At 59.5% G+C, this 50,060-nt stretch carries 40 protein-coding genes, 1 tRNA gene and 1 pseudogene; 22 read left to right on the top strand and 20 right to left on the bottom strand.

Annotated features, from left to right (window positions below):
* Nucleotides 1-76: 76 nt before the first annotated feature.
* Both pgl and zwf read right to left on the bottom strand, forming a co-directional pair.
* Nucleotides 77-790, bottom strand: coding sequence for a 6-phosphogluconolactonase (gene pgl / locus ACIOMO_RS16105; protein WP_159812809.1), 714 nt, complete (start codon nucleotides 788-790; stop codon nucleotides 77-79).
* A complete protein-coding gene (zwf, locus tag ACIOMO_RS16100; protein WP_053123011.1) occupies nucleotides 777-2,243 on the bottom strand; it encodes a glucose-6-phosphate dehydrogenase in 1,467 nt (488 codons plus the stop codon). Before zwf ends, pgl begins: the two co-directional genes overlap by 14 nt.
* Before the next feature lie 226 nt (nucleotides 2,244-2,469).
* On the opposite strand from zwf, the gene ACIOMO_RS16095 reads away from it, so the two are divergent.
* On the top strand, nucleotides 2,470-3,330 hold the full coding sequence (locus tag ACIOMO_RS16095; RefSeq protein ID WP_171057240.1) for a MurR/RpiR family transcriptional regulator: 861 nt from the start codon (nucleotides 2,470-2,472) through the stop codon (nucleotides 3,328-3,330).
* A 151-nt stretch (nucleotides 3,331-3,481) separates the two neighbouring features.
* Here ACIOMO_RS16095 and ACIOMO_RS16090 read toward each other — a convergent pair whose 3' ends face one another.
* The 11 genes from ACIOMO_RS16090 to edd form a co-directional block, all read right to left on the bottom strand.
* Nucleotides 3,482-4,336 carry a D-hexose-6-phosphate mutarotase gene (locus tag ACIOMO_RS16090; protein ID WP_400649627.1) on the bottom strand — a complete coding sequence of 285 codons (855 nt, stop codon included), beginning with the start codon at nucleotides 4,334-4,336 and terminating at the stop codon, nucleotides 3,482-3,484.
* A gap of 328 nt (nucleotides 4,337-4,664) precedes the next feature.
* On the bottom strand, nucleotides 4,665-6,014 hold the full coding sequence (locus ACIOMO_RS16085; RefSeq protein WP_053123015.1) for a carbohydrate porin: 1,350 nt from the start codon (nucleotides 6,012-6,014) through the stop codon (nucleotides 4,665-4,667).
* Nucleotides 6,015-6,243: 229 nt separating this feature from the next.
* Entirely contained in the window at nucleotides 6,244-7,404 is a 1,161-nt protein-coding gene (locus ACIOMO_RS16080; RefSeq protein WP_053123017.1) for an ABC transporter ATP-binding protein, read from the bottom strand.
* A 2-nt stretch (nucleotides 7,405-7,406) separates the two neighbouring features.
* Nucleotides 7,407-8,252 carry a carbohydrate ABC transporter permease gene (locus tag ACIOMO_RS16075; RefSeq protein WP_007917872.1) on the bottom strand — a complete coding sequence of 282 codons (846 nt, stop codon included), beginning with the start codon at nucleotides 8,250-8,252 and terminating at the stop codon, nucleotides 7,407-7,409.
* Nucleotides 8,245-9,153, bottom strand: a complete 909-nt coding sequence (locus tag ACIOMO_RS16070; protein ID WP_008082808.1) for a carbohydrate ABC transporter permease — start codon at nucleotides 9,151-9,153, stop codon at nucleotides 8,245-8,247. The genes ACIOMO_RS16075 and ACIOMO_RS16070 overlap by 8 nt, the downstream gene beginning before the upstream one ends.
* 150 nt (nucleotides 9,154-9,303) lie before the next feature.
* Nucleotides 9,304-10,605 (bottom strand): ABC transporter substrate-binding protein, encoded by a 1,302-nt coding sequence (locus tag ACIOMO_RS16065; RefSeq protein ID WP_053123019.1) that lies wholly within the window; start codon nucleotides 10,603-10,605, stop codon nucleotides 9,304-9,306.
* Nucleotides 10,606-10,723: 118 nt separating this feature from the next.
* Nucleotides 10,724-11,983: an AGE family epimerase/isomerase gene (locus ACIOMO_RS16060; protein ID WP_401241969.1), complete on the bottom strand. Its 1,260-nt coding sequence runs from the start codon at nucleotides 11,981-11,983 to the stop codon at nucleotides 10,724-10,726.
* A 223-nt stretch (nucleotides 11,984-12,206) separates the two neighbouring features.
* Complete coding sequence (locus tag ACIOMO_RS16055) at nucleotides 12,207-13,676, bottom strand: ATP-binding protein (protein WP_212548882.1); 1,470 nt, start codon at nucleotides 13,674-13,676, stop codon at nucleotides 12,207-12,209.
* Nucleotides 13,666-14,397, bottom strand: a complete 732-nt coding sequence (locus ACIOMO_RS16050; RefSeq protein ID WP_008082801.1) for a response regulator — start codon at nucleotides 14,395-14,397, stop codon at nucleotides 13,666-13,668. Before ACIOMO_RS16050 ends, ACIOMO_RS16055 begins: the two co-directional genes overlap by 11 nt.
* Nucleotides 14,398-14,632: 235 nt before the next feature.
* Complete coding sequence (locus ACIOMO_RS16045) at nucleotides 14,633-15,592, bottom strand: glucokinase (protein WP_401241965.1); 960 nt, start codon at nucleotides 15,590-15,592, stop codon at nucleotides 14,633-14,635.
* Entirely contained in the window at nucleotides 15,589-17,415 is a 1,827-nt protein-coding gene (edd, locus tag ACIOMO_RS16040; protein WP_053123026.1) for a phosphogluconate dehydratase, read from the bottom strand. Before edd ends, ACIOMO_RS16045 begins: the two co-directional genes overlap by 4 nt.
* Before the next feature lie 220 nt (nucleotides 17,416-17,635).
* Here edd and gap point away from each other — a divergent pair, with 220 nt between their 5' ends.
* The 9 genes and pseudogenes from gap (at nucleotide 17,636) to ACIOMO_RS15995 (ending at nucleotide 28,420) form a co-directional block, all read left to right on the top strand.
* Entirely contained in the window at nucleotides 17,636-18,637 is a 1,002-nt protein-coding gene (gene gap / locus ACIOMO_RS16035; RefSeq protein ID WP_053123028.1) for a type I glyceraldehyde-3-phosphate dehydrogenase, read from the top strand.
* A gap of 192 nt (nucleotides 18,638-18,829) precedes the next feature.
* Nucleotides 18,830-19,357: an RNA polymerase sigma factor gene (locus ACIOMO_RS16030; protein WP_401241962.1), complete on the top strand. Its 528-nt coding sequence runs from the start codon at nucleotides 18,830-18,832 to the stop codon at nucleotides 19,355-19,357.
* 107 nt (nucleotides 19,358-19,464) lie between these two features.
* Nucleotides 19,465-20,430 carry a FecR family protein gene (locus tag ACIOMO_RS16025; RefSeq protein ID WP_401241959.1) on the top strand — a complete coding sequence of 322 codons (966 nt, stop codon included), beginning with the start codon at nucleotides 19,465-19,467 and terminating at the stop codon, nucleotides 20,428-20,430.
* A gap of 120 nt (nucleotides 20,431-20,550) precedes the next feature.
* Complete coding sequence (locus ACIOMO_RS16020) at nucleotides 20,551-23,106, top strand: TonB-dependent receptor (protein WP_401241956.1); 2,556 nt, start codon at nucleotides 20,551-20,553, stop codon at nucleotides 23,104-23,106.
* 112 nt (nucleotides 23,107-23,218) lie between these two features.
* A complete protein-coding gene (locus ACIOMO_RS16015; protein ID WP_282355403.1) occupies nucleotides 23,219-23,827 on the top strand; it encodes a biliverdin-producing heme oxygenase in 609 nt (202 codons plus the stop codon).
* 154 nt (nucleotides 23,828-23,981) lie between these two features.
* Nucleotides 23,982-24,371 carry a YbaN family protein gene (locus ACIOMO_RS16010; RefSeq protein WP_159812519.1) on the top strand — a complete coding sequence of 130 codons (390 nt, stop codon included), beginning with the start codon at nucleotides 23,982-23,984 and terminating at the stop codon, nucleotides 24,369-24,371.
* A 389-nt stretch (nucleotides 24,372-24,760) separates the two neighbouring features.
* Nucleotides 24,761-25,993 (top strand): annotated as a pseudogene (locus ACIOMO_RS16005) (cache domain-containing protein); the annotation flags it as partial.
* Between the two features lie 150 nt (nucleotides 25,994-26,143).
* A complete protein-coding gene (locus ACIOMO_RS16000) occupies nucleotides 26,144-26,899 on the top strand; it encodes a methyl-accepting chemotaxis protein (protein ID WP_401242094.1) in 756 nt (251 codons plus the stop codon).
* A 174-nt stretch (nucleotides 26,900-27,073) separates the two neighbouring features.
* Nucleotides 27,074-28,420, top strand: coding sequence for a CoA transferase (locus ACIOMO_RS15995; protein WP_401241952.1), 1,347 nt, complete (start codon nucleotides 27,074-27,076; stop codon nucleotides 28,418-28,420).
* A gap of 126 nt (nucleotides 28,421-28,546) precedes the next feature.
* Here ACIOMO_RS15995 and ACIOMO_RS15990 read toward each other — a convergent pair whose 3' ends face one another.
* Nucleotides 28,547-29,410 (bottom strand): DNA-3-methyladenine glycosylase, encoded by an 864-nt coding sequence (locus tag ACIOMO_RS15990; protein ID WP_053123045.1) that lies wholly within the window; start codon nucleotides 29,408-29,410, stop codon nucleotides 28,547-28,549.
* A complete protein-coding gene (gene arcD / locus ACIOMO_RS15985; RefSeq protein ID WP_053123047.1) occupies nucleotides 29,407-30,834 on the bottom strand; it encodes an arginine-ornithine antiporter in 1,428 nt (475 codons plus the stop codon). Before arcD (ACIOMO_RS15985) ends, ACIOMO_RS15990 begins: the two co-directional genes overlap by 4 nt.
* A 495-nt stretch (nucleotides 30,835-31,329) precedes the next feature.
* Between arcD (ACIOMO_RS15985) and arcD (ACIOMO_RS15980) the strand changes: the two genes are divergently transcribed.
* The 12 genes from arcD (ACIOMO_RS15980) to ACIOMO_RS15925 all read left to right on the top strand — a co-directional run bounded on the left by arcD (ACIOMO_RS15980) (nucleotide 31,330) and on the right by ACIOMO_RS15925 (nucleotide 46,247).
* Nucleotides 31,330-32,757 (top strand): arginine-ornithine antiporter, encoded by a 1,428-nt coding sequence (gene arcD, locus ACIOMO_RS15980; protein ID WP_053123050.1) that lies wholly within the window; start codon nucleotides 31,330-31,332, stop codon nucleotides 32,755-32,757.
* Between the two features lie 35 nt (nucleotides 32,758-32,792).
* Nucleotides 32,793-34,049: an arginine deiminase gene (gene arcA / locus ACIOMO_RS15975; RefSeq protein ID WP_053123052.1), complete on the top strand. Its 1,257-nt coding sequence runs from the start codon at nucleotides 32,793-32,795 to the stop codon at nucleotides 34,047-34,049.
* Nucleotides 34,050-34,118: 69 nt separating this feature from the next.
* A complete protein-coding gene (locus ACIOMO_RS15970; RefSeq protein WP_008086805.1) occupies nucleotides 34,119-35,129 on the top strand; it encodes an ornithine carbamoyltransferase in 1,011 nt (336 codons plus the stop codon).
* A gap of 150 nt (nucleotides 35,130-35,279) precedes the next feature.
* Nucleotides 35,280-36,209, top strand: coding sequence for a carbamate kinase (gene arcC, locus ACIOMO_RS15965; RefSeq protein ID WP_401241947.1), 930 nt, complete (start codon nucleotides 35,280-35,282; stop codon nucleotides 36,207-36,209).
* A gap of 62 nt (nucleotides 36,210-36,271) precedes the next feature.
* Nucleotides 36,272-36,634, top strand: coding sequence for a DUF5064 family protein (locus tag ACIOMO_RS15960; RefSeq protein ID WP_401241944.1), 363 nt, complete (start codon nucleotides 36,272-36,274; stop codon nucleotides 36,632-36,634).
* 245 nt (nucleotides 36,635-36,879) lie between these two features.
* Nucleotides 36,880-38,388, top strand: coding sequence for a sigma-54-dependent transcriptional regulator (locus ACIOMO_RS15955; protein ID WP_212543892.1), 1,509 nt, complete (start codon nucleotides 36,880-36,882; stop codon nucleotides 38,386-38,388).
* A 554-nt stretch (nucleotides 38,389-38,942) separates the two neighbouring features.
* Nucleotides 38,943-39,326 carry a glycine cleavage system protein GcvH gene (gene gcvH / locus ACIOMO_RS15950; RefSeq protein WP_401241941.1) on the top strand — a complete coding sequence of 128 codons (384 nt, stop codon included), beginning with the start codon at nucleotides 38,943-38,945 and terminating at the stop codon, nucleotides 39,324-39,326.
* Between the two features lie 11 nt (nucleotides 39,327-39,337).
* Nucleotides 39,338-42,190: an aminomethyl-transferring glycine dehydrogenase gene (gene gcvP, locus ACIOMO_RS15945; RefSeq protein ID WP_401241939.1), complete on the top strand. Its 2,853-nt coding sequence runs from the start codon at nucleotides 39,338-39,340 to the stop codon at nucleotides 42,188-42,190.
* Between the two features lie 186 nt (nucleotides 42,191-42,376).
* Nucleotides 42,377-43,753, top strand: coding sequence for an L-serine ammonia-lyase (locus ACIOMO_RS15940; protein ID WP_401241936.1), 1,377 nt, complete (start codon nucleotides 42,377-42,379; stop codon nucleotides 43,751-43,753).
* A gap of 166 nt (nucleotides 43,754-43,919) precedes the next feature.
* Complete coding sequence (gene gcvT, locus ACIOMO_RS15935; protein ID WP_401241933.1) at nucleotides 43,920-45,044, top strand: glycine cleavage system aminomethyltransferase GcvT; 1,125 nt, start codon at nucleotides 43,920-43,922, stop codon at nucleotides 45,042-45,044.
* A 404-nt stretch (nucleotides 45,045-45,448) separates the two neighbouring features.
* Complete coding sequence (locus ACIOMO_RS15930; RefSeq protein WP_003227496.1) at nucleotides 45,449-45,661, top strand: cold-shock protein; 213 nt, start codon at nucleotides 45,449-45,451, stop codon at nucleotides 45,659-45,661.
* A 97-nt stretch (nucleotides 45,662-45,758) separates the two neighbouring features.
* Nucleotides 45,759-46,247, top strand: a complete 489-nt coding sequence (locus ACIOMO_RS15925; RefSeq protein ID WP_053123069.1) for an RDD family protein — start codon at nucleotides 45,759-45,761, stop codon at nucleotides 46,245-46,247.
* Nucleotides 46,248-46,329: 82 nt separating this feature from the next.
* Here the strand turns inward: ACIOMO_RS15925 and nadA are convergent, their stop codons facing one another.
* The 5 genes from nadA to ybgF all read right to left on the bottom strand — a co-directional run.
* Nucleotides 46,330-47,388: a quinolinate synthase NadA gene (gene nadA, locus ACIOMO_RS15920; protein WP_008080237.1), complete on the bottom strand. Its 1,059-nt coding sequence runs from the start codon at nucleotides 47,386-47,388 to the stop codon at nucleotides 46,330-46,332.
* 271 nt (nucleotides 47,389-47,659) lie between these two features.
* Nucleotides 47,660-47,735: transfer RNA gene (locus ACIOMO_RS15915), tRNA-Lys, on the bottom strand.
* 62 nt (nucleotides 47,736-47,797) lie between these two features.
* The gene (gene queC / locus ACIOMO_RS15910; RefSeq protein ID WP_401241928.1) at nucleotides 47,798-48,490 is read right to left on the bottom strand and encodes a 7-cyano-7-deazaguanine synthase QueC; all 693 of its coding nucleotides are present in this window, start codon (nucleotides 48,488-48,490) and stop codon (nucleotides 47,798-47,800) included.
* A gap of 1 nt (nucleotide 48,491) precedes the next feature.
* Complete coding sequence (gene queE / locus ACIOMO_RS15905) at nucleotides 48,492-49,139, bottom strand: 7-carboxy-7-deazaguanine synthase QueE (protein WP_159812532.1); 648 nt, start codon at nucleotides 49,137-49,139, stop codon at nucleotides 48,492-48,494.
* Between the two features lie 166 nt (nucleotides 49,140-49,305).
* Nucleotides 49,306-50,060 (bottom strand): tol-pal system protein YbgF (gene ybgF, locus ACIOMO_RS15900; protein WP_401241925.1); only part of this gene is annotated, 755 nt, incomplete at its 5' end.

Below are 50,060 nucleotides of genomic sequence, written 5' to 3'. Positions count from 1 at the left end.
AGGCTGTCGATCAGGGCAACTTTGTCCGCCTTGGAAAGGGTCGGGGATGGGGTTGTCATAGCGGCTGTTCCTTGGCTCATGGGCACCAGTAAATCTCTAACGTAGGTTGCAGAAACGCGCGCACCGGCATGGCGGCGACGTCATCGGATGCCAGCGCGGCATTCAGGGTGGTCAGTTTCGACTGACCGGAAATCGACAGAATCTTGTGTTTCGCCGAAGCCAGCAGCGCACGGCTCATGGTCAAGCGCTGACGCGGCACGCTTGGCGCCAGCATCGGCCAGCAACGGCGAGTGCCATCGGCTTGCAGCGCTTCGGCCAGGTTCGGGCTGTTGGGGAACAACGACGCGGTGTGACCGTCATCGCCCATGCCCAACACCAGCACGTCAATCGGCGGCAGTTCAGCGAGCAAGCGATCAGCCTGTTCGGCCGCCTGCTCGACGTTCGCCGCAGCGCTATAAAGGCTGAGGAACTGCGCTTTCGCCGCTGGGCCTTTGAGCAGGTACTGCTTGAGCAGACCGGCATTGCTGTCGGCATGTTCAACCGGTACCCAGCGCTCGTCGGCGAGGGTCACGATGACCTTCGACCAGTCCAGTTCCTGTTTGGCCAGGTGCTGGAAAAACGCCACCGGGCTGCGACCGCCCGACACCACCAGCACCGCGTTGCCGCGTGCCGCAATGGCCTCGCTCAATTGCTTGGCGACATTCAGCGCCAGACCTTCAGCCAACAGCACCGGGCTCTTGAATTCGTGAGCGTTTACGCCCGCAGGCAGTTGCACATTAGATATCGCCATACCACGACCTCCCGTCCCGCGTGATCAATGCAATGGAGCTCATCGGCCCCCACGACCCGGCCGCGTACGGCTTGGGCGCGTCACCGGATTTTTTCCACCCGGCGATCAACTGGTCACACCATTTCCACGCGGCTTCGATTTCATCTTTACGGACAAACAGGTTCTGATTGCCGTTCATCACTTCCAGCAACAACCGCTCATAGGCATCGGGGATCCGCGCGCTACGCCAGGTGTCGGAGAAATTCAATTGCAGCGGCCCGCTGCGCAGTTGCATGCCTTTGTCCAGGCCCTGCTCTTTGGTCATCACGCGCAAGGAAATGCCTTCGTCCGGTTGCAGGCGGATGATCAGTTTGTTGCTGATCTGCAAGCGCTGCTCGGGGGCGAAAATGTAGTGCGACGGTTCCTTGAAGTGGATAACGATCTGCGACAACTTCTGCGGCATACGCTTGCCGGTGCGCAGGTAGAACGGCACGCCGGCCCAGCGCCAGTTGCGGATGTCGGCACGCAAAGCGACGAAGGTTTCGGTGTCGCTCTGGGTGTTGGAATTCGGTTCTTCGAGGTAACCCGGGACGGATTTGCCTTCGCTATGGCCGGCGATGTACTGGCCGCGCACTACTTGCGTGGTCAGACCTTCCGGACTGATCGGCGCCAGCGCCTTGAGCACTTTTACTTTTTCGTCACGGATGCTGTCGGCAGACAGGTCAGCCGGTGGATCCATGGCGATCAGGCAGAGCAGCTGCAACAGGTGATTCTGGATCATGTCGCGCAGTTGGCCGGCCTTGTCGAAGTAGCCCCAACGGCCTTCGATGCCAACCTTCTCGGCCACGGTGATTTCCACGTGGGAGATGTAATTCTGGTTCCACTGGGTTTCGAACAGGCTGTTGGCGAAACGCAGGGCGATCAGGTTCTGAACGGTTTCTTTGCCCAGATAGTGGTCGATACGGTAAGTGCGGTTCTCCGGGAAGAACTGAGCCACGGCATCGTTAACCTTGCGCGACGATTCGAGGTCGGAGCCGATCGGTTTTTCCAGCACCACGCGGGTGTTTTCTGCCAGACCGACGCTCGCCAGGTTCTCGCAGATCGCGCCGTACACCGCTGCCGGTGTGGCGAAGTAAGCAATCATGCGTTGCGTGCTGCCGGCCTGCTCGGCCAGCGCGACATAGTCTTCAGCCTTGAGGAAGTCGACGTGCAGGTAGCTCAGGCGCGCAAGAAAGCGCTCGGCCACGGCTTCGTCCAGCTCTTTGCCGACATAGCGACGCAGTTCGGCGGCGATGAACGCCAGGTGCTGCTGCTCGGTGCCGTCTTCACGGGCCAACGCGATGATGCGCGTGTCCTCGTGCAACAGATCGGCGCCATCGAGGTGATACAGGGCAGGAAACAGCTTGCGCAGGGCCAGATCGCCGAGAGCGCCGAACAAGGCAAAGGTGCACGGTTCAACCGTAATCGAAGGCATGATGTTTGTTCTTTTATCAAGTTAAGCTACAAATACCTTTTTTCAAGGCATCACTCAAGGGAAAATGTAGTAATAACCACAACATTTTCGCAAAATACAGATTCCGAGTGGTGGTCGGTCGGAGCCATCAGTAGGATAGGCCACCGTGACGGGCCACATCAAAGGCCCAATTTGCATAGATCAGCGCACCTTTGCGCTGGTGAATTAGGAATTCCATATGGACCGCGTGCGAAATTTACTGGAACAGATCCAGAGTCGCCTTGAAGACCTGAACAAGGCCGAACGCAAAGTCGCCGAGGTGATCCTGCTCAACCCACAGCAGGCCACCCGCTTCAGCATCGCCGCCCTCGCCCAGGCCGCGTCGGTGAGCGAACCGACGGTCAACCGTTTCTGCCGTTCGTTCGGCGTCAGCGGCTACCCGGAACTCAAGCTGCAATTGGCGCAGAGCCTGGCCAGTGGCGCGGCGTACGTCAGCCGCGCGGTCGAGGCCGATGACAATCCCGAGGCCTACACGCAAAAGATTTTCGGCAGCGCCATCGCCTCGCTGGACAGCGCTTGTCAGGCGCTGGATCCGAACCTGATCAGCCGCGCCGTTGACCTGTTGATTCAGGCACGGCAGATCCACTTCTTTGGTCTCGGCGCTTCGGCACCGGTGGCGCTGGATGCGCAGCACAAGTTTTTCCGTTTCAACCTGGCCGTTACCGCGCATGCTGATGTACTGATGCAGCGGATGATTGCTTCGGTGGCGCACACCGGTGAGCTGTTCGTGATCATTTCCTACACCGGGCGTACCCGTGAACTGGTGGAAGTGGCGCGCATTGCTCGCGAGAACGGGGCTTCGGTGTTGGGTTTGACGGCGGAGAATTCGCCACTGGCCAAGGCCAGTACGTTGAGCCTGAACATTCCGCTGCCGGAAGACACCGACATCTATATGCCGATGACTTCGCGGATCATTCAGTTGACCGTGCTGGATGTGTTGGCGACCGGGATGACCTTGCGGCGCGGGGTGGATTTCCAGCCGCATTTGCGCAAGATCAAAGAGAGCTTGAATGCCAGCCGGTATCCGGTTGGGGATGAATTTAATTAGGACGCTTCGCGTAAAAGATCGCAGCCTTCGGCAGCTCCTACAGGGGTTGATCGTTCCCACGCTCTGCGTGGGAATGCAGCCCGGGACGCTCCGCGTCACTGGACGCGGAGCGTCCCTTGAGGCATTCCCACGCAGAGCGTGGGAACGATCATCAAGCCGCCGCCCACGCCTGCAAACTCAAATGCGCCTTCTCCCCCGGCGCCAGGTGCAAGCTGTCCGTCCCGCCCGCCGCCGCTTCCACACAGACAAACTCCGAAATCTCATCCCACGTCACGCCCAACAACGGCCGCGCCCCGGGATGCCAGACCACTGTGTCGGCACTGTCGCCGGTATCGATGCACAACTCGCGCTGCCAGGCGTGATCCTTGAGCTGTAATTCGCCGTCATGCTGGAACACGCGCTGACACCCGCCATCCACGCGCAACTCGCCTTCCTGCTGACAGGTCTGGCGGCTCAACTGATCGTAACCCTGCGCCCCTTCGAGTCCAGACAGCGCTATCTCACCAACATCGCCAATACGCCAGTAAGCGTGCAAAGCCTGGCTCAACTGGCACGGCATATCATCCTGATGCTCGGTGCTCAGGCGCAGATCCATGCGTTCGCCAAGGTGCGCGTGCAGGTCAACCTGCCAGTCGCACAGTTGCAATTGCCAGTGCAGACGCACGCCGTCATCGCAGGTGCTGCTGTCGATCAACTTCCAGTCGAGCAGGCGCGCCCAACCATGCGACGGCCATGCGTTCTCACTCGGATGACGGCCATACCACGGCCAGCAAACCGGCACACCGCCACGGATCGCCCCGACATGCGGCCACTTTGCCGCACACCACAACCACGGTTTTTGCCCGCGCGGCTGAAAGTGCAGCAACTGCGCGCCCTGACGACTGAACACCGCCTGACACAGCGGGTGATCGATCACCAACACGTCGCGCATCTGATAGCGCTCCCAGGCGAATATCGGCTGTTCGCGCAGGGATTTGAAGAAGCGTTGTAGCGGATGCTCATGCATGGGCCACGGTCCTGAAAATCATGGGGGTACTTATCAATCCAAAAGCCTTGCACAGCACTTTGTGGCGAGGGGATTTATCCCCGATTGGCTGCGCAGCAGTCATGAAACCAGCGGATGCAGTCTGTCAGTGATATCGCGATTGCAGTGTTTGGGGCCGCTTCGCAGCCCATCGGGGCGGTGCGACGTTTCGCTAAATCCCCTCACCACAAAAAACTCTCCAGCCACAAAAATCATCAAGCAACACATCAAACCTATGTCACAAAAAAAAGCGGACAGCCTTGGCTGTCCGCAAATATGCGCACATAGAGAGGAGCTTATCGCAGACGCGTTAGAACGTAGACTGAATTTTCAGGCCAGCGACCAATGCGTTGTCCACATCATCCACACCGCCCGGGTGAGTGATGTACTGCAGGTTAGGACGTACGGTCAGCCAGTTTGTTACGTGGAAGCCGTAGTTGATTTCGTAGTTGTATTCGGTTTCACGAATCGGCGAGAACACCGGATTGTCGTAATCCGACACACCGTTGGAAACGTTCAGCAGCTCGGCGTTTTTCTTCACGTCATCGTTGACGTGGATACGTGCCGCGCCGATACCGACGTCATCCTTCGGACGCGCGTCGAACGGGCCTTTGTAGACAAACATCACCGACTGGTAGTTGTCGATGAAGTTGGTGTCTTTGTCGTGGAACGTGGCGTTGGCCGCGATGTTCAGACCGCGAGAAGCATCACCGTTGTGGCTGGTGAGTTGCTGTTGCGCCACAAACCAGTAGCCGCTTTTGCTGCTGTGGGTTTTGTAAGCGTCGCCCGTGGTAGCAGCGTCGAAACCGTTGACGTCTTCACGAACGTCGTCGGCATCGGCCGTGCTCTTGTAGTAACCGACGCGGTATTCGCCCGGCAGGCTGTTGACCTTCGGCGACCAGACCAATTCAACCGGCAGCACAGTCCCTTTGGTACCACTGCCGCTGAGTTTGAAGCCGTTGCCGTGTTCCAGCTGCGACGGGTTCTGGTTGTAAGCACCGATTTGCGCGTAGAGCTCGTCGTTGATGTTGTACTTCACGCGGATCGCGGCCTGGCTGACGGGCCAGTTGTACCAGATGTTGGTGGCCCAGTTACCCACTTGGGAACCGCAGAACGCCAGGTTCTGGAAGTCGCACGGGAAGGTGTTGAAGTCTTCGCCTTCACCGAAGTAACCGGCCTTGACGTCGAGTTTGTTGTCGAAGAACTGGTGCTGAATCCACAACTGGGTCAGACGCACCATGTGGCCACGACCATAAACTTCCTGCGAGGAGCTCAGGGTGCCGGCACGCGGATCGCCAACGCGGTCGTTGGAGATGTTGTAACCGTTACGGTTGGTCAGCTGGATCTTGGCCTGAGTGTTGTCCCAGCCCCACAGCTTTTGCAGATCGAGTGCCACGCCCAGACCGAACTGGTCAGCGTAACGCGCAGTCTTGTCGTCGTTGTAGCCACCGTTCAGGTTGCCACCGACTTCCCCAACGTAGTCAGCCTTGATGTCGATACCCTGCTCGATCAGCTTGGTACGCTCGCCACCCCAGTCGCCCGTCATCCATTTCGAATCGGAGCTGAAGGCATCCGCCGCCATGGCGTTACCGGCCAGCACCAATGCCGCCGCAGCTGATACTTGGCAGATCAACCGGGCATTGACGTGTTTCTTTTTCATCCCTACATCCTCGTCTTTATTGTTATTAACTGTTTTTATCTAACGCGGTTTACTTAAATTGCGATGGATTACAGGCAATCCGCCGCGTGCTCCTTTGTAGGAGTGAGCCCTGTGGCGAGGGGATTTATCCCCGTTGGGCTGCGTAGCAGACCCCGCTTTTATGGGGCCGCTGCGCGACCCAACGGGGATAAATCCCCTCGCCACAAAAGCCCGTTCCCACATTTGATCTTCAGCGGCCTTTGAATTGGGCCACGTTCGCAGACCGCGCATCGGTCTGTGGTTGACCGGCAGTGCCGAGGCGCTCGCCGGTGTTGGCATCGAACAACAACACTTTCGACGGATCGAATTGCAGCGTCAGGCTTTCGCCCACCTGCGGTGCCACGTCCGGCGCCAGACGGCAGCAGACTTTGGTTTCATTCAAATTGACGAATACCAGCGTGTCCGGACCGGTCGGCTCGGTGACCTGCACTTCGGCACGAATGCTGGGCAGGCCATTGCCCTCGCCGTTCGACAGAACGATCTGTTCCGGGCGCAGGCCGAGGATCACTTCGCGATCTTCAAGACCAGCATCCTGCATGCTCATCGGCAGTTCGCAACGGGCCTGGCCGCTGTCGAGCAGCGCCAGCAGACGACCGTCCTTGCGTTGCAGGCGCAGCGGAATGAAGTTCATCGGCGGCGAACCGATGAAGCTCGCGACGAACAGGTTGGCCGGGTCGTTGTAGATCTCTTTCGGCGTACCGAACTGCTGAATGATGCCGTCCTTCATCACCGCCACTTTGTCGCCCAGGGTCATTGCTTCGATCTGGTCGTGGGTCACGTAGACCGTGGTGGTTTTCAGACGCTGGTGCATCAGTTTCATTTCGGTGCGCATCTCGACGCGCAGCTTGGCGTCGAGGTTGGACAACGGTTCGTCGAACAGATAAATCTTCGGACGACGCGCCAGTGCACGGCCCATCGCCACACGCTGTTGCTGACCACCGGAGAGCTGACCCGGTTTACGGTTCAGCAAATGTTCGATCTGCAGCAGCTTGGCGACGCGAGCGACTTCTTCATCAATCGCCGCCTGAGGCATCTTGCGAATTTTCAGGCCGAATTCGATGTTCTCGCGCACGCTCATGGTCGGGTACAGCGCGTAGGACTGGAACACCATGGCGATGTCGCGATCCTTCGGGCTCATGCCACTGACGTCTTGATCACCGATCATGATCGCGCCGCCGGTGATGGTTTCCAGACCGGCGATGCAGTTCATCAACGTCGATTTGCCGCAGCCCGACGGGCCGACGAGGATCAGGAATTCGCCTTCCTTGATCGACAGTTCGATGTTCTTCAGGGTGTCCGGCAGGCCGGCACCGTAGGTCTTGTTTACGTTGCGAAGTTCGAGCGTTGCCATGATTACCCCTTGACTGCGCCGGCCGTCAGCCCGCGCACGAAATACTTGCCTGCGACCACATAGACCAGCAGGGTCGGCAGGCCGGCGATCATCGCCGCTGCCATATCAACGTTGTATTCCTTGGCGCCGGTGCTGGTGTTGACCAGGTTGTTCAGCGCCACCGTGATCGGTTGCGAATCACCGCTGGAGAACACCACACCGAACAGGAAGTCGTTCCAGATCTGGGTGAATTGCCAGATCAGGCAGACCATGATGATCGGCGTCGACATCGGCAGAATGATGCGGCGGAAAATCGTGAAGAAACCCGCGCCATCCAGACGTGCGGCTTTCACCAGCGCATCCGGAATGCTCACGTAGTAGTTACGGAAGAACAGCGTAGTAAACGCCAGACCGTAAACCACGTGGATAAACACCAGGCCGGTAGTGGTGCTCGCCAGGCCCATTTTGCCGAGGGTGAACGAGGCCGGCAGCAGCACGGTCTGGAACGGCAGGAAGCAACCGAACAACAGCAGACCGAAGAACAACTGCGAACCACGGAAGCGCCAGAACGACAGCACATAACCGTTCAACGCACCGATGGCGGTGGAGATGATCACGGCCGGAACGGTGATCTTGATCGAGTTCCAGAAGTAACCGTCAACCGTGGCCCAGGCCTTGACCCAGCCGATGCCGCTGACCACGGTCGGCCAGCTCAACAGGTTGCCGGTGCTGATGTCTTCCGGGGTCTTGAAGCTGGTCAGCAACATCACCACCAGCGGCACCAGATAAAGCAGGACAGCGAGAATCAGCACCGCGTAGATCGCGATGCGACTCAGGCTGATAGCAGGTTTGGCAGCGAGACTAGTCATTGCGCTTGGTCCTCAGCTCGGAATACAGGTAAGGCACGATGATCGCGAGGATCGCACCGAGCATCAGAATCGCACTGGCCGAGCCCATGCCCATCTGGCCGCGACTGAAGGTGAAGGAATACATGAACATCGCGGGCAGGTCGGAGGAGTAACCCGGACCACCAGCGGTCATTGCCGCGACCAGGTCGAAGCTCTTGATCGCGATGTGCGCCAGAATCATCACGGCACTGAAGAACACCGGACGCAGACTTGGCAGTACGACTTTCCAGTAGATCATCGGCATGCTCGCGCCATCGATCTGGGCGGCACGGATGATCGATTGATCAACGCCACGCAGGCCGGCGAGGAACATCGCCATGATGAAGCCCGAGGCTTGCCAGACAGCAGCGATCACCAGGCAATACACCACGCGATCAGGGTCGATCAGCCAGTCGAGACGGAAGCCTTCCCAGCCCCAGTCACGCAACAATTTGTCCAGGCCCATGCCCGGGTTGAGCAGCCATTTCCACGCGGTACCGGTCACGATCATCGAGAGCGCCATCGGGTACAGGTAAATGGTGCGGATAAAGCCTTCGCGACGGATGCGCTGGTCGAGGAACACCGCCAGCAACACGCCGATCACCAAGGTGATGCCGATGAACATGCCGCCGAACACCGCGAGGTTTTTGCTCGCGACCCACCAGCGATCGTTATCGAACAACCGCGCGTATTGCGCCAGACCGGCCCACTTGTAGTTGGGCAGGAAGGTCGAGGTGGTGAACGACAGCACGAACGTCCACAGGATGTAGCCATAGAAGCCCACCAGAACGATGAACATGCTCGGCGCCAGCACCAGTTTTGGTAGCCAGCGCTGCAATGCATCGAACGGCGAGGCCTTGCTGAACACAGCAACAGAACTCATGGGGAAATCCAGTACGAGAGAAAAGGACTACATGGGCAACTCGCCCCCTTGTAGGAGTGAGCCTGCTCGCGATTGCGGTGAGTCAGTTGATAAATCTGTTACCTGACCAACTGCTATCGCGAGCAGGCTCACTCCTACAGGGGCCAAGCATTACTTGGCGGACTTGATCGCTGCGCCGAGTTTCTTGGCGGTGTCGGCCGGGTCGGCTTTCGGGTCGTTGATGTAGTTGGTCACGACATCAAAGAACGCGCCTTGCACGGCCAGCGTGGTCGCCATGTTGTGCGCCATGCTTGGTTGCAGGCCGCCGGATTTGGCGTCAGCCAGGAAGTCTTTGGCAGCGGTCTGTGCGCAGGAATCGAAGCCCAGCGCTTCCATGTTGTTCAACATGTCGTTGCGAACCGGGATCGAGCCTTTGTTGATGCTGAAGACTTTCTGGAAGTTTTCACCCAACACGACTTTGGCGATGTCTTTCTGACCGGCCGCAGTGCCTGCGTCTTTCTGCTTGAACACAGCCAGCGAGTCGATGTTGTAGGTGAACGCTTTGTCGGTGCCCGGGAAGGCTACGCACTCGTAATCCTTGCCGGCGATTTTCTTGGCGGCAGTCCATTCGGACTTGGCCCAGTCACCCATGATCTGCATGCCGGCCTTGCCGTTGATGACTTTGGCCGCTTCCAGGTTCCAGTCCTGACCTTTGCCGTCGACGTCCATGTAGGTCGCGACTTTCTTCAGCTCGGTCAGTGCCTTGACCATCTCCGGACCGGTCAGCGCGCCGTTGTCCAGATCAACCAGGGCTTTCTTGTAACCATCGACACCCATGACCGAAAGCACCACGGCTTCGAACACGGTGCTGTCCTGCCAAGGCTGACCGCCGTGAGCCAGCGGAATGAAGCCCGCAGCCTTCAGCTTGTCGCCCGCAGCGTAGAATTCTTCGAGGGTGGTCGGGTTCTTGGTGATGCCGGCTTTCTTGAAGACTTCCGGGTTGATCCACAGCCAGTTCACGCGGTGAATGTTCACCGGCACGGCCACGTAATCACCGTCGTACTTCACGGTATCGGAGACTTTCTTGTCGAGCAGGCTGTCCCACTTTTCCGACTTGGCGACGTCTTTCAGCACGTCGGTGTCGAGCAGGCCGGTCGATGCCCATTCCTGGATGTCCGGGCCTTTGATCTGAGCAACGCCAGGCGGGTTGCCGGCAACGGCACGGCTTTTCAACACGGTCATGGCAGTGGCACCGCCACCACCGGCGACAGCGCCGTCTTTCCAGGTGAAACCGTCTTTTTCGACTTGAGCCTTGAGCACATCAACAGCGGCTTTTTCGCCACCGGACGTCCACCAGTGCACGACTTCGACCGAACCTTTGGATTCGGCAGCAGAAACACTGAGAGGCAGAATTGCGAGCGGGAACAGGGAGGCGACAGAAATGACAGTAGCGAGGCGAGAAATCGCATTCATCTGAGATGTACCTTTCTTGTTGTTATGCATGCAAGTCTGGTGCTTGCGCTGCACAGGAGTTTAAACAGGGCGATTCCCTTCGCAGGTAACGAAGGGACGCGCGAATGTCACCGTATGGTTACACAGGAATCTCTTGAGACAACTGCGCCAAAGCAGTCGCCATGCTCGGTGACAAGGGTAGACGAGGGATCAGCACCGCTTGCCAGGCGTGATACAGATCGGGTTTGCCCGCCCAGATATCGGCACTTGGGACGTTTTGCGGGTTGAGTTCGTGGTGCCAACTGCCGTCGCAACGATCGATGAAATGCGTTTCGCAGAATTCCCAGAACAGCCGGTACCAGGTTTCGTATTGCTCATCGCCGGTGCGTTTGAGCAAGGCGCTGGCGGCGGCGCTGGCTTCGGCGTGCGTCCAGTGCAAGCGATGACGGACGACGGCTTTGTTGTGCCAGTCGAGGGTGTAAACGATGCCCGGCAAACCATCGACGTTCCAGCCGTTGCGGCAATTGTTCTCGAAAAGTTTCTGCGCATCGGTCGCCAGCCAACCGGGCGTGAGCATGCCGGCCTGCACCCGCGCCGCTTCGAGGTGCAGCAACAGCCGCGCCCACTCGAAACCGTGGCCCGGCGTGGTGCCGTAAGGGCGAAAACCGTCAGCAGGATTGTCGTGGTTGTATTCACGCAGCGGTTGCCAGTCGCGATCGAAGTGTTCGATGACCATGTAACCGTTGCCGGCAGCGTGAGCGTGGATCACCCGCTCGACGATGCGTTGCGCACGCACCAGCCAGCGCGGGTCTTCAGTGACATCGGCCAGCGCGAGGAACGCTTCGGTCGCGTGCATGTTGCTGTTGGCGCCGCGATAGGCTTCTTCTTCGCTCCAGTCGCGATTGAAGAATTCGCGCATGGCGCCCTCTTCTTCGCTCCAGAAATACGTGTCGATGATGTCGATCGCATCATCCAGCAACGCTTGCGCGCCGGGGCGTTTGGCGGCCACAGCAGAGCTGGCGGCCAGCGCGACGAAGGCATGCAGATAGGCGTTTTTGCCGGTGTTGTCGTCGCGGTGTTCGGCGACGGCGAACCAGCCACCGTGCAACGCATCACGCAACGGCCCGCGCAGTGCGGCGATGCCGTGATCGACCAGTTCAGCGAAACCCGGCAAGCCCTGAATATGGGCCATGGCGAAGCTGTGGGTCATGCGCGCGGTATTCATGGTTTCGGCTTGCGCGTTCGCTGGCAGGCGGCCGCGTTCGTCGAGGTTGCCGAAACCTTGCGGGAGTTTTGCAGCCTTGGCGAAATCCAGCAGACGCAGGCCTTCAGCGGCGAGCCATTGCTGGTGGGCAGGGGCGTTCAGCCAACTGCTGAAGCCGGGTTGGAAGCGATCCATGGGTGGCCTTTTTTGTTGTTATGACTGCGGGGAGTCTAAACAACGGGCCGGGGCGGGCTTGTAACGAAGGGGGCGGGTTTTGTCACCAGCCAGTGACATTTGTGTTGTCAGGTCGGACGCCTTCGCGAGCAAGCCCGCTCCCACATTCGACCGCATTCTTCCCGATGGAACGCGGTCACTTGTGGGAGCGGGCTTGCTCGCGAAGAACGATAACGCGGTCTACCTAGTCAGCACTGCGCGGCAATTGCAGGGTCACCCGCAACCCACCCTCACGCAAATTCTGCAACGTCACTTCGCCGCCATGGCTATGAGCAATATTGCGCGCAATACCCAACCCCAGCCCATAACCCTGCTGCTGCCCCGCCAACCGGAAGTGCGGCTCGAACACCTGCTCCAGCCGCTGCTCCGGCACGCCAGGGCCTTCATCATCAACGTGCAAGACAAACGCGCTGTCATCGTCATCGATGTGCAGATGCGCGTTCTGCCCGTACTTCAACGCGTTGTCGATCAAGTTGCCAATGCAGCGCTTCAGCGCCAACGGCTTGCCCGAATACGCCGCCAGTGCCCGGCCCTGTTGGGTCACGCGGCCATTGCCGTTTGGCGCCAGATACGGCTCGACCAGACAGTCGAGCACATGATTGAGATCGACCGGTTCAATGTTCTCGTGGATGTCGGTGTCTTTCACGCATTGCAGCGCGCCTTTGACCAGCAACTCCAACTCGTCGAGATCGCGGCCGAACTTGGCTTGCAGTTGCTCGTCTTCAAGCAACTCCACGCGCAAACGCAATCGCGTGATCGGTGTGCGCAGGTCATGGGAAATAGCACTGAACAACTGGCTGCGTTCGGTCAGGTAGCGGCTGATGCGTTCGCGCATGCTGTTGAACGCGCGCCCTACTTCCACCACTTCACTGCCGCCGCCCTCCGCCACCGGCTCAACGTCGGCACCCAGCGACATGTCCCGCGCCGCACGTGCCAGACGCTTGAGCGGGCGGCTCTGCCAGTGCACCAGCACGCCGATGAACAACAACAAAAAGCCACTGGTGAGGACGATGAACCACACCTGTTGCGACGGCAGGCCTTGTTCTTCAAGACTGGTGTACGGCTCGGGCAGCAACGAGGCGATGTACAGCCATTCGCCCGGCGCCATCTGGATTTGCGTGACCAGAACCGGCGGATTGACCGGCTCGAGGGTCAACGCGTAATGCGCCCACGAGCGTGGCAATTCATCGAGTTTCAGCCCGGCATTGAAGATTCGTAGATCTTCGGGGCTGACAAAGGTCACCGAAATATCGGTGTCATGGCCGAGGGTCTGGCGCAGCACTTCGTCGACCGCTTTCATCACTGCGGCTTTACGCGGGGTGACCGGCAAAACGTCCATGCCCAGCGGTTTGTCATTGAGCGTCACGACAAATCGGGTGCCGCCCATGCTGCGCAATTGGTCGAGCACCAACGGACGATAAGCCACCGGCAACGAGCGGAAATAACTGACGCTGGCGGTCATCGAATGGGCGAGGCTGCGGGCGCTGGTGACCAGGCCTTCGAGCTGGGTGGCGCGCAGTTGCGAGACCCAGATCACGCTGGACAACGTCTGCGCGAACAGCACGGCGAGCAAGGTCAGCAGCAACATCCGCCCGAGCAGCGAGCGCGGTACCGGCACCTGGGCGGCGAGTTTACGCAGCGACTCAGTGACCATTGCCGGCAACCACATTGGCTGCCAATTGGTAACCGCTGCCGCGCACGGTGCGGATCAGTCGCGGCGGTTTTTCCGTATCGCGCAGGCGTTGGCGCAAGCGGCTGACGGCCATGTCGACGATGCGATCGAGCGGCATCAGGTCGCGGCCACGGGTGGCGTTGCCGATGGTGTCGCGGTCGAGGATTTCCTGCGGATGATCGAGGAACAGTTTCAGCAGGGCGAAGTCGGCGCCGGAGAGAATCACTTCTTCGCCGTCGGTGTGAAAGAGGCGATGGCTGACCATGTCCAGCCGCCATTCATCGAACGCCAGGACTTCGCTGCCGTTACGTTCCTGACCGAATTGCGCGCGGCGCAGCAGGGCTTTGATCCGCGCTTGCAGTTCGCGCGGGCTGAAGGGTTTGCCGAGGTAGTCGTCAGCGCCGAGTTCGAGTCCGATCACGCGATCGGCTTCGTCGGAACTGGCGGTGAGCATGATGATCGGCACCTGCGCCTGACGCGGATGCTGACGCACCCAGCGGCACAGGCTGAAGCCGTCTTCGTCGGGCAGCATGACATCGAGGATCACCAGATCACTCGGCGCCTCGTTGAGTGCCTGGCGGAAACTGGCGCCATCGGCCGTGGCACGTACCTGAAACCCGGCGCGGGTCAGGTAGGTTTCCAGCAACTCGCGTATTTCCTGGTCGTCATCGACCAACAATATCGACTTGTTGACTGAGCTCACTTCGAAGGCATCCTTGTTGTTGGAATTGGGGCGGATTATGCCTTAAGCATCGAACTTACAAACACCACAGAACCACTGTGAAAGATAAACCTGTGGCGAGGGGATTTATCCCCGATGGGTTGCGCAGCAGCCCTTTTTTTTTTTGGGGCCGCTGCGCGACCCATCGGGGATAAATCCCCTCGCCACAGATAAATCCCCTCGCCACAAAGGTTCACTCTTGAAGCTGGATTGCACTTCAGGTTGGGCTGGATTGCTCGAGGGCCACACCCGCGCCCATCAGGCCGGAATACGGCGCTGTCACCAGCCACACCGGTATGCCTTTGAAATAATCACTCATGCAGCCCTTATCCGCAAAGCTGCGGGCAAAACCGCTTTCGAGGAAGAAATCGGCAAACCGTGGAATCACGCCGCCAACGATAAACACCCCGCCACGCCCACCCGTGGTCAGCACGTTATTGCCGGCGACACGGCCGAGCCAACAGCAGAACTGCTCGAGCACTTCCAGCGCAATCGGATCACCCGCCAGACCGGCCGCGGTAATCGCTTCCGGCGTATCGAGTGTCGGCTCATGGCCATCGACCGCGCAGATCGCCCGGTAAACCCGTGGCAAACCGCCGCCGCTCAACGCCGTCTCGGCACTGACATGGCCGATTTCGTTATGGATGTGCTGCCACAATTGCGTTTCACGCGGGCTGCTCAGCGGCAGATCGACGTGACCGCCCTCGCCCGGCAGCGCCGCAAAACGGCCTTCGCCCAAATCGAGCAAAGTGCCCACGCCAAGGCCAGTGCCCGGGCCGATCACCACCGCCGGGCGCAACGGCTCCGGCGTGCCTTCGCAGACCACGCGAAATTCGCCCGGCTGCAAACGGGTCATGCCCAGCGCCATTGCCGAGAAGTCGTTGACCAGCAACAACTGCTCGACCTGCAAGGTTTTGCAGAACGCCGTGCGGCTCAGGCGCCAGTGATTGTTGGTGAATTTGAATTCATCACCGCTGACCGGACCGGCCACCGACAGGCACACCGAACCGATCGAACCCGGCGCCAGACCGAGCCCGCTCAGGTAGAGGCTGATCGCCTCTTCCGGGCTGGCGTGGTCGGCGGTGGCCAAGACCTGAACCGATTCCAGTTGCTGATCTTTCCACAACGCAAACCGTGCGTTGGTGCCTCCGATGTCACCGACCAAAGCCAGTTTCAATTAAGCGTCTCCAGGGCAGAAGTGAAGGCGCTGGCGCCCTGCTCTGCCGAGCTGAAAGCCATGCGCATAAAGCCGAACAGTTCGCGACCGCTGCCGATGTTGTTGCCCAACAGGCCTTTGGCGGGTTCGCGTGCTGCAAATTCTGCGGCGTCGACTTTAAGTTCCAAAGTGCCTTTGACGCCATCGACGCGGATGATATCGCCCTCTTGCACGCGTGCCAAAGCGCCGCCGACATAAGCTTCGGGGCTGACGTGAATCGCCGCCGGGATTTTCCCCGAGGCGCCGGACATGCGCCCGTCAGTTACCAGCGCGACTTTGAAGCCGCGATCCTGCAGCACACCGAGGAACGGCGTCATCTTGTGCAACTCGGGCATGCCGTTGGAGCGCGGGCCCTGGAAGCGCATCACGGCGACAAAATCTTTTTCCAGCAGACCGGCCTTGAACGCGTCAGCCAGATCCTGTTGATCCTGGAACACCATCGCCGGTGCTTCGACGATCTGGTTTTCCAGCGCCACCGCAGACACCTTCATCACACCGCGCCCGAGGTTGCCTTCCATCACGCGCAAACCGCCTTCCTGCGAGAACGCACGCGCGACCGGGCGCAGGATGTTTTCGTCGAGGCTGTCGACCGGCCCTTCGCGCCAGACCAGTTCACCGTTATCGAGGAAGGGTTCTTTGGTGTACTTGCTCAAGCCGTGGCCGAGCACCGTGTTGACGTCTTCGTGCAACAGACCGGCGCCGAGCAGTTCGCGGATCAGGAACGACATGCCGCCCGCCGCCTGGAAGTGGTTGATGTCGGCTTTGCCGTTCGGGTAGACGTGGCTCAGGGTCGGCACGACTTCGGAGAGGTCGGCCATGTCCTGCCAGGTCAGTTGAATGCCCGCCGCCATGGCGATGGCCGGCATGTGCAGGGTGTGGTTGGTCGAACCGCCGGTGGCGTGCAGCGCCACAATCGAGTTGACCAGCGACTTCTCGTCGACGATTTCGCCGATAGGCATGAAGTTGCCGTTTTGTTTGGTCAGGCGCGTCACCTGGTGCGCGGCTTCGCGGGTCAGCGCGTCACGCAGCGGCGTGTTCGGGTTGACGAAAGAGGCGCCCGGCAAGTGCAGACCCATGACTTCCATCAGCAACTGGTTGGTGTTGGCGGTGCCGTAGAACGTGCAGGTGCCCGGGCTGTGGTAGGACTTCATCTCCGATTCCAGCAGCTCTTCGCGGGTCGCTTTGCCTTCGGCGTACTTCTGGCGCACGTCGGCTTTTTCCTTGTTGGAAATCCCCGAAACCATCGGCCCGCCCGGCACGAAAATCGTCGGCAGGTGGCCGAAACGCAGCGAACCCATCATCAGGCCCGGCACGATCTTGTCGCAGATGCCGAGCATCAGCGCGCCGTCGAACATGTTGTGCGACAGCGCTACCGCTGTAGACATGGCGATCACTTCGCGGCTCGGCAGGCTCAGTTCCATGCCCGGCTCGCCTTGGGTCACGCCGTCGCACATCGCCGGAGTACCGCCGGCGAACTGGCCGACCGAGCCGATTTCGCGCAGGGCGTTTTTGATCTGTTCCGGGAACACTTCGTACGGCTGGTGCGCCGAGAGCATGTCGTTATAAGACGAAACAATGGCGATGTTCGCCGAGTTCATCATCCGCAGGCTGTGCTTGTCTTCGCTGCCGCAACCGGCCACGCCATGGGCGAAGTTGGCGCATTGCAGCTTGCCGCGCATCGGCCCGTCAGTGGCGGCGCCGCGAATCAGTGCAAGGTAAGCCTGACGCGTGGCGCGGCTGCGGGCGATAAGCCGTTCGGTGACCTCAAGAACGCGGGGATGCATGTGTAGAACTCCAGGCTAACGGATGTGGCGACCTGATTGTCTATGCTGATCAAACGCCGTTGTTGTTGGAATGACAGACGGCTTTTTTGATCATTCGGACCAGTTGATTCAGGTCACTCGTTGTAGATAAAACAAAATATTGCCATTAAAAAGGCTTGTTTTCTATTTTTATGCGAATAATCTTGTAATTCCAACAACAAAACGACGGCGGCGCTGTTCCATGACTCTACGAATCGCAATCAATGGTTTTGGCCGCATCGGCCGTAATGTCCTGCGCGCACTGTATACCCAAGGCTATCGACAGGATTTGCAGATCGTCGCCATCAACGATCTGGGCGACAGCTCGATCAACGCCCATCTGCTCAAATACGACACCGTTCACGGCACGTTCGACGCGCAAGTCGAGCATGACAACGAGAGTCTGACCGTCAACGGCGACCGCATTGCGGTCAGCGCGATTCGCAATCCGGCCGACCTGCCCTGGGCCGCGGAAAAGATTGATGTGGTGTTTGAATGCACCGGTCTCTTTACCGACCGCGCCAAAGCGGCTGCGCATATTACTGCCGGCGCGCGCAAAGTGATCATCTCGGCCCCGGCCAAAGGCGCCGACGCCACCGTCGTTTATGGTGTGAACCACGACATTCTGCGCCAGTCGCACCAGATCATCTCCAACGCTTCGTGCACCACCAACTGCCTGGCGCCAGTGGCGCAGGTGCTGCACCGTGAGCTGGGCATCGAAAGTGGTTTGATGACCACCATTCACGCCTACACCAACGATCAGAACCTCACCGACGTCTATCACACCGACCCGTACCGCGCGCGTTCGGCCACGCAAAACATGATCCCGAGCAAGACCGGCGCTGCTGAAGCGGTCGGCCTGGTGCTGCCGGAACTGGCCGGCAAACTGACCGGCATGGCCGTGCGGGTGCCGGTGATCAATGTCTCGCTGGTGGATTTGACCGTGCAATTGAAGCGCGAAGCCTCGGCGGATGAGGTCAACGCGCTGCTCAAGGCTGCGAGCCAGCATTCGAAGATTTTGGGTTACAACACGTTGCCGCTGGTTTCCAGCGACTTCAACCACAACCCACTGTCGTCGATTTTCGACGCCAACCACACCAAATCCAGCGGCAAACTGCTGAAAGTGCTGGCCTGGTACGACAACGAGTGGGGCTTCTCCAACCGCATGCTGGATAACTGCCTGGCGCTGTGTAACGCCGAGTAAATCCCGTATACCCCTTGTAGGAGTGAGCCTGCTCGCGATTGCAATCTGTCAGTCACAGATGTTGTGGCTGATCAACCGCTATCGCGAGCAGGCTCACTCCTACAAGGTTTTGTGTTGCATTTAAAATCAGGACTTGACCATTCGCATAGATGATAAGCATTATCATTCGCTCGAAATGGATCAGGTTCCCCCGTGAGTCAATCGCGCTTCAACCACGTCTTCCTCACCCAGCGTATGTCCCTGCTGCGGACGCTGGAACGGATGGTCAACAATCACAGCACCGCTGAAGACCTGCTGCAGGAAACCTACCTGCGCGTGACGCGGGCGTTGAGCGAGCGGGCCATCGATCACCTCGAGCCCTTTGTCTTCCAGACCGCGCGCAATCTGGCGCTGGATCATTTGCGTGCGCGCAAGCTGCACTCACGGACGATGGTCGATGATGTGCCGCAAGACGTCGTGCACAGCATCGCCGCCCCCGCCAGCAGCGCCGAAGACGCCGCCCACGCCGAACAAATGCTAGAGCGATTGAACGTGAGCCTCAGCGAACTCAGCTCGCGTCAGCAGCAGATTTTCATCCTCAGCCGTTTGCACGGCAACAGCTACCAGGAAATCGCGGACGAACTGAGCGTCTCCCTGAGTACCGTGCAGAAAGAATTGAAACTGATCATGTCCATTTGCATCGGCGTCGCCGAACGGCATAACAGCAGCGGCGAGTTATAAGCTTCAAGCGGCAAGCTGAAAACTCAAAGTTCACACCGAATGAGCTTTAGCTTGCAGCTTGTCGCTTGAAACTCGAAACTTGCTTTGAAAAAGCCCGAGGAAACACCGTGACGGACACCCACCGCTCGCCTTCGCCTGATTCGGCGCGGGACGCTGCAGACGCAATGGACCAGGCGCTGGACTGGCTCATCGTGCTCGGCAGCCCGGACGAGGAGCAGACCCGGCAGTTCCATGCCTGGCTGGCGGCTGATCCGTTGAATGCCGAAGCGTTCGCCAAGGCGCAGGCGATCTGGGATGGCCCGCAAGTCATTCAGTGCGCGCAAAGCCTTGCGGCGAAACCGGCCAAGGTCACCTTTCTCAAGCGGTTGCGCCCGCACTGGAAACCGTTGGCCACTGCTGCTGTGCTGATTCTTGGTCTGTTCAGTTTCAGCAACCTGCCGATGCGCATGCAAGCCGATCATTTGACGGTGGTTGGCGAGCGTCAGCGCCTGCAACTGGAGGACGGTTCGAAAGTCCTGCTCAACACCAATTCCGCGTTCTCCAGCACGATCAATGATCAGCAGCGCGTCGCGCGGCTGTATCAGGGCGAGGCGTATTTCGAGATCGCCGGCAGCCGCACTCAGCCCTTGGAAATCGATGCTGGCCCGGTCAAAGCCAGTGTGCGCGACACCGAATTCGCCGTGCGTTATCTCGATGGCGTCGCGCAGGTCAACGTCCAGCGTGGCGATGTCGATCTGCGCGCGACCCACAACGATGCCCGCGTGCGCCTGTCGGCCGGGGAAAGTATCCGCATCGGCCCTAATGGCTTCGACCGCCCGTCCAAACTCGACGCCGCGACCGATCTGGCCTGGGTGCAGGGCCGACTGGTGTTCGAGAACTGTCCGCTCAACCAAGTGCTGGCCGAGCTGCGCCGCTACTATCCGGGCTGGATCATCAATACCAACGAGCAGTTGGCCGAGGTCGCCGTGACCGGTAATTATCGCCTCGATCAACCGCTCGACGTGGTGCGCTCTCTCGCCCACATCACCTCCGCGCGCTTGCAGGAATTTCCGGCGCTGGTGATCTTGAACTAAATGAGAATTATTTTTACTCGATAGCTGAAGCCCGTTCGTCTCGTTATAGCCAATGCAATTGATTCGCATCACGATGCCAATCAGCACCTATAAAGATTCGTGCGACACGGAGCGCTATCGATGTCCTCACGCCTTACCCGTCAGACTTCCCCTTCCCGCGTATTGTCGCTGCTGACCGCTGCCATTCTCATGGCCGGCACCGCACCGCTGATGGCTGCCACCGAGCAACCGGCGCGCAACATGGGCGATTACGTGTTCTCCATCAACCAGCAACCGCTGGTGTCGGCGCTCAATGCCTTCACCTCTGTGACCGGTTGGCAGGTCGGCTTGCCGGCGGAACTGGGTCAGGGCGTATCGTCGCCGGGCGTGCGCGGTTCGCTGCCGCCGGAGAAAGCGCTGGAGCGGCTGTTGGTGGGGACCAATTTGAGCTTCCGCAAGCTGAGCAACAACAATGTGGTGCTGGAAAAGCGCAACAGCAGCGGCACCCTGAACCTTGATCAGGTGACCATCAGCGCCACGCGTCAGGAACAGTCGGTCAACAGCGTGCCGGCCACCGTCAGCGTGCAGACCCGCGAAGATCTCGATCGCAACAACGTCAACTCGATCAAGGATCTGGTGCGGTACGAGCCGGGCGTTTCGGTGGGCGGTGCCGGTCAACGTGCCGGCATCACCGGCTACAACATCCGTGGTATCGATGGCGACCGCGTGCTGACTCAGGTCGACGGCGTGCAAGTGCCGGACAGTTTTTTCAACGGTCCGTACGCGCAGACCAACCGCAATTACGTCGACCCGGAAATCGTCAAACGCGTCGAAATTCTCCGTGGCCCGGCCTCTGTGCTGTACGGCAGCAATGCGATTGGCGGCGCCGTCAGCTACTACACCCTCGATCCGGACGACATCATCAAGCCTGGTCAGGACGTCGGCGCACGGCTGAAAACCGGTTACAGCTCGGCCGATGACAGCTGGCTGACCTCCGGTACCGTTGCTGGCCGCACCGGCGACTTCGACGGTTTGCTGCACCTGAGCCAGCGCAACGGTCACGAAACCGAATCCTACGGCGAAACCGGTGGCACCGGCCTGAACCGCACCGAGGCCAACCCGGAAGACGTGCGCACCACCAACGTGCTGGCCAAACTCGGCTGGAACTACGCTGACGACGCGCGCTTCGGCCTGACCTACGAACACTATAAAGATGATCGCGACACCAACCAGTTGAGCGCCGTCGGCGGCCCGTTCAACGCTGGACGCGGTTTCGGTTTCTATAAGTCGCGCACCGGCAACGACACCGTTACCCGCGAGCGTTTTGGTCTGGAACACCGCTTCGCGCTGGACACTGTGCTGGCCGACAACATCAAGTGGTCGCTCAACTATCAGATCGCCAAAACCGATCAGAGCACCCAGGAAATCTACGCGCCGTCGCGCACTGTGCTGCGCAACCGCGACACCAATTACAAAGATCGCCAGTGGGTATTCGATGCGCAGGCTGACAAGTCGTTTGCCATCGCCGACACCGATCACACCATCACCTACGGCACGACCATCAAGCAGGACAAGGTCACCGGTCTGCGCACCGGCTCCGGCACTTGCCTGACCGTCGCCGGCGCCTGCCGCGTGATCGGGGCGCCAAGCGCGGCCGACACCTTGACACCGGCCAGCGACTTCCCGGATCCGACCATCAACAGCTACAGCCTGTTTGCCCAGGATCAGATCAGCTGGGGCAACTGGACGTTCCTGCCGGGCGCGCGTTACGACTACACCGAACTCAAGCCGCACATCACCGATGAGTTCCTCGCCACTGCCGACCAGAGCGGTAACGGTCAGGTCAGCGACGAGAAGAAAACCTGGCATCGTCTGTCGCCGAAGTTCGGTACGACTTACAGCTTCAACGATAACTACACCTGGTACGGTCAATACGCCGAAGGCTTCCGCACCCCGACCGCCAAGGCTTTGTATGGTCGCTTTGAAAACCTCGCGGGCGGCTACCAGGTCGCGCCGAACCCGGATCTTGAACCGGAAAAAAGCAAAAGCTATGAAACCGGTCTGCGTGGCCAGTTTGAAGCGGGCACCTTCGACGTTGCGGTGTTCTACAACAAGTACCGTGATTTCATCGACGAGAACGCCATCACTCCCGGCTACACCGAGACCACGTTCCAGAGCAACAACATCAAACACGCCACCATCAAAGGCGTGGAGCTTAAAGGTCGCTTGAACCTCGATACCTTCGGCGCACCGACCGGCCTCTACACCCAAGGCTCGATGGCGTACCTGTATGGCCGCAACGACGACAGCGGTGAGCCGCTGAACAGCATCAATCCGCTGACCGGCGTGTTCGGCCTCGGTTATGACCAGGACAAATACGGCGCGCTGCTGAGCTGGACGCTGGTCAAGCGCAAGGATCGTGTCGACAGCACCATGTTCAAAACACCGGACGGCACCAGCACCCAGTTCAAGACCCCGGGTTATGGCGTGCTCGATCTGGCGGGCTTCTACAAAGTCACCGACGACGTGACCGTCAACGCCGGTCTCTACAACCTGACCGACAAGAAATACTGGCAGTGGGATGACGTGCGCGGTTACGACAGCGTTGGCGAAGCCTCGGTCACGCAACCGGCCAACCTCGATCGCCTGACCCAACCGGGCCGCAACTTCGCGATCAATCTGGTTTGGGACATCTGATCCCGCCGACCTCACTGCGCGTGTTCAAGCACCGCGCAGTGAGGTTTTTTTACGCTCAGGCGTCTGCTTGTTCGTCTCGTTAGCAAGCGCCTCTCTTTCTCAAGGATTTCCCATGACAGCTCAAGACACCGAACAACGCCCTGCCCTGCGTTCGCAACGCTTGAACCAGATCACCAACGAGCCGCACACCAAGCTCGATGCCCTGGTGAAGGCTCACGCGCCGTTCGAGACCCGCGCCAACTTCGCTCGTTTCGTGGTCGCGCAGTACCTGTTCCAGTCGGAGCTGGTCGACCTCTACAACAGCGCCGAACTGACCGCCATCGTCCCTGACCTGCCGGCCCGCTGCCGCGCTGAAGCGGCCAAGGCTGACCTCGCCGATCTCGACACCGAAGTCCCGGCACCGGTCGCTGGCGCGGTGAAAAACCCGAGCAAGGCACGGGCACTGGGCTGGATCTTTGTGTCCGAAGGTTCGAAGCTCGGCGCTGCGTTCCTGATCAAACGCGCCGTGGCCCTGGAACTGAGCGAAACCTTCGGCGCCCGTCACCTCGGTGAGCCAGAAGGTGGCCGTGCCGAAGGCTGGAAGAGCTTCGTGCGCACCCTGGATTCGCTGGAATTCAGCGCTGAAGAAGAAGCCGAAGTGGAGCAAGGCGCGATCGACGCGTTCAACCGCTTCACCGTGTTGCTGGAACAGGCTTACGCCACCGAGGCAGAACTGGCCTGATAGCAACACAATCTCCCCTGTAGGAGCTGCCGAAGGCTGCGATCTTTTGATGTTGTTTTCAGGATCAAAAGATCGCAGCGTTCCGCAGCTCCTACAAGGGCCCGCGTAAATCTGTAAGATCCCGATCCCGCTTCAGAAGCATCCCGCCGAGCCCATGCCGCAACCAGCCTCCTCCAAACTCGCCCGCGTGCTGTTCGGCCTTCTGGCCTACGTCAGCCTCGGCATCGGCCTGATCGCCATTGTCGTGCCCGGCCTGCCAACCACCGAGTTCATCCTCCTCGCCGCCTGGGCCGCCACCCGCAGTTCGCCGCGCCTGAGTGCCTGGCTGGAAAACCATCGCCTGTTCGGGCCGATTCTGAGCAACTGGCGCAACGGCAAAATCATCGCGCGCAAAGCCAAAGTCAGCGCGACGGTAAGCATGTTGCTGTGCGCGACGTTGATGCTGGTGATGCTCGATCACGGCTGGCCGATCTATCTGGCGATTGCCGGGATGGGGTTGGGGAATCTGTGGATCTGGTCGCGCCCGGAATCGATTCCTGTTTAAGCCACACCGAGTTTCTGTGTGAAGAACTTTTGTGGCGAGGGGATTCTGTGGCGAGGGGATTTATCCCCGATTGGCTGCGAAGCAGCCACAGTCCAGAAACCCTGATTTTTCAGACAGAACCCATTCTCAGGTTTTGGGCCTGCTTCGCAGGCCATCGGGGATAAATCCCCTCACCACAATTGCCCTCCCAAACACGCAGACACTTCCCTGAAATTGTTCTGATTTCCAGCACTTTCCCCTGCGCAAACGTTTAGCGCTGACCGTTCGTCGGCGCGCGCCTCATGCCTTCTCGCCCCGCGCCGATGAGCATTCATGGCGCTGAATGGATTTGGCGAACCGGGTAGTCCATACCCGCAAGCCACCCGTTTATCCATTCGCGAGATCGCCCCATGTTCGACTCTCTGTCCATCCGCCTGAAAATCGTCCTGCTCTCCGGTCTGTGCCTGCTCGGTGTGGTCGCGCTGATTGTTGGCATGAACATCTACCAGACCAACCAGAACGATGAACTGGTCAGCAACTCCAGCAACCAGCTGCTCACCGCCAGTGTGCAAAACCTGCTGCAAGCCAAAGCCGCCGAACAAGCGGTGCGGGTGCAGAAAACCTTTGGCGAAAGCTTGTTGGTGATTACCGCGCTGGCGGATCAGATCAAAGACATGCGCGTGATGGCCGCCAAGCGTTCGCTGGACGCCGGCGCCCTGCGCGAAGAGTTGAACCAGAGCCTGAAAACCGCCTTCGAGCGCAACGATAAAGTGCTCGGCATCTGGCTCGCCTTCGAACCCAACGGCCTCGACGGCAAGGACAGCGAGTTCGCCAACGACGCCGCGCGCCAGTCCAACGAAGCCGGACGTTTCGCGACCTATTGGAGCCGCGCGGCCGGCGCCTCGCTGAACACGATCATGGTCGAAGAAGACCTGACCAAAACTACCCTCAGCGTCAGCGGCACGCCGTACAACAGCTGGTACACCTGCCCTCGCGACAACAAACGCACCTGCTTGCTCGACCCGTACGCCGACACCGTGGGCAATAAGGAAATGCTCATGACGACCATTTCCGTACCGTTGATTGTCGACGGCAAAGCGATCGGCGTGGTCGGCGTCGACATCGCCCTCGACGCGCTGCAAGCAGCCGCCGTCGAGTCGCAACGCAACCTCTTCAACAACGCCGGGCACATGCTCATCGTCTCCGGCAGCGGCGTGCTCGGCGCCGACAGTTCGGACGCGGCCAAGGTCGGCAAAAAGATCAACGACACCCTCGGCGCCAATGGCCAGGACGTACTGCAACTGCTCGCCTCCGGCACACCGAAAATCCTCGAACAGGGCGACCTGATCCGAGCGGTTTACCCGGTCGACCCGATTGGCAACTCGCGTGCGTGGGGCGTGGTCATCGACCTGCCGAAACAAGTGCTACTGGCCGACTCGGTCAAGCTGCAAGCGGTGCTCGATGATGCCCAGGAAACCGGCGTGCTCACCGCGCTGTTGGTGGCTGTGGTGGCTGGTGTGGTTGGCCTGCTGCTGATCTGGCTGACCGCGTCTGGCGTTACCCGTCCGATCAACAGCGTCGCCGAGATGCTGAAGAACATCGCCAGCGGCGAAGGTGATCTGACCCAGCGTCTGAACTACAGCAAAAAAGATGAACTGGGCGAACTGGTGAACTGGTTCAACCGTTTCCTCGACAAGCTGCAACCGACCATCGCGCAGATCAAACAGAGCATCACCGAAGCGCGCGGCACCGCCGACCAGTCTTCGGAAATCGCCCGTCAGACCAGCGAAGGCATGCAGGTGCAGTTCCGCGAAATCGACCAAGTGGCTACCGCGTCCAACGAAATGAGCGCCACCGCCCACGACGTCGCCAACAGCGCGTCGAACGCAGCCAACGCCGCGAAAGGTGCCGATCAGTCGGCGAAGGACGGCATGTCGATCATCGAACGCAGCACCCGCGACATCAATCAACTGGCCGATGAAGTCAGCAAAGCGGTGACCGAAGTTGAAGCGCTGGCGGTCAACAGCGAGCAGATCGGTTCGGTACTGGAAGTGATCCGCAGCATCGCCGAACAAACCAACCTGCTCGCGCTCAACGCGGCGATTGAAGCGGCCCGTGCCGGTGAGAGTGGACGCGGTTTCGCCGTGGTCGCCGACGAGGTGCGCAACCTCGCCAAACGCACGCAGGATTCGGTGGAAGAAATTCGCGTGGTGATCGAGCGCATTCAGACCGGCACCCGTGGCGTGGTCGCGACCATGCATTCGAGCCAGACTCAGGCGCACAACAACGCCGGGCAGATTCGTCAGGCGGTGGATGCGCTGGGCAAGATCAGCGACGCGGTGACGGTGATCAGCGACATGAACCTGCAAATCGCCAGCGCGGCTGAACAGCAGAGCGCGGTGGCCGAAGAGGTTAACCGCAACGTTTCGGCGATTCGCACCGTGACCGAAACCCTGACCGGACAAGCCACCGAGTCGGCGGCGATCAGCAGCCAGCTCAATGCACTGGCGAGCCAGCAGATGAAATTGATGGATCAGTTCCGCGTCTAGACCTCACCACACAAACTTGTAGGAGCAGAGCTTGCTCGCGAAGAGGCCGTCACATTCAACATCTTCGTCGACTGACACACCGCTTTCGCGAGCAAGCTCAGCTCCTACAAGAGCCTTCATCTAATCCAGTGACGTTTTGCACTATCATCGCCCTCTCGCTCCGGAGGGCCTTCGATGACTGATTTACTCACGTCCATTCAAGCCGCACTCGGCTTGCCGCACACGCCGATTGCGTTCACCGCCAGTGGCGCCCTGCCCTCGGCCTTCGCCGTCACCGATCTGGCCTGCGCCAGCATCGCCGCTGCCGGGCAAGCCGTCAGCGAACTCTTGCAGCAACAAACCGGCCACCTGCCCGCCGTAGAAGTCGATCGTTGTTTGGCTTCGTTCTGGTTCTCCTCATCACTGCGCCCAATCGGCTGGCAAGTGCCGCCGCTGTGGGATCCGGTCGCCGGTGACTACGCAACGCGCGACGGCTGGATTCGCCTGCACACCAACGCCCCGCATCACCGCGCCGCCGCTGAACGCGTGCTCGGTGCCTGCGCCGATCGCGCGGCGATGGCGGTGAAAGTCGCGCAATGGGCGAGCACGGAGTTGGAGCAAGCGGTGGTCGATGCCAAAGGTTGCGCCGCCGAAATGCGCAGTTGGGCGCAGTGGCAACAGCATCCGCAAGGGTTGGCGGTAAATGCCGAGCCGCTTGTTCACTTCATTGCTGATCAGGATGAACATGCGAAATCGTGGCAAGGCTCGGTGGAACGCCCATTGGCCGGGATCAAGGTGTTAGATCTGACGCGAGTACTCGCCGGCCCTACCGCCAGTCGTTTCCTCGCGGGGCTCGGTGCTGAGGTTTTGCGCATCGATCCACCGACCTGGAACGAGCCCGGCGTCGTCCCGGAAATGACCCTCGGCAAACGCTGCGCACGGCTGGATTTGCAGGTTCCGGCGGATCGCGCGGTGTTCGAGAGTCTGCTGAAAGACGCCGACATTCTGCTGCACGGTTATCGCGCTGATGCGTTGGAGAATCTTGGTTTCGGCGTTGAACGTCGTCGCCAATTGGCACCGGGATTGATCGACGTCTGCCTCAACGCTTACGGCTGGAGCGGCCCGTGGCAAAACCGCCGGGGTTTCGACAGCCTGGTGCAGATGAGCAGCGGCATCGCCGAGGCCGGGCAGCGTTGGAAGCACGCGGACAAACCGACGCCGTTGCCGGTGCAGGCGCTGGATCATGCGACCGGCTATTTGATGGCGGCGAGTGCGATCAGGTTGCTGACTGAGCGGTTGCGGAATGGACATGGTGGTTCGGCACGGTTGTCGTTGGCGCGGACGGCGAGGTTGTTGATCGAACACGGGCCCGGAATAGCCGAAGCGTTGCGTGCCGAGGATGAACAAGACCAAGGGTTGCCCTTGGAACAAACCCCATGGGGGCCAGCACATCGGTTGCTGGCGCCGCTGAAGATCAGCGGCACACCGTTGCAGTGGGCGTTGCCTGCCATGGACTTGGGTTCACACCAACCTCAGTGGTGAATTTTCAACCGCTATCGCGAGCAGGCTCACTCCTACAGTTGACCGCGTTCCAACAGTAGAAACGCGGTCAACTGTAGGAGTGAGCCTGCTCGCGATGAGGGCTGAATTGGCCACGCAAATTCCGGATCAATCACCACGACTCAAAGACGCCCATAACACCTGCGCCGCATACCCGCGATAAGGCCGCCAACCCTCCGCCCGCACAGCCAATTCCCGCGCCGTCGGCCGCTGGCCCTCCAGCACTTCCAACGCCCGCAACAACCCGACATCGCCATGGGGAAACCCATCCAGATCGCGCAACTGTCGCAGCGCAATGTACTGCGCCGTCCACTCGCCAATCCCGTGCAACGCCAGCAACCGCGCCACCCCGCCTTCGCGATAAGGCTCAAATAATGCAGGATCATCGAGCAACGCCTGCGCCACGCCCGACAGTGTCCGCCCTCGACTCTTGGGCATCCCCAACGCCGCCAAATCCGCCTCAGCCAACACACAGGCCTCAGGAAACACATAGCTCAAACCCGGCACCGTCGATTGCAACGGCGCGCCATACTGAGCCACCAATTTCCCCGCCAAGCGAATCGCCGCCACCACGGTAATCTGCTGCCCGAGCACTGCGCGAAACGCCAGTTCCAAGCCATCCCACGCCCCCGGAATGCGCAACCCCGGACGCTCGGCCATCAACCGCACCAGCAGCGGATCCTGCGCAAGATGCCCTTGCATCACTGCCACATCCGCATCCAGATCGAACATCCGCCGCAACCGCCGCACAATCTCCGGCAGCGCCTGCGAATCAGGAAAATCCACTTCAACCGCCAGCGAATCAGCAGCACCGAGCCACACCGAAACCGTGCCATGCACCCCGTTCAACCCGATGCTGCGCGAATACACGCCATCGACCACGGTCTCCATCCCGACCACCGCTCGCGCCGTGAGAAAACCCAGCATCGCCTCCCAGTCATACGGCGGTTGATAGTCCAGCGCCAACCTCACAACGACAGCATGCCGCTGTACAAGCCATACGCCGCCAGACCCGCACCGATGATGACGACGGTAAAGATGCCCTTCTCAATAGACGTGAAGATCGGCTCGCCCTGTTCATGTTTGGCCTTGGCAAACAGGATCACCCCCGGCGCATACAGCAGCGCCGACAGCAGCAAATATTTCACCCCGCCGGCGTACAGCAACCACACCGCATAACCCAGGGCGATGCCGCCGATCAGCAAATCCTTGGTGCGTTCGGCCGAGGCGTGTTCGTAGGTTTCGCCACGCCCGCTCAGCAGCACGGCATACGCCGCCGACCACAGATACGGCACCAGAATCATCGACGACGCCAGATAAATCAGGCTGGTGTAGGTGCCCGCCGAAAACAGGGTGATCAGCAGGAAAATCTGGATCATCGCGTTGGTCAGCCACAACGCATTCACCGGCACATGGTTTTTGTTTTCCTTTTTCAGGAACGCCGGCATGGTTTTGTCTTTGGCCGTGGCGAAGAGAATTTCCGCACACAGCAGCGCCCACGACAGCAGCGCACCGAGCAGCGAGATTGCCAGGCCGATGCTGATCAGCAATGCGCCCCACGGCCCGACGATGTGTTCCAGCACCGCGGCCAGCGAAGGGTTTTGCAGGTTGGCCAGTTCCGGCTGGCTCATGATCCCCAGCGACAGCACGTTGACCAGCACAAGCAACGCCAACACACCGATAAAGCCGATCACCGTGGCGCGGCCGACGTCGCTGCGTTTCTCCGCGCGCGCTGAATAGACACTAGCGCCTTCGATGCCGATAAACACGAACACCGTGACCAGCATCATGTTGCGCACTTGATCCATGACATTGCCGAAGTTCGGGTTGCTGGTGCCCCAGATGTCGCGGGTAAAAATGTCGGCCTTGAAGGCGACGGCGGCAATGACGATGAACATGATCAGCGGCACGATCTTCGCCACCGTGGTCACCTGATTGATGAACGCTGCCTCTTTGATCCCGCGCATCACCAGAAAATGCACGCACCACAACAGCACCGAAGCACAACCGATGGCGATCGGCGTATTGCCCTGACCGAACACCGGAAAGAAGTAGCCGAGGGTGCTGAATAAAAGGACGAAATAACCGACGTTACCCAGCCAGGCGCTGATCCAGTAACCCCACGCCGATGAAAATCCCATGTAGTCGCCGAACCCGGCCTTGGCATAGGCGTAGACACCGGAATCCAGTTCAGGCTTGCGGTTGGCCAGGGTCTGAAAGACGAACGCCAGCGTGAGCATGCCGATCGCGGTGATGCCCCAACCGATCAATATCGCCCCGGCATCGGCCCGCGCCGCCATGTTCTGCGGCAGCGAGAAAATCCCCCCACCAATCATCGACCCCACCACCAGAGCGATCAACGCGCCTAGGCGCAGCTTTTGCGTCGGTTGCGACATTCAAATCTCCCTTCCTGATCAACGAATTCTCAATTTCCAGCCAAACCTCAGGATCCACCCAAACCCCAGATGCTCCGAACCCTCACCACAGGTTTATGACTTAACTAACTAAATGGGTAAAGAGTAAGTACGTTTATTAGATAACGCCAACAAATGCCCATTTATATATAGCCGATCACGCTAACGCCTAGCACGCTCAGACAATTTTGTGCGCTGATCCTAATAAATCAATTCTGTACTGAAAACAGACGCGGAAAATTTGCCAATCCGCCAAAACGAACTAGCGTCATAATTCGAAAGTAATAATAGCCATTCCCAAGCATGTAGCCACAAAGCGTCTAAATCGGGCTTCGCAGACGATAGCTTTATGCCTTCAGCCGATTCATAAGTCATTCATTAACAATGGAATGTGACCATGCACTGATCTAAGTCAGCTAACTGAACAGACAACAGAACTACGCTGTGATCTCTCTTCTCCTGCAATGGAGTCATGCAATGTCTGAAGCTCCCGGAAAACTACGACTCGGTGCATTGGTTGCGTTGGTAGTCGGTTCAATGATCGGTGGCGGGATATTCTCTTTGCCACAAAACATGGCCGCCAGCGCCGACGTTGGCGCCGTGCTGATCGGTTGGGCCATCACTGCTGTCGGCATGCTCACCCTCGCTTTTGTCTTCCAGACCCTCGCCAATCGAAAGCCTGACCTGGACGGCGGTGTCTACGCCTACGCCAAGGCCGGTTTCGGCGATTACATGGGTTTCTCGTCCGCCTGGGGTTACTGGATCAGTGCCTGGCTGGGCAACGTCGGTTACTTCGTTCTGCTGTTCAGTACCCTCGGCTACTTCTTCCCGATTTTCGGTGAAGGCAACACTGTCGCAGCCGTGATCGGCGCGTCCGTACTGTTGTGGGCCGTGCACTTCCTCGTCCTGCGCGGAATCAAGGAGGCGGCGTTCATTAACCTTGTGACCACGGTCGCCAAGGTTGTGCCGCTGGTGCTGTTCGTTCTGATCGCGATTTTCGCCTTCAAACTGGACATCTTCACCGCCGACATCTGGGGCATTAAAAACCCTGATCTGGGCAGCGTGATGAACCAGGTGCGCAACATGATGCTGGTCACCGTGTGGGTGTTCATCGGCATCGAAGGCGCGAGCATCTTCTCGGCCCGTGCGGAAAAACGCTCGGACGTTGGTAAAGCCACCGTGATCGGCTTCATCACCGTACTGCTGTTTCTGGTGCTGGTGAACGTGCTGTCGCTGGGCATCATGACTCAGCCGGAACTGGCGAAACTGCAGAACCCGTCGATGGCCGCCGTGCTTGAGCATGTCGTCGGTCACTGGGGCGCGGTGCTGATCAGCGTCGGTCTGATCATTTCGCTGCTGGGTGCGCTGCTGTCGTGGGTGCTGCTGTGTGCGGAGATCATGTTCGCCGCCGCCAAAGACCACACCATGCCGGAGTTCCTGCGTAAGGAAAACGAGAACCACGTACCGGTCAACGCCCTGTGGCTGACCAACGCGATGGTGCAGATTTTCCTGATCATCACCCTGTTCTCGGCGAGTACTTACCTGTCGCTGATCTACCTCGCCACTTCGATGATTCTGGTGCCGTACCTGTGGTCGGCGGCGTATGCCCTGCTGCTGGCGGTGCGCGGCGAAACTTACGAAGGCTTTGCCGCCGAACGGCGCAAGGATCTGATTATCGGCGGCATCGCGCTGATCTATGCGGTGTGGCTGTTGTATGCCGGCGGGGTCAAGTACTTGCTGCTTTCGGCCCTGCTCTACGCACCTGGCGCGATCCTGTTCGCCAAAGCCAAGCTGGAACTCAAACAACCGATTTTCACAAATGTCGAGAAGCTGCTTTTCGCCGCGGTGATCGTGGGTGCCCTGGTGGCAGCCTACGGTCTCTACGACGGCTTCCTGACGCTGTAATACCCGACTAATTTGTCATCTGGAGGATCACTGAAATGACCACGGAAAAAGTTAAGTACGGCGTACATTCCGAAGCCGGCAAACTGCGCAAAGTCATGGTTTGCTCCCCAGGTCTGGCCCACCAGCGGCTGACCCCGAACAACTGCGATGAGCTGCTGTTCGACGACGTGCTCTGGGTGGCCCAGGCCAAGCGCGACCACTTCGACTTCGTTACCAAGATGCGCGAGCGCGGCATCGATGTGCTGGAAATGCACAACCTGCTGACCGACATCGTCGCCATCCCTGAGGCGTTGGACTGGATTCTCGAGCGCAAGGTCACCGCCGATTCGGTGGGCCTGGGCCTGATCAACGAAGTCAAATCCTGGCTGAAAAGCCTCGAGCCACGGCACATCGCCGAGTTCCTGATTGGCGGCGTGTCCGCTGATGATCTGCCGGACAGTTTCGGCGGCAAGACCATCCAGATGTTCCGCGACTTCCTCGGCCATTCGAGCTTCATTCTGCCGCCGCTGCCGAACACTCAGTTCACCCGCGACACCACCTGCTGGATCTACGGTGGCGTGACGCTGAACCCGATGTACTGGCCAGCGCGACGTCAGGAAACCCTGCTGACCACCGCCATCTACAAATTCCATCCACAGTTCACCAACGCCGAATTCGAAATCTGGTACGGCGACCCGGACAAGGATCACGGCAGCTCGACCCTTGAAGGCGGCGACGTCATGCCAATCGGCAACGGCGTGGTGTTGATCGGTATGGGCGAACGCTCGTCCCGTCAGGCCATCGGCCAACTGGCGCTGAACCTGTTCAAGAACAAAGCCGTGGAAAAAGTCATCGTTGCCGGCCTGCCGAAATCCCGCGCGGCGATGCACCTCGACACCGTGTTCAGCTTCTGCGACCGCGACCTCGTAACGATTTTCCCGGAAGTGGTCAATCAGATCGTTGCCTTCACCCTGCGACCTGACGAAGGCAAACAGGGCGGCATCGACATCCGCCGCGAAGAAGGCACTTTCCTCGACACCGTGGCCAAGGCCCTCAATCTGAAAGCGTTGCGCGTGGTGGAAACCGGCGGCAACAGCTTCGCCGCTGAACGCGAGCAATGGGACGACGGCAACAACGTGGTGGCCGTGGAACCGGGCGTGGTCATCGGCTACGACCGCAACACTTACACCAACACCCTGCTGCGCAAGGCCGGCGTGGAAGTCATCACCATCAGCGCCGGTGAACTGGGCCGAGGCCGTGGCGGTGGCCACTGCATGACCTGCCCAATCGTGCGCGACGCAATCGACTACTAAACCTCTGAGCCCTGGCCGTCACTTATAAAGTGCGGCCAGGGGGATAACCGACACCGAAGGAGATCCATCATGGCTTTTAACATTCACAACCGTAACCTGCTCAGCCTGGAACACCACACCCCACGTGAGCTGCGTTACCTGCTCGACCTGTCCCGCGACCTCAAACGCGCCAAGTACACCGGCACCGAGCAGCAACACCTGAAGGGCAACAACATCGCCCTGATCTTTGAAAAAACTTCGACCCGTACCCGTTGCGCGTTCGAAGTGGCGGCGTATGACCAAGGCGCCAACGTCACTTACATCGACCCGAACTCTTCGCAGATCGGTCACAAAGAAAGCATGAAAGACACCGCCCGCGTGCTGGGGCGCATGTACGACGCCATCGAATACCGTGGCTTCAAACAGGAAATCGTCGAAGAACTGGCCAAGTTCGCTGGCGTACCGGTGTTCAACGGCCTGACCGATGAATATCACCCGACGCAAATGATCGCCGACGTGCTGACCATGCGTGAACACGCCGACAAGCCGATCCATGAAATCAGCTACGCCTACCTCGGCGACGCGCGCAACAACATGGGCAACTCGCTGCTGCTGGTCGGCGCCAAACTCGGCATGGACGTGCGCATCTGCGCGCCGAAAGCCTTGTGGCCACTGGATGATCTGGTCGAGCGTTGCCATAAATATGCGGAAGAAAGCGGAGCGCGCATTACCCTGACTGAAGACCCGAAAGCGGCGGTCAAAGGCGTCGACTTCATCCACACCGACGTCTGGGTGTCGATGGGCGAGCCGGTGGAAGCCTGGGCCGAGCGTATCCAGCAACTGCTGCCGTACCAGGTCAACGCCGAGCTGATGAAAGCTTCCGGCAACCCGCGCACCAAGTTCATGCATTGCCTGCCGGCTTTCCACAACAGCGATACCAAGGTCGGCAAACAGATTGCCGAGCAGTATCCGCACCTGAAAAACGGCATCGAAGTGACCGACGACGTGTTCGAGTCCCCAGCCTGCATCGCCTTTGAGCAAGCGGAAAACCGCATGCACACGATCAAGGCGATCCTGGTCTCGACCCTCGCTGATCTGTAACTGGATGATCAGGTTCTCCTGATCAACCAACAACCTGTAGGAGCTGCCGAAGGCTGCGATCTTTTGACTTTGCTTGTTCAAGATCAAGATCAACAGATCGCAGCCTTCGGCAGCTCCTACAGGGTCATCGAATTCTGAAAGGATTGCATTATGCGTATCGTCGTAGCGTTGGGCGGTAACGCCCTGCTCCGCCGTGGTGAGCCGATGACCGCTGACAATCAGCGCGCCAACATCCGCATCGCCACCGAGCAAATCGCCAAGATCCATGCCGGCAACCAACTGGTCATCGCCCACGGCAACGGCCCGCAAGTCGGCCTGCTGTCGCTGCAAGCGGCGGCCTACACCTCCGTCACCCCTTACCCGCTGGACGTGCTCGGCGCCGAAACCGAAGGAATGATCGGCTACATCATCGAACAGGAACTGGGCAACCTGCTCGATTTCGAAGTGCCGTTCGCGACCCTGCTGACCCAGGTTGAAGTCGACGCCAACGACCCCGCGTTCAAGAACCCGACCAAGCCGATCGGCCCGGTCTACGACAAGGCCGAAGCGGAAAAACTCGCCGCCGAAAAAGGCTGGGCGATTGCCCCGGATGGCGACAAATATCGTCGTGTCGTTGCCAGCCCACGACCAAAACGCATCTTCGAAATCCGCCCGATCAAGTGGCTGCTGGACAAGGGCAGCATCGTTATTTGCGCCGGGGGCGGCGGCATCCCGACCATGTACGACGAGAACCGCAACCTCAAAGGCATCGAGGCAGTAATCGACAAGGATCTGTGCTCGTCACTGCTCGCCGAGCAACTGGAAGCCGATCTGCTGGTGATCGCCACGGACGTCAACGCGGCGTTCATCGATTACGGCAAACCGACGCAGAAAGCCATTGCCGAAGCGCACCCGGATGAACTCGAACGCCTCGGTTTCGCCGCAGGTTCCATGGGGCCGAAGGTGCAGGCAGCCTGCGAATTCGCGCGCCATACTGGCAAGGTCGCGGTGATCGGTTCGCTGGCGGACATCGAAGCGATTGTCCAAGGCACCGCCGGTACACGCGTGACCACAGCGAAGCCTGGCATCACTTACCGATAATTAGAAACGGCGGGGGCAGGCCCAGGGTCTGCCCTCTTTCCATGCCTTGAAAGGAGTTCCTCATGGCCCAGTTTGAACCCGGTCATTTGCACATCGAGCGGCATGCGTTGACCGACGATGACGTCAATTACAACGTCTGCCTCGACTATGAAGTGTTCACCGATCCGCAAAAAGGCAAAGGGATACAGTTCACCCTGTACGGCAATATGCAGGGCAAGGACATGAAGGAAACGTTTTTCCTGCCCAAGGAAGAGGCCTACAACTTCGCCCGCGACGTGACCCGGATTGCGGAGAAATACGGGATTCCCAAGACGCACAGCCAGATTGGGTCGGTGCACAAACATTACGACCTGATGTTTGAAGACATCCGCAAGCAGCTGAACATGCAGTCCGGAGATCCGGTTAATCCTGAGCATTTCGAGTAAATCTCAAAAGCCCCTCACCCTAGCCCTCTCCCAGAGGGAGAGGGGACTGATTGGGGGATGCTTCAGAATTACGCCGACCTGATCCAGCTCCACCGAATCCATAATCGACTGGTTATTTCAGGTCGATGTCAAACCCCAGACACCTCGGTCGGCCCCCTCTCCCTCCGGGAGAGGGCTGGGGTGAGGGTGTTTTTGATTTAGGGCATACTTGCCACCCTCCGCTCTGCAGATCACTGAACCGCCCCATGCGTATCCACGTCAGTTTCATCGACCGCGTCGGTATCACCCAGGAAGTCCTGGCTATCCTCGGTGGGCGCAACCTCAATCTGGATGCGGTGGAGATGATCCCGCCGAACGTCTACATCGACGCGCCGACCCTGAGTCCGACAGTGCTCGAAGAGCTGAAAGATGCGTTGTTCCGCGTGCTCGGCGTGGAAGCGGTGACCGTGGTCGATATCCTCCCCGGCCAGCGTCGGCACTTGCAACTCGATGCCTTGCTCGCGGCGATGACCGATCCTGTTCTAGCCCTCGACAGCGCCGGCAAAGTATTGCTCGGCAACCCGGCATTGATCGCCCTCTACGGTCGCGAACCGGCCGGCGAAAGCGTCTCCGAATTGTTCAACGATCCCGGCCTGCTCGACACGCTGCTCGAACACGGCTTCCGCCTGCCGCTACGGGAAATCACCGTCAACGGTCAAACCTTGTTGCTCGACGCCACGCCAATCACCGACGCCGGCGCCCTGCTGACGTTGTATCAACCCAACCGCATCGGTGAACAACTCTCGGCGCTGCACCACGACCACGCCGAAGGTTTCGATGCGCTGCTCGGCGAATCTCCGGCGATCCGTACCCTCAAGGCCCGCGCTCAGCGTGTAGCGGCCCTCGATGCGCCGCTGTTGATTCAAGGCGAAACCGGTACCGGCAAAGAACTGGTCGCCCGCGCCTGCCACGCGATCAGTGCGCGGCACAACGCGCCGTTCCTTGCTCTGAACTGCGCAGCGCTGCCGGAGAACCTCGCCGAGAGCGAGCTGTTCGGCTACGCCCCCGGCGCCTTCACCGGTGCGGCGCGTGGCGGCAAACCCGGGCTGATGGAACTGGCCAACCAAGGCACGGTGTTTCTCGATGAAATCGGCGAGATGTCGCCGTACTTGCAGGCGAAATTGCTGCGCTTCTTGAATGACGGCAGCTTCCGTCGCGTGGGCGGTGATCGTGAGGTGAAGGTCAACGTGCGCATCCTCAGCGCGACCCACCGCGATCTGGAAAAAATGGTCAGCGAAGGGTCGTTCCGTGAGGATCTGTTCTATCGCCTCAACGTGCTCAACGTGGAAGTGCCGCCGCTGCGTGAACGTGGTCAGGACATTCTGCTGTTGGCGCGCTACTTCATGCAGCAGGCTTGCGCGCAGATTCAGCGCCCGGTCTGCCGCCTCGCCCCGGGCACTTACCCGGCGCTGCTCGGCAATCGCTGGCCGGGCAACGTGCGGCAATTGCAGAACGTGATCTTTCGCGCGGCGGCGATTTGCGAAAGCAGCCTGGTGGACATCGGCGACCTCGACATCGCCGGCACATCGGTGGCGCGGCAGACTGACAGCGATGTCGACAGCCTAGAACAAGCGGTCGAATCGTTCGAGAAAGCGCTGCTAGAAAAACTCTACGTCAGCTACCCCTCGACCCGGCAACTGGCGAGCCGCCTGCAGACTTCGCATACCGCTATCGCCCATCGGTTGCGCAAGTACGGCATCCCCAACAAACCCTAAGCCGAACGCGGTCAAAAATGTGGGAGCGGGCTTGCTCGCGAATGCGGTGGGTCAGTCGACATCATTGGTGAATGACACACCGCATTCGCGAGCAAGCCCGCTCCCACGTTTTGAACTGTATTCCAGATTGTTTTCTGTAGGAGTTGCCGGAGGCGGCGATCTGTTGACTTTGGATGTGTATTGGCCGGGACAAGATCGCAGCCTTCGGCAGCTCCTACAGTCCGGGTTTCCAATCCTACATTTGTAGTTACTGCTTAAAAGCGACCTCCGCCTGTACTGAAAGCGCTACAGTGGAATGATGTCGTTACACCCTCCTCTGATCACCGCTGTGCAAGGCTTTGATCCGGTTCAGCTTTTCTCCTCGCCCTGTGCTGTAGCGATTTCGCTACACACACCACTGAGTCACATCCTTCAAAATCACTCAAATCATTGATTTATAGAGATAAATCAACCTTGGCCGCGTTCTTGCTAATCAACCCTTCATAAATAAAGGGCTTCCCTGCCCAAGCCTTCCACCGCGTCCACCAGACGAGTCTGGCCCCTGAGGAGTTTCCATGAGCGAGTTGCGTTTTACTGAAGATCACGAATGGCTGCGCACCGAAGCTGACGGCAGCGTTACTGTCGGCATCACCGCTTTCGCGCAGAACGCCTTGGGCGACGTGGTGTTCGTGCAACTGCCTGAATTGCAGGCGTACGACAAAGGCGCCGAAGCCGCCACCGTGGAATCGGTGAAAGCCGCCAGCGGCGTGTACATGCCTCTCGACGGTGAAGTGCTGGCAACCAACCCGGCGCTGGATGACAGCCCGGAACTGGTCAACGAAGATCCGCTGGGCGAAGGCTGGTTCTTCCGCTTCCAGCCAAGCGACGCCGCCGCTGTCGGCAAATTGCTCGATCAGGACGCGTACGACCGTCTGATCAAAGCCCAAGCCGAAGCCTGAGGAACACCGACATGACTCAAGTAAACCTTGGCACCGCCAACGAATTCATCGCCCGTCACATCGGCCCGCGCGCCGGTGACGAGCAAGCCATGCTCAACAGCCTCGGCTTCGATTCGCTCGAAGCGCTGAGCGCCAGCGTCATCCCGGAAAGCATCAAGGGCACCAGCGTGCTCGGCATGGACGACGGCCTCAGCGAAGCCGATGCCCTGGCAATGATCAAAGGCATCGCCGGCAAGAATCAGCTGTTCAAGACTTACATCGGCCAGGGCTACTACAACTGCCACACGCCGTCGCCGATCCTGCGTAACCTGCTGGAAAACCCGGCCTGGTACACCGCTTACACCCCGTACCAGCCAGAAATTTCCCAGGGCCGTCTCGAAGCGCTGCTGAACTTCCAGACAATGATCAGCGACCTCACCGGCCTGCCGATCGCCAACGCCTCGCTGCTCGACGAAGCCACCGCCGCTGCCGAAGCCATGACCTTCTGCAAACGCCTGAGCAAGAACAAGGGCAGCCACCAATTCTTCGCCTCGATCCACAGCCACCCGCAAACCCTCGACGTGCTGCGCACACGTGCCGAACCGCTGGGCATCGACGTGGTGGTTGGCGATGAGCGTGAACTGACTGACGTGACGCCGTTCTTCGGCGCGCTGCTGCAATACCCGGCCGCCAACGGTGACGTGTTCGACTACCGCGAACTGACCGAACGCTTCCACGCCGCCAACGCGTTGGTGGCCGTGGCCGCTGACTTGCTGGCTCTGACTCTGCTGACCGCCCCGGGCGAATTCGGCGCTGACGTCGCCATCGGTTCGGCACAACGCTTCGGCGTGCCGCTGGGCTTCGGTGGCCCGCACGCGGCTTACTTCTCCACCAAAGATGCGTTCAAGCGCGACATGCCGGGCCGTCTGGTCGGTGTTTCGGTTGACCGTTTCGGCAAGCCGGCCCTGCGTCTGGCGATGCAAACTCGCGAACAACACATCCGTCGCGAGAAGGCCACCTCGAACATCTGCACCGCGCAAGTGCTGCTGGCCAACATCGCCAGCATGTACGCCGTCTACCACGGCCCGAAAGGCCTGACCCAGATCGCCAACCGCGTGCATCACTTGACCGCGATTCTGGCCAAGGGCCTGACCGCGCTGGGCGCGACAGTTGAACAAGCGAGCTTCTTCGACACCCTGACCGTCGCCACCGGCGCACAAACCGCCGCGCTGCACGACAAGGCGCACGCTGCGCAGATCAACCTGCGCGTGGTCGACGCTCAGCGTCTGGGTCTGTCGGTCGACGAAACCACCACCCAGGCGGATATCGAAACCCTGTGGGGCCTGTTCGCCGACGGCAAAACCCTGCCGGACTTCGCTGCGCTGGCCGCTTCGGTACAGAGCACCATTCCAGCATCACTGGTACGCCAGTCGCCAATCCTCAGCCACCCGGTGTTCAATCGCTATCACTCGGAAACCGAGCTGATGCGCTACCTGCGCAAACTGGCGGACAAGGATCTGGCACTGGATCGCACCATGATCCCGTTGGGCTCGTGCACCATGAAACTCAACGCCGCCAGCGAAATGATCCCGGTGACCTGGGCTGAATTCGGTGCCCTGCACCCGTTTGCCCCAGCCGCACAGAGCGCCGGTTACCAGCAACTGACCGACGAACTGGAAGCGATGCTTTGCGCCGCCACCGGTTACGACGCGATCTCGCTGCAACCGAACGCCGGTTCGCAAGGTGAATACGCTGGCCTGTTGGCGATTCGCGCTTATCACCAGAGCCGTGGCGATGAGCGTCGCGACATCTGCCTGATCCCGTCGTCCGCCCATGGCACCAACCCGGCCACCGCCAACATGGCTGGCATGCGCGTGGTCGTGACTGCATGCGACGCGCGCGGCAACGTCGATATCGAAGACCTGCGCGCCAAAGCCATCGAGCACCGCGAACACCTCGCCGCGCTGATGATCACTTACCCGTCGACCCACGGCGTGTTCGAAGAAGGCATCCGCGAAATCTGCGGGATCATTCATGACAACGGCGGCCAGGTGTACATCGACGGCGCGAACATGAACGCGATGGTCGGCCTCTGCGCACCGGGCAAGTTCGGCGGCGACGTCTCGCACCTGAACCTGCACAAAACCTTCTGCATCCCCCACGGCGGTGGCGGCCCGGGCGTTGGTCCGATCGGCGTCAAGTCGCACCTGACGCCGTTCCTGCCCGGCCACGGCCAGATGGAACGCAAAGAAGGCGCGGTCTGCGCAGCACCGTTTGGCAGCGCAAGCATTTTGCCGATCACCTGGATGTACATTCGCATGATGGGCGGCGCCGGTCTGAAGCGCGCTTCGCAACTGGCGATCCTCAACGCCAACTACATTTCCCGTCGCCTCGAAGAGCACTACCCAGTGCTGTACACCGGCAGCAACGGTCTGGTGGCGCACGAGTGCATTCTGGATCTGCGTCCATTGAAAGACAGCAGTGGCATCAGCGTTGATGACGTCGCCAAGCGCCTGATCGACTTCGGCTTCCACGCGCCGACCATGTCGTTCCCGGTCGCCGGCACGCTGATGATCGAGCCGACCGAAAGCGAATCCAAGGAAGAACTGGACCGCTTCTGCGACGCCATGATCCGCATCCGCGAAGAAATCCGCGCGGTGGAAAACGGCACGCTGGACAAGGACGACAACCCGCTGAAAAACGCTCCGCACACCGCAGCGGAACTGGTTGGCGAGTGGACGCACCCGTACAGCCGCGAGCAAGCGGTCTACCCGGTTGCGTCGTTGGTTGAAGGCAAATACTGGCCACCGGTCGGTCGCGTCGACAACGTCTTCGGCGACCGCAACCTGGTCTGCGCCTGCCCGTCGATCGAAAGCTACGCTTAAACGTGTTGGGGGCGAATTTCTCGCCCCCACCGCCTCACCTGTAGGAGCTGCCGAAGGCTGCGATCTTTTGATCTTGCTGTTGAAAGATCAGGATCAAAAGATCGCAGCCTTCGGCAGCTCCTACAGGGGGATGTAACCTGCCTGATGTTTCGCCAATTCCTATAACAAGAAACCGGAGAACCACTCATGTCGTTAAGCGTGTTCGACCTGTTCAAGATTGGCATCGGCCCCTCCAGTTCCCACACCGTCGGCCCGATGCGTGCTGCTGCGCGTTTTGCCGAAGGTTTACGCCGTGAAAACCTGCTGACGGCCACCGCCAGCGTTCGTGTCGAGTTGTACGGTTCCCTCGGCGCCACTGGCAAGGGTCACGGCAGCGACAAAGCCGTGCTGCTCGGCCTCGAAGGCGAACATCCCGACACCGTTGATACCGAAACCGTCGCCGCGCGCCTGCAAGAAATTCGCGGCAACGCTCGCTTAAACCTGCTCGGTGAACACAGCATTGCGTTCAACGAGAAAGAACATCTGGCGATGATTCGCAAGCCGCTGGCCTATCACCCCAACGGCATGATCTTCCGCGCCTTCGATGCGGCCGGGTTGCAGATCCGCAGCCGCGAGTACTACTCGGTCGGTGGTGGTTTTGTCGTCGATGAAGACGCGGCCGGTGCCGATCGCATCGTCGAAGACGCGACGCCGCTGACCTTCCCGTTCAAAAGTGCCAAGGATTTGCTCAGCCATTGCACCACCTATGGTCTGTCGATCAGTCAGGTGATGCTGACCAACGAAAGCGCCTGGCGCCCGGAAGCGGAAACCCGCGCCGGCCTGCTGAACATCTGGCAAGTGATGCAGGACTGCGTCGCTGCGGGATGCCGTAACGAAGGTATTTTGCCCGGTGGTTTGAAGGTCAAACGCCGAGCGGCAGCGTTGCACCGGCAGCTGTGCAAGTACCCGGAATCAGCATTGCGCGATCCGTTGTCGGTGCTCGACTGGGTCAACCTGTACGCCTTGGCAGTGAATGAAGAAAACGCCAACGGCGGCCGCGTGGTCACCGCACCCACCAACGGCGCGGCGGGGATTATTCCGGCGGTGCTGCATTACTACATGCGTTTTATCCCCGGCGCGAATGACGACGGCGTGGTGCGGTTTCTGCTGACCGCTGCGGCCATCGGCATTCTCTACAAGGAAAACGCCTCGATCTCCGGCGCCGAAGTCGGTTGTCAGGGTGAAGTCGGCGTGGCCTGTTCTATGGCCGCCGGCGCGTTGTGTGAAGTGCTCGGTGGCACTGTTCAGCAAGTCGAGAACGCCGCAGAAATCGGCATGGAGCACAACCTCGGCCTCACCTGCGACCCGATTGGCGGACTGGTGCAGGTGCCGTGCATCGAGCGCAATGCGATGGGCTCGGTGAAAGCCATCAACGCAGTGCGCATGGCCATGCGCGGCGACGGCCAGCATTTCGTCTCCCTCGACAAAGTCATCCGCACCATGCGCCAGACCGGCGCCGACATGAAAAGCAAATACAAAGAGACCGCGCGCGGCGGTCTGGCGGTCAACATCATTGAATGCTGAACCTTATTTAACGTCGCCTCCCTCAGGGAGACGATCGCACTTAGCCCCCTCTCCCTCCGGGAGAGAAACGTAACTAACTCCCTCTCCCTCCGGGAGAGGGCTGGGGTGAGGGGCTTTTGATCTTGATCTTGCCCTTACCCCAACCCAAATTTTCAAGGAGCCACGCATGTCCACCGAACAACTGTCGAAAACTCCACTTCACGCCCTGCACATCGAACTCGGCGCCCGCATGGTGCCGTTCGCCGGCTACGACATGCCGGTGCAATACCCGCTCGGCGTGATGAAAGAACACCAGCACACCCGTGAACACGCCGGGCTGTTCGACGTCTCGCACATGGGCCAGATTCGCCTGACCGGCGCCAACGCCGCCAAAGCCCTGGAAACCCTGGTACCGGTGGACATCATCGACCTGCCGGTGGGCATGCAGCGTTACGCCATGTTCACCAACGAGACCGGCGGCATCCTCGATGACCTGATGGTCGCCAACCTCGGCAACGACGAACTGTTCCTGGTGGTCAACGCCGCGTGCAAGGATCAGGATCTCGCCCATCTGCAAAAACACATCGGCGACCAGTGCACCATTACAGAGCTGTTCGAAGAGCGCGCCCTGCTGGCGCTGCAAGGCCCGGCAGCCGTTACGGTGCTGGCGCGCCTTGCACCGGAAGTCGCGAAGATGACCTTCATGCAATTCAACCGCGTGTCGTTGCTGGGCGTGGATTGCTTCGTCAGCCGCTCGGGCTACACCGGTGAAGACGGTTTCGAAATCTCCGTTCCTGCCGCCGATGCAGCAAAACTCGCCCGTGCCCTGCTCGCCGAACCGGAAGTCCAGGCCATCGGCCTCGGCGCCCGCGATTCGCTGCGCCTCGAAGCCGGCCTGTGCTTGTACGGTCACGACATGAACACCGAAACCACACCGATCGAAGCCAGCCTGTTGTGGGCGATCTCCAAGCCCCGCCGTGCAGACGGCGCGCGGGCCGGTGGTTTCCCGGGTGCAGAGCAGGTATTCGCACAGCAACAGAATGGCATCGCACGTAAACGCGTCGGCCTGCTGCCGCAAGAACGTACCCCGGTGCGCGAAGGCGCTGAAATCGTCAACGAAGCCGGCGAGATCATCGGCAGCGTGTGCAGCGGCGGTTTCGGTCCGACTCTCGGCGGGCCTCTGGCAATGGGTTACCTCGACAAGGCTTACAACGCGATCGATACCGTCGTATGGGCCATCGTGCGTGGGAAAAAGGTGCCAATGCTTGTAAGCAAAATGCCATTTGTTCCGCAACGCTACTACCGTGGTTGATTGACTGTTTCTATAAGTAACGCGGTTGCGTTAAACGTGCACTAATGTGTAACGCAACCGCCATAAAACAGTGCATCTCTCACCCTTCTATTCGAATATGAACTTTGCTTATAACGATCGAAAACAATTGAACAAGCGAATCGCCTAAGCCGCACTAGTGAACTGACTAATTGCCATCAAGCGCAGGGAAACCGGGGCCTTCACGGGGGCTTGTTTTTTCTCCCGTAGTTGGCGTAGAGTTTGTTCACTGTGTTTGCATGGGTCAGCTTTGAATCGTGACCTGGGCAGTAGCCTACAAGTTAGCTACATCCCGTTCGACGTCTTCTTACTCTCCTGCAACCAGCCCCAGTACTCTTTCATGTGAAAGAGACTGTCATTAATTTTTGCGTCAAAGGAAATAAGAAATGTCCACACGTCAGAGCGGTACCGTCAAGTGGTTTAACGACGAGAAAGGTTTTGGTTTTATCACTCCAGAAAGCGGTCCGGATCTGTTCGTGCATTTCCGCGCCATTCAGGGCAACGGCTTCAAGAGCCTGAAAGAAGGCCAGAAAGTGACTTTCGTTGCTGTGCAAGGCCAGAAAGGTATGCAGGCTGACGAAGTACAAGCAGAAGCCTAATCTTCTGTAACGAAAAAGCCCCTGATATTGATATCAGGGGCTTTTTTGTGCGCGCGAACCCGTAAAATGGCGCTTCCTTTCGCGTCCAGAGGCTGCCATGTCGAAAAACCTCCTCACTCCCCAGGGCGATTTTCCTGCCGTTGGCCTGGGCCGTCGTCTGGCCGCGATGTTCTATGACTTTCTGCTGTGCACGGCACTGTTGATCGTCACCGGTTTCATTTACAAACTGATCCAGGCCGCGATCATCGGCGAAGAACGCCTGCGCGTGCTGACCGATGCCGGAAAAATGGACGGCGATCCGCTGTACTCCACCGTCCTGCTATTGGTGTTGTTCGCCTTCTTCGCCAAGTTCTGGACACATGGCGGGCAGACACTGGGCATGCAGGTGTGGGGGATTCGCGTGCAAAACGCGGATGGCAGCGCGATCAGCCTGTGGCAGGCGCTGTTGCGGTTTATGGTGTCGATTGCGTCGTGGCTGTGCGTGGGGCTGGGTTTTTTCTGGTCGCTGTACGACAAGCAGAAGCGCACGTGGCATGACATCTATTCGGATACGCGCGTGGTGCGAATCCCGAAGAAACAAAAGTAAGCGCCCACAAAAAAGATCGCAGCCTTCGGCAGCTCCTACAGGGATCAATGTAGGAGCTGCCGAAGGCTGCGATCTTTTGCTTTTAGGCGTTACCGGCCAACTTCATCCGTGCTGCCTGGGTGAAGTCGAGCATGCGCTTCAACGGGCGAATCGCCTGCGGAATCAGCGCCGGATCGACAAAGATCTCGTTCGTGCCTTCCTTTAAGCTCTTCAGCGTGCGCTCAAGGGTGTTCATGGCCATCCACGGGCAATGTGCGCAACTGCGGCACGCTGCGCCGTTACCGGCGGTTGGCGCCTCGATGAAGACCTTGTCCGGGCACAGCTGCTGCATCTTGTAGAAGATGCCACGGTCGGTCGCAACGATCAGCGTCTTGTTCGGCAACGACTGTGCAGCGGCAATCAGCTGACTGGTCGAGCCCACGGCGTCTGCCAGCTCGATCACCGAGGTCGGTGACTCCGGGTGCACCAGAATCGCGGCGTCCGGGTACAGCGCTTTCATGTCTTCGAGCTGCTTGGACTTGAACTCCTCGTGGACGATACAGGCACCGTCCCACAACAGCATGTCGGCGCCAGTCTTGCGCTGGATGTACGTCCCCAGGTGCTTGTCAGGGCCCCAGATAATCGTCTCGCCGTTGTCCATCAGGCTTTCGACGATCTCCAGCGCGCAACTCGATGTCACCACCCAGTCGGCCCGGGCTTTAACAGCAGCAGAGGTGTTGGCGTAGACCACCACCGTACGCTCCGGGTGCTGATCGCAGAACGCCGAGAACTCATCGACCGGGCAACCCAGATCCAGCGAGCAGGTTGCCTCAAGCGTCGGCATCAGCACGCGTTTTTCCGGGTTGAGAATCTTCGCGGTCTCGCCCATGAACTTCACGCCGGCGACCACCACGGTCTTGGCCGGGTGGGCGTTGCCGAAGCGCGCCATTTCCAGGGAGTCGGACACGCAACCGCCGGTTTCTTCGGCCAGAGCCTGAATCACCGGGTCGCAATAAAAGTGGGCAACCAGCACCGCGTCCTGAGCCTTGAGCTCGGCGGCGATGGCGGCACGGTAATAAGCCTCTTCCTCAGCCGTCAGCGGTTTGGGCTGTTTGGCATCGAGGTGAGCTTGAACCAGAAGGCGTTCGGAAATCTGCGTCATGTTCGCAAGACCTGCAGGCGCGTTCGCGCGAAAGTCGAGTATACACCCGGCTCCGGACCGCTTGAGGGTACCGCCGGGAGAGTGAGTATTATCAGGCACGGACAGCATTGAAGCTGCGCAAGGCTACAGAATATCCCGTTGATACAAAAGATCATTCTGACCTGCGTCAGCGCTGCTGACACTGAAACGACGCGGGGCCGAATTGCAGGCAAAAAAAAACCCGGAAATCCTCACTTGCGTGGGCCTTCCGGATTTTCTAAACCGCCAAAAATGGTGGGTCGTGTGGGATTCGAACCTACGACCAATTGGTTAAAAGCCAACTGCTCTACCAACTGAGCTAACGACCCGCTGTGTGGTGGCGCGTATAATACTGATTTTTAAGGACTATTCAACACCTTTTTGAAAATAATCAAAAATAAGGTGTTGGGTCGTCCACACCAGCGGCCGCGAAGCCTTCCGCACGCAGGCGGCAGCTGTCGCATTTGGCGCACGCGCGGCCTTCATCGTCGGCCTGATAGCAGGAAACGGTGAGACCATAATCAACGCCCAGCTTCACGCCGGCCTGGACGATCTGCGCCTTGCTCAGGTTCTGCAACGGCGCCTGGATGCGGAAGCCATTGCCTTCCACGCCAGCCTTGGTTGCCAGGTTGGCCATGCGCTCGAACGACTCGATGAACTCGGGACGGCAATCCGGGTAACCGGAATAGTCCACCGCGTTCACACCGATAAAGATGTCGCGCGCGCCAAGCACTTCTGCCCAACCCAATGCCAACGACAGGAACACGGTGTTACGTGCCGGCACGTAGGTCACCGGAATGCCTTCGCCGAGTTCTTCCGGAATGTCGATGCTGGTGTCGGTCAGGGCCGAGCCCCCCATGCCGTTCAGGTTCAGGCCAATCACTTTGTGCTCGACCACCCCCAAATCGCGGGCGACGCGTGCAGCGGCGTGCAATTCGGCGTGGGAGCGCTGACCGTAGTCGAAGCTCATGGTGTAGCAGGCGTAACCTTCAGCGCGTGCCATGGCCACGACCGTGGCCGAGTCGAGACCACCGGACAGCAGGATTACCGCACGTTTTTCGTTAGAGTTCAGTTGTTCAGTCATATCAGCGCCCCGGCTCATCATTCCATAGATATTTATGCAGCTGCAGTTGCAACCGCACTGGCAGGTTGTCTGCCACCACCCAGTCCGCCAGATCCCTGGCATTGAGGTCATGATGACTTGGCGAAAACAGCACTTCGCCCGCACGTCGATCAAGCCCGTACTGAATCAGTTTCGATACCGCCCAGTCATAGTCTTCCCGCGAGCAGATGACAAACTTCACCTGATCGTTGGGGGTCAGCAATTCGATATTTTCGTAACGGTTGCGATGGGCTTCTTTCGAACCCGGCGTTTTCAGGTCAACCACGCGACTGACGCGCGGATCGACCGCCGAGACGTCGAGGGCGCCGCTGGTTTCCAGCGAGACCTCGTAACCGGCATCACACAACTGTTTAAGCAGAGGAATGGCATTGGGTTGCGCCAGCGGCTCACCGCCGGTGACACAAACGTAGCGCGGACGAAATCCGGCCACTTGCTCGAGGATGTCGTCGAGGCTGCGCACGGTGCCGCCACTGAACGCATAGGCGCTGTCGCAGTATTGGCAACGCAAAGGGCAACCGGTTAGGCGCACAAAAACAGTGGGCAGCCCGGCAGTCCGCGTTTCCCCCTGCAAAGAGTAGAAAACTTCGGTGATTCTCAATGTGTCTTGCATAGTCGCCACGGGCGTAACAGCTAAACAGGCTGTCCGCCTCCGTCAGGCACTTCAGGCAATCCCGCCAACGCGTAGACCGCAAGAAGCGTGTTTCAGAAAAAGGGCGTGAATTCTAACGAAAAAACCCGCGACAAGCGCGGGTTTCTTCTTGAAAGGTCAAACAGCCTTACATGCGTTGCAGATCGCGTTGGGCCAACTGAGCGGCGGAGGTACCCGGATATTGGGCCACCACCTGCTGCAGAATGCCTTTGACCTTGTCGGTGTGACCAAGGCGGCGCTCTACATCAGCCAGCTTGTACAGCGAATCCGGCACTTTGGCGTGCTTGGGATACAGCTGCGAAACCTTGGCGAAAGCCTGACCCGCGCCTTGCAGATCGCCTTTGGCCAGGTTGACTTCGCCCAACCAGTACTGGGCGTTGCCCGCGTATTGGCTGTTCGGGTATTTGCGCAGGAAAGCGGCAAAAGCCTGGCTGGCCTTGTCGAAATCCTTGGCTTTGATCAGGTCGAAAGCGGCATCGTAATACAGCTTTTCTTTGGCCGGATCAGCCGGTTCGCTACCCGCGGCCGGGGCCTGGGTTGCTGCAGCAGCAGCCCCTGCACCAGCGGCAGCACCGGCAGCAGCGCTTGCGTCGCCACCGGCAGAAGAATTCTCGGGAGTCGCGGCAGATGCAGCACCGGATCCTATGCGCCGATCAAGATCCTGGTATCGCTCCAGGGATTCCTGCTTCATGCGCGCAACCTGATTCTGCAGTTCTTCAATAACGCCTTGCTGGCGCGAGATCTGATCCTGCATCTGTTGCAATTGGTTGAACAGCATGCCTTGTGCCGAGGCAGGGGCCGAAGCCGCTCCCCCGGCATAGGCGCCGTTCGTACCGTAACCTGCAGGCGGATAACTGCTCCCGCTATTGTTATAACCGGAGT

Source organism: Pseudomonas sp. NPDC087804, from assembly GCF_044742965.1.
In the GTDB taxonomy this organism is placed as follows: Bacteria; Pseudomonadota; Gammaproteobacteria; order Pseudomonadales; family Pseudomonadaceae; genus Aquipseudomonas; species Aquipseudomonas rustica.
This window is presented reverse-complemented; position numbering and strand designations above follow the sequence as displayed.

Coding starts and splice junctions, on each gene's coding strand:
- pgl (WP_159812809.1), bottom strand. CDS start 790: ATGGCGATATCTAATGTGCAACTGCCTGCGGGCGTAAACGCTCACGAA.
- zwf (WP_053123011.1), bottom strand. CDS start 2,243: ATGCCTTCGATTACGGTTGAACCGTGCACCTTTGCCTTGTTCGGCGCT.
- ACIOMO_RS16090 (WP_400649627.1), bottom strand. CDS start 4,336: ATGCATGAGCATCCGCTACAACGCTTCTTCAAATCCCTGCGCGAACAG.
- ACIOMO_RS16085 (WP_053123015.1), bottom strand. CDS start 6,014: ATGAAAAAGAAACACGTCAATGCCCGGTTGATCTGCCAAGTATCAGCT.
- ACIOMO_RS16080 (WP_053123017.1), bottom strand. CDS start 7,404: ATGGCAACGCTCGAACTTCGCAACGTAAACAAGACCTACGGTGCCGGC.
- ACIOMO_RS16075 (WP_007917872.1), bottom strand. CDS start 8,252: ATGACTAGTCTCGCTGCCAAACCTGCTATCAGCCTGAGTCGCATCGCG.
- ACIOMO_RS16070 (WP_008082808.1), bottom strand. CDS start 9,153: ATGAGTTCTGTTGCTGTGTTCAGCAAGGCCTCGCCGTTCGATGCATTG.
- ACIOMO_RS16065 (WP_053123019.1), bottom strand. CDS start 10,605: ATGAATGCGATTTCTCGCCTCGCTACTGTCATTTCTGTCGCCTCCCTG.
- ACIOMO_RS16060 (WP_401241969.1), bottom strand. CDS start 11,983: ATGGATCGCTTCCAACCCGGCTTCAGCAGTTGGCTGAACGCCCCTGCC.
- ACIOMO_RS16055 (WP_212548882.1), bottom strand. CDS start 13,676: ATGGTCACTGAGTCGCTGCGTAAACTCGCCGCCCAGGTGCCGGTACCG.
- edd (WP_053123026.1), bottom strand. CDS start 17,415: ATGCATCCCCGCGTTCTTGAGGTCACCGAACGGCTTATCGCCCGCAGC.
- gap (WP_053123028.1), top strand. CDS start 17,636: ATGACTCTACGAATCGCAATCAATGGTTTTGGCCGCATCGGCCGTAAT.
- ACIOMO_RS16020 (WP_401241956.1), top strand. CDS start 20,551: ATGTCCTCACGCCTTACCCGTCAGACTTCCCCTTCCCGCGTATTGTCG.
- ACIOMO_RS16015 (WP_282355403.1), top strand. CDS start 23,219: ATGACAGCTCAAGACACCGAACAACGCCCTGCCCTGCGTTCGCAACGC.
- ACIOMO_RS16010 (WP_159812519.1), top strand. CDS start 23,982: ATGCCGCAACCAGCCTCCTCCAAACTCGCCCGCGTGCTGTTCGGCCTT.
- ACIOMO_RS16000 (WP_401242094.1), top strand. CDS start 26,144: ATGCAGGTGCAGTTCCGCGAAATCGACCAAGTGGCTACCGCGTCCAAC.
- ACIOMO_RS15995 (WP_401241952.1), top strand. CDS start 27,074: ATGACTGATTTACTCACGTCCATTCAAGCCGCACTCGGCTTGCCGCAC.
- arcD (WP_053123047.1), bottom strand. CDS start 30,834: ATGTCGCAACCGACGCAAAAGCTGCGCCTAGGCGCGTTGATCGCTCTG.
- arcD (WP_053123050.1), top strand. CDS start 31,330: ATGTCTGAAGCTCCCGGAAAACTACGACTCGGTGCATTGGTTGCGTTG.
- arcA (WP_053123052.1), top strand. CDS start 32,793: ATGACCACGGAAAAAGTTAAGTACGGCGTACATTCCGAAGCCGGCAAA.
- ACIOMO_RS15970 (WP_008086805.1), top strand. CDS start 34,119: ATGGCTTTTAACATTCACAACCGTAACCTGCTCAGCCTGGAACACCAC.
- arcC (WP_401241947.1), top strand. CDS start 35,280: ATGCGTATCGTCGTAGCGTTGGGCGGTAACGCCCTGCTCCGCCGTGGT.
- ACIOMO_RS15960 (WP_401241944.1), top strand. CDS start 36,272: ATGGCCCAGTTTGAACCCGGTCATTTGCACATCGAGCGGCATGCGTTG.
- ACIOMO_RS15955 (WP_212543892.1), top strand. CDS start 36,880: ATGCGTATCCACGTCAGTTTCATCGACCGCGTCGGTATCACCCAGGAA.
- gcvH (WP_401241941.1), top strand. CDS start 38,943: ATGAGCGAGTTGCGTTTTACTGAAGATCACGAATGGCTGCGCACCGAA.
- gcvP (WP_401241939.1), top strand. CDS start 39,338: ATGACTCAAGTAAACCTTGGCACCGCCAACGAATTCATCGCCCGTCAC.
- ACIOMO_RS15940 (WP_401241936.1), top strand. CDS start 42,377: ATGTCGTTAAGCGTGTTCGACCTGTTCAAGATTGGCATCGGCCCCTCC.
- gcvT (WP_401241933.1), top strand. CDS start 43,920: ATGTCCACCGAACAACTGTCGAAAACTCCACTTCACGCCCTGCACATC.
- ACIOMO_RS15930 (WP_003227496.1), top strand. CDS start 45,449: ATGTCCACACGTCAGAGCGGTACCGTCAAGTGGTTTAACGACGAGAAA.
- ACIOMO_RS15925 (WP_053123069.1), top strand. CDS start 45,759: ATGTCGAAAAACCTCCTCACTCCCCAGGGCGATTTTCCTGCCGTTGGC.
- nadA (WP_008080237.1), bottom strand. CDS start 47,388: ATGACGCAGATTTCCGAACGCCTTCTGGTTCAAGCTCACCTCGATGCC.
- queC (WP_401241928.1), bottom strand. CDS start 48,490: ATGACTGAACAACTGAACTCTAACGAAAAACGTGCGGTAATCCTGCTG.
- queE (WP_159812532.1), bottom strand. CDS start 49,139: ATGCAAGACACATTGAGAATCACCGAAGTTTTCTACTCTTTGCAGGGG.